This window comes from Amycolatopsis sp. PSD-21 (assembly GCF_055561455.1).
Genome location: NZ_CM145712.1, coordinates 8,761,699 through 8,817,947, shown reverse-complemented (window position 1 = coordinate 8,817,947; position 56,249 = coordinate 8,761,699). Strand labels below are relative to the sequence as shown.

The 56,249-nt window shown below is 69.2% G+C and carries 58 protein-coding genes (2 of these 58 only partly in view); 22 read left to right on the top strand and 36 right to left on the bottom strand.

Features of this window, described 5'->3' with window-relative positions:
* A protein-coding gene (locus ACZ1DY_RS41500; RefSeq protein WP_465482973.1) for a M1 family metallopeptidase crosses the window boundary here: on the bottom strand, positions 1–98 show its 5' portion. The gene continues 1,318 nt to the left of window position 1, outside the view; only the first 98 of its 1,416 coding nucleotides appear in the window; it begins with the start codon at positions 96–98; the stop codon falls past the left edge of the window.
* Between the two features lie 196 nt (positions 99–294).
* Here ACZ1DY_RS41500 and ACZ1DY_RS41495 point away from each other — a divergent pair, with 196 nt between their 5' ends.
* Complete coding sequence (locus ACZ1DY_RS41495; RefSeq protein ID WP_465482972.1) at positions 295–3,480, top strand: AfsR/SARP family transcriptional regulator; 3,186 nt, start codon at positions 295–297, stop codon at positions 3,478–3,480.
* A 61-nt stretch (positions 3,481–3,541) separates the two neighbouring features.
* Here the strand turns inward: ACZ1DY_RS41495 and ACZ1DY_RS41490 are convergent, their stop codons facing one another.
* Both ACZ1DY_RS41490 and ACZ1DY_RS41485 read right to left on the bottom strand, forming a co-directional pair.
* Positions 3,542–4,342, bottom strand: a complete 801-nt coding sequence (locus ACZ1DY_RS41490) for an ABC transporter permease (RefSeq protein ID WP_257483171.1) — start codon at positions 4,340–4,342, stop codon at positions 3,542–3,544.
* Positions 4,339–5,316: an ATP-binding cassette domain-containing protein gene (locus tag ACZ1DY_RS41485; RefSeq protein ID WP_126730179.1), complete on the bottom strand. Its 978-nt coding sequence runs from the start codon at positions 5,314–5,316 to the stop codon at positions 4,339–4,341. The genes ACZ1DY_RS41490 and ACZ1DY_RS41485 overlap by 4 nt, the downstream gene beginning before the upstream one ends.
* 135 nt (positions 5,317–5,451) lie before the next feature.
* Between ACZ1DY_RS41485 and ACZ1DY_RS41480 the strand changes: the two genes are divergently transcribed.
* The gene (locus tag ACZ1DY_RS41480) at positions 5,452–6,468 is read left to right on the top strand and encodes an endonuclease/exonuclease/phosphatase family protein (protein WP_465482971.1); all 1,017 of its coding nucleotides are present in this window, start codon (positions 5,452–5,454) and stop codon (positions 6,466–6,468) included.
* Between the two features lie 25 nt (positions 6,469–6,493).
* On the top strand, positions 6,494–7,330 hold the full coding sequence (locus tag ACZ1DY_RS41475; protein WP_465482970.1) for a beta propeller repeat protein: 837 nt from the start codon (positions 6,494–6,496) through the stop codon (positions 7,328–7,330).
* On the opposite strand, the gene ACZ1DY_RS41470 is transcribed toward ACZ1DY_RS41475, so the two are convergent.
* Both ACZ1DY_RS41470 and ACZ1DY_RS41465 read right to left on the bottom strand, forming a co-directional pair.
* The gene (locus ACZ1DY_RS41470; RefSeq protein WP_465482969.1) at positions 7,323–8,135 is read right to left on the bottom strand and encodes an SIR2 family NAD-dependent protein deacylase; all 813 of its coding nucleotides are present in this window, start codon (positions 8,133–8,135) and stop codon (positions 7,323–7,325) included. The genes ACZ1DY_RS41475 and ACZ1DY_RS41470 overlap by 8 nt on opposite strands.
* On the bottom strand, positions 8,128–8,436 hold the full coding sequence (locus ACZ1DY_RS41465; RefSeq protein WP_016337748.1) for an antibiotic biosynthesis monooxygenase family protein: 309 nt from the start codon (positions 8,434–8,436) through the stop codon (positions 8,128–8,130). The genes ACZ1DY_RS41470 and ACZ1DY_RS41465 overlap by 8 nt, the downstream gene beginning before the upstream one ends.
* Before the next feature lie 40 nt (positions 8,437–8,476).
* Between ACZ1DY_RS41465 and ACZ1DY_RS41460 the strand changes: the two genes are divergently transcribed.
* Positions 8,477–9,694: an FAD-dependent monooxygenase gene (locus ACZ1DY_RS41460; protein WP_465482968.1), complete on the top strand. Its 1,218-nt coding sequence runs from the start codon at positions 8,477–8,479 to the stop codon at positions 9,692–9,694.
* A gap of 306 nt (positions 9,695–10,000) precedes the next feature.
* Here the strand turns inward: ACZ1DY_RS41460 and ACZ1DY_RS41455 are convergent, their stop codons facing one another.
* Positions 10,001–11,443 (bottom strand): M1 family metallopeptidase, encoded by a 1,443-nt coding sequence (locus tag ACZ1DY_RS41455; protein WP_465482967.1) that lies wholly within the window; start codon positions 11,441–11,443, stop codon positions 10,001–10,003.
* Here ACZ1DY_RS41455 and ACZ1DY_RS41450 point away from each other — a divergent pair.
* On the top strand, positions 11,442–12,224 hold the full coding sequence (locus ACZ1DY_RS41450; RefSeq protein ID WP_465482966.1) for an alpha/beta fold hydrolase: 783 nt from the start codon (positions 11,442–11,444) through the stop codon (positions 12,222–12,224). The two genes, ACZ1DY_RS41455 and ACZ1DY_RS41450, sit on opposite strands and share 2 nt — an antisense overlap.
* Here the strand turns inward: ACZ1DY_RS41450 and ACZ1DY_RS41445 are convergent.
* The 4 genes from ACZ1DY_RS41445 to ACZ1DY_RS41430 form a co-directional block, all read right to left on the bottom strand.
* Positions 12,214–13,176, bottom strand: a complete 963-nt coding sequence (locus ACZ1DY_RS41445) for a peptidoglycan recognition protein family protein (protein ID WP_465482965.1) — start codon at positions 13,174–13,176, stop codon at positions 12,214–12,216. The genes ACZ1DY_RS41450 and ACZ1DY_RS41445 overlap by 11 nt on opposite strands.
* Positions 13,177–13,264: 88 nt before the next feature.
* Positions 13,265–14,140 carry an HhH-GPD family protein gene (locus ACZ1DY_RS41440; RefSeq protein ID WP_465482964.1) on the bottom strand — a complete coding sequence of 292 codons (876 nt, stop codon included), beginning with the start codon at positions 14,138–14,140 and terminating at the stop codon, positions 13,265–13,267.
* Between the two features lie 18 nt (positions 14,141–14,158).
* The gene (locus ACZ1DY_RS41435; RefSeq protein ID WP_034310136.1) at positions 14,159–14,650 is read right to left on the bottom strand and encodes a beta-class carbonic anhydrase; all 492 of its coding nucleotides are present in this window, start codon (positions 14,648–14,650) and stop codon (positions 14,159–14,161) included.
* 51 nt (positions 14,651–14,701) lie between these two features.
* Complete coding sequence (locus tag ACZ1DY_RS41430) at positions 14,702–15,802, bottom strand: LacI family DNA-binding transcriptional regulator (RefSeq protein ID WP_034310329.1); 1,101 nt, start codon at positions 15,800–15,802, stop codon at positions 14,702–14,704.
* A gap of 200 nt (positions 15,803–16,002) precedes the next feature.
* Between ACZ1DY_RS41430 and ACZ1DY_RS41425 the strand changes: the two genes are divergently transcribed.
* From ACZ1DY_RS41425 to ACZ1DY_RS41415, 3 genes are read left to right on the top strand one after another with little or no spacing between them, the layout of a single operon-like run.
* Entirely contained in the window at positions 16,003–16,935 is a 933-nt protein-coding gene (locus ACZ1DY_RS41425; RefSeq protein ID WP_257483163.1) for a metal ABC transporter solute-binding protein, Zn/Mn family, read from the top strand.
* A complete protein-coding gene (locus ACZ1DY_RS41420) occupies positions 16,935–17,768 on the top strand; it encodes a metal ABC transporter ATP-binding protein (protein WP_126730191.1) in 834 nt (277 codons plus the stop codon). The genes ACZ1DY_RS41425 and ACZ1DY_RS41420 overlap by 1 nt, the downstream gene beginning before the upstream one ends.
* Positions 17,769–17,772: 4 nt before the next feature.
* Entirely contained in the window at positions 17,773–18,654 is an 882-nt protein-coding gene (locus tag ACZ1DY_RS41415; RefSeq protein ID WP_126730193.1) for a metal ABC transporter permease, read from the top strand.
* A gap of 90 nt (positions 18,655–18,744) precedes the next feature.
* Here ACZ1DY_RS41415 and ACZ1DY_RS41410 read toward each other — a convergent pair whose 3' ends face one another.
* The 3 genes from ACZ1DY_RS41410 to ACZ1DY_RS41400 are packed head-to-tail and all read right to left on the bottom strand — an operon-like array spanning position 18,745 to position 22,525.
* Positions 18,745–19,968, bottom strand: coding sequence for a DUF445 domain-containing protein (locus tag ACZ1DY_RS41410; RefSeq protein WP_257483161.1), 1,224 nt, complete (start codon positions 19,966–19,968; stop codon positions 18,745–18,747).
* A 50-nt stretch (positions 19,969–20,018) separates the two neighbouring features.
* Positions 20,019–21,245, bottom strand: a complete 1,227-nt coding sequence (locus ACZ1DY_RS41405) for a DUF445 domain-containing protein (RefSeq protein ID WP_257489685.1) — start codon at positions 21,243–21,245, stop codon at positions 20,019–20,021.
* A 50-nt stretch (positions 21,246–21,295) separates the two neighbouring features.
* A complete protein-coding gene (locus tag ACZ1DY_RS41400) occupies positions 21,296–22,525 on the bottom strand; it encodes a DUF445 domain-containing protein (RefSeq protein WP_257489684.1) in 1,230 nt (409 codons plus the stop codon).
* A 123-nt stretch (positions 22,526–22,648) separates the two neighbouring features.
* Between ACZ1DY_RS41400 and ACZ1DY_RS41395 the strand changes: the two genes are divergently transcribed.
* Entirely contained in the window at positions 22,649–23,602 is a 954-nt protein-coding gene (locus tag ACZ1DY_RS41395) for a coiled-coil domain-containing protein (protein ID WP_465482963.1), read from the top strand.
* 4 nt (positions 23,603–23,606) lie between these two features.
* Here the strand turns inward: ACZ1DY_RS41395 and ACZ1DY_RS41390 are convergent, their stop codons facing one another.
* From ACZ1DY_RS41390 to ACZ1DY_RS41375, 4 genes are all read right to left on the bottom strand, one after another.
* Positions 23,607–25,046, bottom strand: a complete 1,440-nt coding sequence (locus tag ACZ1DY_RS41390) for an FGGY-family carbohydrate kinase (RefSeq protein WP_465482962.1) — start codon at positions 25,044–25,046, stop codon at positions 23,607–23,609.
* Positions 25,043–26,377, bottom strand: coding sequence for an MFS transporter (locus ACZ1DY_RS41385; RefSeq protein WP_257489681.1), 1,335 nt, complete (start codon positions 26,375–26,377; stop codon positions 25,043–25,045). Before ACZ1DY_RS41385 ends, ACZ1DY_RS41390 begins: the two co-directional genes overlap by 4 nt.
* A gap of 377 nt (positions 26,378–26,754) precedes the next feature.
* Positions 26,755–27,549, bottom strand: coding sequence for a DeoR/GlpR family DNA-binding transcription regulator (locus tag ACZ1DY_RS41380; RefSeq protein ID WP_465482961.1), 795 nt, complete (start codon positions 27,547–27,549; stop codon positions 26,755–26,757).
* A gap of 5 nt (positions 27,550–27,554) precedes the next feature.
* Positions 27,555–28,172 (bottom strand): histidine phosphatase family protein, encoded by a 618-nt coding sequence (locus tag ACZ1DY_RS41375; RefSeq protein WP_257489680.1) that lies wholly within the window; start codon positions 28,170–28,172, stop codon positions 27,555–27,557.
* Between the two features lie 77 nt (positions 28,173–28,249).
* On the opposite strand from ACZ1DY_RS41375, the gene ACZ1DY_RS41370 reads away from it, so the two are divergent.
* The 6 genes from ACZ1DY_RS41370 (at position 28,250) to ACZ1DY_RS41345 (ending at position 34,301) form a co-directional block, all read left to right on the top strand.
* The gene (locus tag ACZ1DY_RS41370) at positions 28,250–28,936 is read left to right on the top strand and encodes an HAD family hydrolase (RefSeq protein ID WP_465482960.1); all 687 of its coding nucleotides are present in this window, start codon (positions 28,250–28,252) and stop codon (positions 28,934–28,936) included.
* The gene (locus ACZ1DY_RS41365) at positions 28,933–30,618 is read left to right on the top strand and encodes a dihydroxyacetone kinase family protein (RefSeq protein WP_465482959.1); all 1,686 of its coding nucleotides are present in this window, start codon (positions 28,933–28,935) and stop codon (positions 30,616–30,618) included. Before ACZ1DY_RS41370 ends, ACZ1DY_RS41365 begins: the two co-directional genes overlap by 4 nt.
* A 1-nt stretch (position 30,619) precedes the next feature.
* On the top strand, positions 30,620–31,075 hold the full coding sequence (locus ACZ1DY_RS41360) for a ribose-5-phosphate isomerase (RefSeq protein WP_126730211.1): 456 nt from the start codon (positions 30,620–30,622) through the stop codon (positions 31,073–31,075).
* 93 nt (positions 31,076–31,168) lie between these two features.
* A complete protein-coding gene (locus tag ACZ1DY_RS41355; RefSeq protein WP_465485784.1) occupies positions 31,169–32,203 on the top strand; it encodes a 2-hydroxyacid dehydrogenase in 1,035 nt (344 codons plus the stop codon).
* Entirely contained in the window at positions 32,200–33,648 is a 1,449-nt protein-coding gene (locus ACZ1DY_RS41350) for an FGGY family carbohydrate kinase (protein ID WP_465482958.1), read from the top strand. Before ACZ1DY_RS41355 ends, ACZ1DY_RS41350 begins: the two co-directional genes overlap by 4 nt.
* A 2-nt stretch (positions 33,649–33,650) precedes the next feature.
* Positions 33,651–34,301 (top strand): class II aldolase/adducin family protein, encoded by a 651-nt coding sequence (locus ACZ1DY_RS41345; RefSeq protein WP_465485783.1) that lies wholly within the window; start codon positions 33,651–33,653, stop codon positions 34,299–34,301.
* 157 nt (positions 34,302–34,458) lie between these two features.
* Here the strand turns inward: ACZ1DY_RS41345 and ACZ1DY_RS41340 are convergent, their stop codons facing one another.
* From ACZ1DY_RS41340 to ACZ1DY_RS41320, 5 genes are all read right to left on the bottom strand, one after another.
* Positions 34,459–35,151, bottom strand: a complete 693-nt coding sequence (locus tag ACZ1DY_RS41340) for an HD domain-containing protein (RefSeq protein WP_192743918.1) — start codon at positions 35,149–35,151, stop codon at positions 34,459–34,461.
* Positions 35,152–35,217: 66 nt separating this feature from the next.
* Complete coding sequence (locus tag ACZ1DY_RS41335; RefSeq protein ID WP_257489673.1) at positions 35,218–35,856, bottom strand: hypothetical protein; 639 nt, start codon at positions 35,854–35,856, stop codon at positions 35,218–35,220.
* A 40-nt stretch (positions 35,857–35,896) separates the two neighbouring features.
* Entirely contained in the window at positions 35,897–36,943 is a 1,047-nt protein-coding gene (locus ACZ1DY_RS41330) for a hypothetical protein (protein ID WP_225949732.1), read from the bottom strand.
* Positions 36,944–37,092: 149 nt separating this feature from the next.
* Positions 37,093–37,698: a transglutaminase domain-containing protein gene (locus ACZ1DY_RS41325; protein ID WP_465482957.1), complete on the bottom strand. Its 606-nt coding sequence runs from the start codon at positions 37,696–37,698 to the stop codon at positions 37,093–37,095.
* Positions 37,695–38,255 carry a TetR/AcrR family transcriptional regulator gene (locus tag ACZ1DY_RS41320; RefSeq protein ID WP_465482956.1) on the bottom strand — a complete coding sequence of 187 codons (561 nt, stop codon included), beginning with the start codon at positions 38,253–38,255 and terminating at the stop codon, positions 37,695–37,697. The genes ACZ1DY_RS41325 and ACZ1DY_RS41320 overlap by 4 nt, the downstream gene beginning before the upstream one ends.
* A gap of 87 nt (positions 38,256–38,342) precedes the next feature.
* On the opposite strand from ACZ1DY_RS41320, the gene ACZ1DY_RS41315 reads away from it, so the two are divergent.
* Positions 38,343–39,062, top strand: a complete 720-nt coding sequence (locus ACZ1DY_RS41315) for an alpha/beta fold hydrolase (protein WP_465482955.1) — start codon at positions 38,343–38,345, stop codon at positions 39,060–39,062.
* Here the strand turns inward: ACZ1DY_RS41315 and ACZ1DY_RS41310 are convergent.
* The 11 genes from ACZ1DY_RS41310 to ACZ1DY_RS41260 form a co-directional block, all read right to left on the bottom strand.
* Entirely contained in the window at positions 38,990–39,469 is a 480-nt protein-coding gene (locus tag ACZ1DY_RS41310) for an HIT family protein (RefSeq protein WP_257489669.1), read from the bottom strand. The genes ACZ1DY_RS41315 and ACZ1DY_RS41310 overlap by 73 nt on opposite strands.
* A gap of 9 nt (positions 39,470–39,478) precedes the next feature.
* On the bottom strand, positions 39,479–39,823 hold the full coding sequence (locus ACZ1DY_RS41305) for a hypothetical protein (protein ID WP_257489668.1): 345 nt from the start codon (positions 39,821–39,823) through the stop codon (positions 39,479–39,481).
* A 13-nt stretch (positions 39,824–39,836) separates the two neighbouring features.
* Positions 39,837–41,270, bottom strand: coding sequence for an MBOAT family O-acyltransferase (locus ACZ1DY_RS41300; RefSeq protein WP_465482954.1), 1,434 nt, complete (start codon positions 41,268–41,270; stop codon positions 39,837–39,839).
* An 84-nt stretch (positions 41,271–41,354) separates the two neighbouring features.
* Complete coding sequence (gene rlmB, locus ACZ1DY_RS41295) at positions 41,355–42,311, bottom strand: 23S rRNA (guanosine(2251)-2'-O)-methyltransferase RlmB (RefSeq protein ID WP_034310192.1); 957 nt, start codon at positions 42,309–42,311, stop codon at positions 41,355–41,357.
* 35 nt (positions 42,312–42,346) lie between these two features.
* Positions 42,347–43,738, bottom strand: a complete 1,392-nt coding sequence (cysS, locus tag ACZ1DY_RS41290; RefSeq protein ID WP_126730230.1) for a cysteine--tRNA ligase — start codon at positions 43,736–43,738, stop codon at positions 42,347–42,349.
* 46 nt (positions 43,739–43,784) lie between these two features.
* On the bottom strand, positions 43,785–44,471 hold the full coding sequence (locus ACZ1DY_RS41285; protein WP_257489666.1) for an HAD family hydrolase: 687 nt from the start codon (positions 44,469–44,471) through the stop codon (positions 43,785–43,787).
* A gap of 107 nt (positions 44,472–44,578) precedes the next feature.
* Complete coding sequence (locus ACZ1DY_RS41280) at positions 44,579–44,974, bottom strand: PPOX class F420-dependent oxidoreductase (RefSeq protein ID WP_192743908.1); 396 nt, start codon at positions 44,972–44,974, stop codon at positions 44,579–44,581.
* Between the two features lie 22 nt (positions 44,975–44,996).
* Complete coding sequence (locus tag ACZ1DY_RS41275) at positions 44,997–45,389, bottom strand: PPOX class F420-dependent oxidoreductase (protein ID WP_465482953.1); 393 nt, start codon at positions 45,387–45,389, stop codon at positions 44,997–44,999.
* 28 nt (positions 45,390–45,417) lie between these two features.
* Entirely contained in the window at positions 45,418–45,888 is a 471-nt protein-coding gene (ispF, locus tag ACZ1DY_RS41270) for a 2-C-methyl-D-erythritol 2,4-cyclodiphosphate synthase (RefSeq protein ID WP_034310203.1), read from the bottom strand.
* Positions 45,885–46,532: an IspD/TarI family cytidylyltransferase gene (locus ACZ1DY_RS41265; protein WP_465482952.1), complete on the bottom strand. Its 648-nt coding sequence runs from the start codon at positions 46,530–46,532 to the stop codon at positions 45,885–45,887. Before ACZ1DY_RS41265 ends, ispF begins: the two co-directional genes overlap by 4 nt.
* Positions 46,533–46,591: 59 nt before the next feature.
* Entirely contained in the window at positions 46,592–47,083 is a 492-nt protein-coding gene (locus ACZ1DY_RS41260; RefSeq protein ID WP_005165253.1) for a CarD family transcriptional regulator, read from the bottom strand.
* A gap of 297 nt (positions 47,084–47,380) precedes the next feature.
* Between ACZ1DY_RS41260 and ACZ1DY_RS41255 the strand changes: the two genes are divergently transcribed.
* Together ACZ1DY_RS41255 and radA are read left to right on the top strand one after the other, a co-directional pair.
* Positions 47,381–48,100 (top strand): copper chaperone PCu(A)C domain-containing protein, encoded by a 720-nt coding sequence (locus tag ACZ1DY_RS41255; RefSeq protein ID WP_465482951.1) that lies wholly within the window; start codon positions 47,381–47,383, stop codon positions 48,098–48,100.
* 113 nt (positions 48,101–48,213) lie between these two features.
* Entirely contained in the window at positions 48,214–49,572 is a 1,359-nt protein-coding gene (gene radA / locus ACZ1DY_RS41250; RefSeq protein ID WP_034310209.1) for a DNA repair protein RadA, read from the top strand.
* Here the strand turns inward: radA and ACZ1DY_RS41245 are convergent.
* A complete protein-coding gene (locus ACZ1DY_RS41245) occupies positions 49,569–50,711 on the bottom strand; it encodes a CU044_5270 family protein (protein ID WP_465482950.1) in 1,143 nt (380 codons plus the stop codon). The two genes, radA and ACZ1DY_RS41245, sit on opposite strands and share 4 nt — an antisense overlap.
* Positions 50,698–51,321, bottom strand: a complete 624-nt coding sequence (locus ACZ1DY_RS41240; RefSeq protein ID WP_465482949.1) for an RNA polymerase sigma factor — start codon at positions 51,319–51,321, stop codon at positions 50,698–50,700. The genes ACZ1DY_RS41245 and ACZ1DY_RS41240 overlap by 14 nt, the downstream gene beginning before the upstream one ends.
* 158 nt (positions 51,322–51,479) lie before the next feature.
* On the opposite strand from ACZ1DY_RS41240, the gene ACZ1DY_RS41235 reads away from it, so the two are divergent.
* From ACZ1DY_RS41235 to ACZ1DY_RS41220, 4 genes are all read left to right on the top strand, one after another.
* A complete protein-coding gene (locus ACZ1DY_RS41235) occupies positions 51,480–52,145 on the top strand; it encodes a C39 family peptidase (protein ID WP_219147712.1) in 666 nt (221 codons plus the stop codon).
* Between the two features lie 92 nt (positions 52,146–52,237).
* A complete protein-coding gene (locus ACZ1DY_RS41230; RefSeq protein WP_465482948.1) occupies positions 52,238–53,194 on the top strand; it encodes a glycoside hydrolase family 6 protein in 957 nt (318 codons plus the stop codon).
* Positions 53,195–53,406: 212 nt separating this feature from the next.
* Positions 53,407–54,459, top strand: coding sequence for a WD40/YVTN/BNR-like repeat-containing protein (locus ACZ1DY_RS41225; RefSeq protein ID WP_465482947.1), 1,053 nt, complete (start codon positions 53,407–53,409; stop codon positions 54,457–54,459).
* Positions 54,460–54,732, top strand: coding sequence for a MoaD/ThiS family protein (locus ACZ1DY_RS41220; protein ID WP_126730248.1), 273 nt, complete (start codon positions 54,460–54,462; stop codon positions 54,730–54,732).
* A 182-nt stretch (positions 54,733–54,914) separates the two neighbouring features.
* Here ACZ1DY_RS41220 and otsB read toward each other — a convergent pair whose 3' ends face one another.
* Positions 54,915–56,249: the 3' portion of a trehalose-phosphatase gene (gene otsB, locus ACZ1DY_RS41215; protein ID WP_465482946.1), read on the bottom strand. It continues 1,194 nt past the right edge of the window; only the last 1,335 of its 2,529 coding nucleotides appear in the window; the start codon falls outside the window, past its right edge; its stop codon occupies positions 54,915–54,917.

Genomic DNA, 56,249 nt, shown 5'->3' with positions numbered 1-56,249 from the left:
TCGGCGCCGGGTTTCCCGGTGTCGGCGAGGGCGGTCCCGCCGCCGAGGACACTCGCGGCCAGAACGGCGGCGATGACGGCCGTACTCCGGTACCTCATTCACGCTCCCAGTCGATCGGCTGTGACTCGGTCACGAACGTAGCGCCGTGGCCCCGGCCGTCCGCCCGGAAAGATCCTTCGTGCCCGGATAATCCCCACTTCCGTCGCCTGATCGAGGTCTGGAGTCCGAGAGCGCGCTCTGAGAGACACAGCCTGGACGGGGTAAGCGTTTGCGGCTTCTGGAAAGCTGGGGGTCGTGCGTGTGACGCTGCTGGGCCCGGTCGGAGCGGAGGCCGGTGACGGCACCCCGGTCGACATCGGCGGTGCCCGCCTCCGCATGCTCCTGGCCAGGCTCGCGCTGGAGCCCGGCCGCGCCGTCCCCGCCGCGGCCCTCATCGACGGTCTTTGGGGCGCGGAGCCGCCCGCGGACGCGGCGAACGCGCTCCAATCCCTGGTCTCGCGGTTGCGCAAGGTGCTGCGTGCCGACGACGTCGCCCTCGACTCGGGGCCGGGTGGTTACCGCCTGGACATCGCCCGCGAGGACGTCGACGTGTGCCGCTTCGAGCGGCTGGCGGCGGAGGGGCGCGCGGAGCTGGCGGCAGGCCGGGACGCCGGAGCGGCCGCGATTCTCGCCGAAGCGCTCGGCCTTTGGCGTGGTCAGGCGCTGTCCGACGTACTCGAGGCCCCTTTCGCGCAGGCACCGGCGACCCGCCTGGAGGACCTGCGCCTCGAAGCCGCCGAAGACCGTTTCGAGGCGGAGATCCGGCTGGGCGGGCACGACCGGGTGCTCGCGGACCTCAAGGAGGCGGCCACGCGGCACCCGCTGCGTGAACGGCTCGCCGGGCTGTGGATCCGGGCGTTGTGCGCGGCGGACCGGCAGTCCGACGCCCTCGCCGTCTACGAGGAGGTCCGGGCGGCGCTGGCCGACCAGCTCGGCGTCGACCCGTCGGCCGAACTCCGGGAGATCCATCTCGCCGCGCTGCGCGGCGAACTCGGCCCACCGCCCGCGGCCGCCGATCATCTCCCGGTCCGGCTCACCAGTTTCGTCGGCCGCGATGACGAGTTGAAACTGGTCGCCGAGCTTCTCGCGGGTGCGCGGCTGGTGACGCTCGTCGGGCCCGGCGGTGCAGGGAAGACACGGCTGGCCACCGAAGTCGCGACGCGGCATCCGGCGCACGCGCGCGGACGCGTCTGGTTCGTGCCGCTCGCCGGCGTCCGGGACCCGGGAGACCTGCCCGGCGCGGTCTTCGCCGCACTGGAGCTGTGGGATCTCGGTCTTTCGCACGGTGGCGACCCGATGCGCCGCCCGGTGGACGCGCTGGCCAGGGTCGTGGAGACGCTCGGCGCCGGTGAATCGGTGCTGGTGCTGGACAACTGCGAGCATCTGGTCGACGCGGCCGCGGAGCTGACGAACACCCTGCTGCGCCGCGTGCCGACCTTACGGATCCTCGCGACGAGCCGGGAAGCGCTGGCCATCGACGGCGAGACGCTGTGCCCGCTCGGCCCGCTGTCCGTCCCGGAAGGCACGCCGACCGTCTCCCAGGCGGCCGAGGCGGGCGCGATCCGGCTGTTCGTCGACCGGGCGGCCGCCGTGCGCCCGGACTTCGTGCTCGACGAGTCCACTGTGGACGACGTCGCGCAGATCTGCCGCAGGCTGGACGGGATGCCGCTGGCGCTGGAACTCGCCGCCGCGCGGCTGCGGTCGATGACCGTCGCGCAGATCTCGCAGCGGCTCGACGACCGGTTCCGCCTGCTGACCTCGGGCAGCCGGACGGCGTTGCCGAGGCAGCGCACGCTGCGGGCCGTCGTCGAGTGGAGCTGGGACCTGCTCGACGACGCCGAACGTGTGCTCGCCAGGCGGCTGTCGGTCTTCGGGGCCGGCGCCGAGGTGGAAGCGGTCGAAAGCGTCTGTGCCGGCGACGGCCTGCCCGCCGAAGACGTCCTGTACGTCCTCGGCTCGCTCGTCGAGAAGTCCATTGTGGACGCCATCGCCGGAGACCACGGCGAGCCGCGGTACCGCATGCTGGAGACCATCCGGGCCTACGCGGCGGAACGGCTCGACGAGGCGGGCGAGCGGGACCGGCTGACCAAGGCCTACCACCGCTACTACGCCCAGCTCGCCGAGCGGCTGGAACCGATGCTGCGGACGGCGGACCAGCTCGTCGCCATCTCGCGCTACGACGCCGAGCACGGCAACATCGTGACCTCGCTCCGCCAGGCCATCGACGCCGGTGACGTGGAAATGGCGACGCGGCTGTTCGGCGGCACCTTCTGGTACTGGCTGGTCAAAGGTGACAACGACCGGAGCGAGTCCTTCGTCGACGAAGTGCTCACGTTCGGAGACCGGCTGGAGGAGGATTTCGCGGCCGCGTTCCGGGCGATGCGGGCGATCACCGGCATGGTGCCGGGCGTCGGCGATCCCGAGGCCGTCCGGGAGCTCATCGACGACTGTGTGCGGACGAACGCGCACACCCGGTTCGCCGGGCTGGCGATCGGCCTGCCCATGCTGGCCTTCTTCAGCCAGAACAAGGAACTGGCGCACCGTGAGGTCGAGCGGGCGCTGGCGAGCGCGGACCCGTGGGCCAGGTCGGCGGGGTCGTGGGCGCAGAGCTTCCTGCTCGCCGACGACGGGGACCCCGAGGGTGCGGAGAAGGCCAGGGACAAGGCCTACGAAGGGTTCACGGCGGTGGGCGACCGCTGGGGCACCGCGATGGCCGTGGGCATGAAGGCGAGCGACATCTCGATGTCGGGCGATCACGACGCCGCGATCGCGCTGTACCGGCGAGGCCTCGCCCTCGCGCTCGAACTGGGCTCGCAGGACGACGTGATCCAGCAGCGCTGGCGCCTCGCGACGGAGTACGCGCGGGCCGGTGACCTCGAGACGGCGATGCGCGAGATGCGCGACGCGGAGCGCTACGCGATCGACACGGGCAACGACCAGCTCGCGGTGATGGTGCTGGTGGGCAAGGCCGATCTGCTCAGCCGCGCCGGGCGGATCGACGAGGCACGCGCGGTCGGCGTCCGGTTCCGGGAGCGGATGGCGACGGTGCCGATGCCGGGCCTCTTCGGCGACGAATTCGGCGGCTACATCGACACCGAGATCGCGCTGGCCGCCGGGGATCTGGCCGCGGCCGAACGCGGGGCCGCGGTGGTCGTGAAGTCCACCGCGCAACGCGGAGACATGCCCGACCTGGGCCGGATCGTGGAGGTCTGCGGCCTGATCCGGTTCCGGCAGGGGAGGCCCGAGACGGCCGTCCGGTTGCTCGGCGCGGCGAAGCTGCTGCGCGGCAGGCTGGACCTCGGGGAACCCGGCATCCGGCAGCTCATCGACGACCTTCGGGAGCACTTCGGCGAGAAGCGCTACGAAGAGCTCCTCGTGCAGGACGCCGGTCTGTCGCGTCCGGACCTGGTCGCCTGGATCTGTCAGGAAGCGAGCGCGTGAAGAAGGGCTCCTCGCCCGGCAGAGGCGAGGAGCCCTTCACGCGCGTTCCCCCTGACCCCCGTCAGACGCGCTTCCGGTAGGCCCAAGTGGCGAGCGGGAAGAAGACCGCGATCGCGGCCGCCATCCAGATCAGCGAACCGGTCAGCGGACCGGCGATCGGCCCGCCGTTCATCAGCCCGCGCAGGACGTCGGACATCTGTGTCACCGGGCTGATGTCGGCCCACGCCTTCAGCCAGCCGGGCATGGTGCCGGTCGGGACGAAGACGTTGCTGCCGAAGGTCAGCGGCATCAGCACCACGAACATCAGGCCCTGCACCGCGCCGGGGCTCTTCACCAGCATCCCGACGAACACCGATGCCCAGCAGAACGACAGCGCGAACGCGATGACGAGCGCGATCGCCAGCGCGAACTCGGCCGGCCCGGTCTGGACGCGGTAACCCATGATCGTCGCGACGACCATCAGCACGACCAGGCACACCAGGTACCGCACGATGTCGGCGAGCACGGCGCCGATCAGCGGCGCGGACCTGGCGATCGGCATCGCGCGGAACCGGTCGAACACACCCTTGGTGACGTCGGTGTTCAGCTGGACGCCGACGGTCATGCTGGCCTGCAGGATGTTGAACACCATGATGCCGGGCACGATCATCTGGAGATAGCCCTCGGTGCTGCCCATGATCGCGCCACCGAACAGGTAGACGAACATGACCAGGAAGATGATCGGCGCGATGGTGACGTCGGCCAGCTGCTCCGGGTTCTTGCGGATCTTCAGGATGCCGCGCCAGGCGAGGGAAAGCCCGTGCCGCACGCCGCTCGACGGTGAGACGCGCCGTGGTGGTGCGGGCATCGCGATGGTCGTCATACCAGGCTCCCTTCCGGAGTAGTGTCCTTTGTGGACTCGTCGGTCTTCTTGCCGGTCAGCGCGAGGAACACCTCGTCGAGGCTGGGCAGCCGCAGCGCCAGCTCGTCCGCGGTGATCCCGGCCTCGTCCAGCTTGCGGACCAAAGTGGACAGCAGCACCGGGTCGGCGACGGGCGCGGTGAGCAGGCCGGTGTCGTCGTCCCGGTTCGGCCGGACCCCGGTGAGCCCGGCCAGGATGCGCTCGACGGCGTCGAGGTCGGCCAGCGCGGACGGCCGCACCTGCAGCGTCTGGCCGCCGGTCCGCCGCTTGAGCTCGTCGGCGCGGCCGTTCGCCACGACGTGCCCGTGGTCGAACACGGTGATCGTGTCGGCCAGCTGGTCGGCCTCCTCCAGGTACTGCGTGGTGAGCAGCACCGTCGTGCCGTCCGCGACCAGCGTGCGGACCACGGCCCAGACCTCGTTGCGGGCGTGCGGGTCGAGCCCCGTGGTCGGCTCGTCCAGGTACAGCACCTTGGGACGGCCGACCAGGCTCGCGGCGAGGTCGAGCCGCCGCCGCATCCCGCCCGAGTAGGTCTTGATCGCGCGGCCGGCGGCGTCGGTCAGCTCGAACCGCTCCAGCAGATCGGCCGCGCGCTTCTTCGCGTCCGCCCTCGAGAACTCCAGCAGCCTGCCGATCAGGACGAGGTTCTCCGTACCGGAAAGGTCCTCGTCGACCGACGCGTACTGCCCGGTCAGCCCGATCATGCTCCGGACCGCCATCGGGTTCTTGACGACGTCGTAGCCGAAGACGCTCGCGTGGCCGCGGTCCGGCCGGATCAAGGTGGCCAGGATCCGGACGGCGGTCGTCTTCCCCGCGCCGTTCGGCCCCAGCACCCCGACCACCTTGCCCGCCGGGACCTCCAGATCGACCCCGTCGAGCGCCTTCGTCTCCCCATAGTGTTTGACCAGGCCCTCGGCCCTGATCGCGTGAGTCATCGTTCCTCCTGTGGATCTCGCCCCGCCGATCAAGGTGCACCCGGCGCCTGGCAGACCGCGCACAGCGCGCTGGCAGCGGCTGACAGGAGCTGATAAGCGCTGGTAGACGTGGTGTGAGGAGGTTGTGAAGGTGTTGTGGAGACGGCCGCCGCCACGCTGGTGATCGGCATACTCGACGGCATGGTGATCGAAGAACGCGTGGTGCCGCGAGGTGCCGGGCGAAAGCTGGTCAGCGGGCTGCTCATCGGGGCGGTCGTGCCGTTCGCGGTGCTGACGGCGTTACGGCTGGTGGGCTACGACGGCAACACGTACACGATCGCCGCGCTCGCGCTCACGCCGTACGCCGGGATCGCGACGCTGGTACTCGGCCTCCTCGCGCTGGGGCTGCGCCGCTGGTGGATCGGCGTGGTCGCGCTGGTGCTGACCTGCACGATCGCGTCCCTGGTGCTGCCGCGGGCGTTCGCGAACGAGCAGAAGGCGCTCGACGGGAAGCACGTGCGCGTGCTGGCGTCGAACATGCTCGGCGGGCAGGCCGATCCGGACCGGATCGTCGGCTACGTGAAGGAGCACCGGGTCGACGTCCTGAGCCTGACCGAGATGACACCCGAGGCGATCGCAGGACTCGAACGGGCCGGATTGTTCCAGGTCCTGCCGTACCACGTGCTGCACCCGGCCGAGTGGGCGTCGGGCTCCGGGCTGGTGTCGAGGTATCCGCTGACGCCGCTGAAGCTGAGCGGCGCTTCGGACTACAAGCAGCCCAGCGCGAGCGTGGACCTCGGGGACGGCGTCCGGATCGAGGTCGTCGCGGTCCATCCGGCGGCGCCGATGTGGGACCGGCACGCTTGGGTCGACGAGGCGAAGGACCTGCCGTACGCCGACGCCGAGCACGACATCCGGATCCTGGCGGGCGACTTCAACGCGAGCCTCGACCACTCGCTCTTCCGTGAGCTGCTGACCAGGGGATACGTGGACGCGGCCGATCAGCTGGGGAAGGCGCTGGAGGGCACCTGGACGAACGGGCTGGTGCCGCCGGTGCCGATCGACCACGTGCTCGCGGACAAGCGGACGGCCATCGCGGACTTCAAGGTGCTGGAGACGCCGGGCAGCGACCACGACGCCGTCTACGCGGAAATCGTCCTGCCCGGAAAGTGACCTTCCGCTGGCAGGCTTCCCGCTCATGAGGAAGCTCTGGGGAGTGCTCGCGCTTTCGCTGGTCGCGGCGTGCGTCCCGGGGCAGTTGTCGCCGTCCGAGGCGAAGAGCGCGCTGGGCTTCGCCGCCCGGCCGGGCGAGGCGCGATCGCTCGGCGTCCAGGATCCTGTCGCCGAGGCCGAGCGGCTGTTCCGGCCGGGTCCCGACCGGCGAGCGGTGGGGCTGGCCCGTGCGGGCCGGAACGCGATCGGTGTCGGGGTCCGTGAATTCCGCGGTGAAGAACGGTCCGAGCCGATCGCGTGGGTGACCGAAGACGAAGGACGCAGCGTGCGCGAGATCGTCCTGCCGCAGGACCGGCCAGGGCGCTGGTCACCGACGGCGGTCGCGGCCGACGGTGATCGGGTCCTCGTGGTCGGCTCGCTCGGCGGGGACGTGCGGGTGTGGGCCTCCGGCGACGCGGGCGCGACCTGGACGGTCTCGCCGGTGCTGGTGTGGGGAAGCGACCTCTGGTTCTCCACGGTGCTCCGGACAGGCGGGGAATGGCTGCTGGCCGGGGGTTCCGCGGCCGGGGCGCTGGTGGTGACCGGTACGCCCGGTGTCTGGGTGGCCGCTTCCCTCGGGGACGGCCGGATCCTCGGCGGGACGGTCGGCAAGGCGGGAGAGCCGGTGCTGTTCGGCGACCGCGTTGAATGGAACCAGGCCCGGACCTCGAACCGATCGTGCCTGGTGGTGTGGGTCGCGGAAGGCGGTTGGCAGCGGGGTGAACTGGGTTGCCCGGCGGATCGGCTCGTCGCCGCGGTGACCCTCGACGACGGACGGGTGATGCTGAGGGGCGACCGAGACCTGTGGATCCGCCCTAGCTGAGCAGCGCGTCCAGCGCCTTGAGCGTTTCGAGGCCGTTGGCCGCCAGGGAAACGCCGCGGCCGTGCCGGACCTGTGGCTCGCGCGGGTTGATCCGGACCAGCGCGCCGGTCGCGGCGCTGGCCAGCTCCGAGTACCGCCGCACCGTCGGCACGGCCTGCCCGGCGCCGAGCTCCACCACGACGAGGTCGCGATGCTCGCGGCGCCACGCGTTCAGCTCGTCGAGCTGGGCCTGGCTGCGCTGCCCGAGCCAGTCGTAGTCGCCGAACATCAGGATGTTGGGCCGGGCGAGGCCCCCACAGCGCGGGCAGGACGGCAGCGGTTCGAGCGCGCGCATGCTGTCATCGTCGATCGGGACCGAGACGTCGTCCGCGGGCCAGATCTCCTTGGTGCACCTGTCGAGGCATTGCAGGTGGTGGATGGACCCGTGCGCCTCGGCGACCCCCGGGTAGCCCGCCTTCTGGAACTGTCCGTCCACATTGGACGTGAACGCGCGCGTGCCGCCCGGTTTGCGTGCTCCCCAGGACAGCAGGAGCCCGAAGCCGTCGTGCGGGACCGTCTCGCGGTACAGCGCGAGCCGGTGCCCGTAGAAACCCCAGGCCAGCTCGGGGTCTTCGGCGAAATGCCGCGGGTCGGCGAGCTCGACAAAGCTGATGCCCAGCCGCTCGTACGGCGGATACGCCTTCCAGAAACCTTCGTCGCCCCGGAAATCGGGCAGGCCGGAGTCGACGCCCATCCCGGCACCGGCGCAGACGAGCAGCGCGCCGGCGCCGTCGATCAGTTCCGCGGCTCGTTCGAGCTCACTCACCCGGCTTCGAAGCCTGGACGACCTCGAATTCCAGCAGGTTCGCGCCGGTGGAAACCGGCTTCGCGCGCTCGCCCGCGTGCGCCTCACGCGCCGGGCCGGACGCCCACGCCTGGTACGCCTCCTCGGACTCCCACTTGGTGTAGACGAAGTAGCGCGACTCGCCGGAGACCGGGCGGAGCAGCTCGAAGCCGAGGAAGCCGGGCTGGTTGTCGACGGCGTGCAGCCGCGCGGCGAACCGCTTCTCCAGCTCGGGGCCTGCGCCTTCGGGGACCTCGATCGCGTTGATCTTCACGACAGCCATGCCGCCAGCCTACGACGAAACTCTTTTGCGCCGCGATGTGATGCGTGGGACCTTCCCAAGGGTGGCCGACACCAAGATCCTCATCTCCGGAGCGAGCATCGCCGGGCCGGCGCTCGCCTTCTGGCTCGCCCGGTACGGCTTCCGGGTGACCGTCGTGGAGCGCGCGCCTTCGCTGCGCCCCGGCGGCCAGGCCGTCGACCTACGCGGAACGGCCAAGGAGGTCGCGCGCCGGATGGGCCTGGACGAACGCATCCGCGCCGCCTGCACGGACACCAAGGGCGAGACGCTCGTCGACCGCAAGAACCGCACGAAGGCCACGATCCGCGCCGACGACTTCGACGGTGACGGCGTCGTCGCCGAGATCGAGATCCTGCGCGGTGACCTGACCGAAGTGCTCTACGAAGCGACCAAGGAGACGACGGAGTACATCTTCGGCGACCGGATCACCGCGCTGGACGAGCGGGCCGACGGCGTTGACGTCACCTTCGCCGGCGGTGCGCGGCGGACGTACGACATGGTCATCGGGGCGGACGGGCTGCACTCGGGAGTGCGGGCGCTGGCCTTCGGCGAGGAGTCCCGGTTCGTCCGGCATCTGGGCTCGTACCTGGCGTTCTTCACCGTGCCGAACCGGCTCGGGCTGCGGAACTGGGCCGTCGGCTACGACGACGTCGGCCGGTCCGCCGGGATCCGCGCCGTCCGCGATGGCGACGAGGCGATGGCCTACTTCGGGTTCGCCGCGGAGAAGGTGGATTACGACTATCGCGACGTCGAGGCGCAGAAGGCGCTGGTGCGCGAGTTCGCGGCCGGGATGGAGTGGGAGGCGCCCTGGCTGCTGGACCGGATGGACGAGGCACCCGACTTCTACTTCGATTCGTGCGCGCAGGTGATCATGGATTCCTGGTCGCGCGGCCGCGTCGGTCTGCTGGGTGACGCCGCCTTCTGCCCCTCGCCGCTTTCCGGGCAGGGCACGAGCCTGGCGTTCGTCGGCGCGTACGTCCTCGCCGGGGAGCTCGCCGCCGGGCTCGACACCGGACTGAAGCGCTACGAGGCGGTCATGCGCGAGTTCGTCGAGAAGACGCAGGAGATGGGGCGGGAGAACGCGGCGTCGATCTTCGCGAAGTCGCGTGGCGCGCTGCGGACGCGTTACGTGATGATGCGCGTGATGCGGCTGAAGCCGTTCGCCGCGCTGGCTTCGCGGAAGATGCGGGACGTGGTGAACGGCATCGACCTGCCGGACTACCCCGCCTCCCGCATTTAGAGGTGCTAAACGCGCCGGGCACACATCACCCGCGGGCAGTGTCGCGAAAGCCACTTTCGGGACGTCTGGTGTCCCGAAAGTGGCTTTCGCGACACCCGACGTCCGTGCCCACGCGCGCGAAGGCGACCGCGCCCCCGCATTTAGAGGACTAAATGCGGGGGGGCGACCCACCCTGCCGACGCGCGCAGCCGGGAAGGGTTGCGAAAGCCACTTTCGCAACCTTGGGCGTTGCGAAAGTGGCTTTCGCAACGCGCTCGCGCCACGCAGGCGATCCCGGCCGCATTTAGAGGACTGAACGCGGGGGAGTCAGCCTCGCAGGGTGCCGGGCAGGAGTTCGGCGTCCGGCGGGATCGACGTGCCGTGGAACCACGCGTCGAAGAACGGCCGCAGGTCCTGCTCCGAAAGCTTGATCGTGAACGCCTCGAAATCCGCCCAGGAGGCGTTGGCGTTCCGGTACGTCGCCGGCCACTCCTTCAGCAACCGCGTGAACGCCCCTTCCCCGATCTTCCGCCGCAGCGCGTGGATGGCCAGGATCCCCTTGTCGTAGACGCCGCGGAACTCCTGCCCGGCCCCCATGTCGACCAGTTTCGACTTCCAGAAATCCTGGCTGCCGCGCATGATCTCGAGGGCGGCGCGGTAGCGGTCGTCCAGGTTCTCGTGGTCCCGAGACTCCTGCCACAGCCATTGCGCGTACGACGCGAGGCATTCGTTGAGGCAGATGTCGGACCACGATTTCAGCGTCACCGAATCGCCGAACCACTGGTGCGCGGTTTCGTGCACCACGGTGATCAGGTCGGCCCATTTCGCGTAGGTGGGCCTGGTCTGGGTCTCCAGCGAGAAATGGATGTCCTCGTCGAGATAGATGCCGCCCGCCGCGTCCACCGGGTACGGCCCGAACTTCGAGCTCAGGAAGCCGATGATCTCCGGCAGCCGCCTGCCGGTGTCGCGCCGGTCCTCGGCGCCCGGGGCGTACGCGTTGACCACCGGCGTCCCGTCCGGGAGCGCCATCCGGTCGACGGTGAACTTGTCGATCGCCACCGTGGTCAGATACGACGCCACGGGCGTGCGCTCCTGCCAGGACGTCGTGGTCCAGCCGTTCGCCGAGGTCTTCTGGATCTCGCGCCCGTTCGAGATGACGGTCCAGCCGTCCGGCGTCCGCGCGGCCAGGGTGAACATCGCCTTGTCACGCGGGGTCTCGTTGACGGGATACCAGAACGACGCCGAATGCGGCTCGCCGACGATGAACGCGCCGCCGTCCTTCGACTTCTGCCAGCCGTTCTCGCTGCCGCCCGCCTTGGGCGTCGCCGACGGGTCGCCGCCGTAGAGGATCTTCGTGCGGAATTCGGTCCCATTGCGGATCGGCTCGGCGGGCGTCACCACCAGCTCGAAGTCGCCTTCGCGCGCGAACTTCGCCGGTTTCCCGTCCACTTCGACGGATTGCACGGTCAAGCCGCGTAAGTCCAGGTTGTACCGATCGAGGTCTTGGGTCGCCTTCGCGATCACCGTGGTGTCGCCGTCGAGACGCCCTTTCGCGGGATCGTAGGTGATGCCGACCTGGTACTCGGTCGCGTCATAGCCGCCGTTCCCGTCCATCGGGTAGTACGGATCGCCCGCGCCCGAAGCGCCCGGAGCCGGGTTCATCGGCGGCGGCGGTGGGGGCGCGGCCGGAGCGGGATCGGCGGTGCATCCGATAATCAGGGCGCAGACGGCCCCCATGACCAGACCGGCGGCGGGGACACGGCTGCGCATGGAGGGGAGCTTAGTGGTGATCCAGCGCGACGGGTTGATCACTTTCGGCGGCGACGGGCCGCCGATCGTCCTTCTGCACGGGCTGATGGGCAGGGCGACGACGTGGTGGCGGGTCGCGCGGAGGCTCCAGCCGTACGGGCGTGTCCACGGGCTCGACGCGCGAGGTCACGGACGCGGACCGCGCGGCGGGCCCTGGCGCACCGAGCGGTTCGCCGACGACGTCGCCGCGGTGCTGCGGACCTTCGACGAGCCCGCGGTCCTGATCGGACATTCGATGGGCGGCCTGCACGCCTGGGTCACCGCGGCCACCCATCCCGATCTCGTCCGCGCCGTGGTCTGCGAGGACTTCGCCCCGGACCAGCGCGGCCGGACCGTGGACACCTGGCGCGGGTACTTCGAATCGTGGCCGGTCCCGTTCCGTTCACTGGCCCACGTGCGCGAGTTCTTCGGCGACACCGGCGACTACTTCATCGAATGCGTCGAGGAACGCGAAGACGGCTACCACCTGATCGCCTCGCTCCCGGACCTGTACGAGATCGCGGCCGAATGGGGCAGGCGCGACTTCTGGGAGTTCGTCGAACGCGTGAAATGCCCGTTGCTCGCGATCGAAGGCGAACGGACCGCGATGCCGGCCGGGCAGCAGGCCGAGCTGGCCGCACGCGTGCCCAGCGGCCTCGGACGGCACATCGTCGTCCAAGGCGCCGGGCACGTGGTGCACGACGAAGCGCCGGAAACCTACCTCGGCGCCGTGGAAGCCTTTCTCTCCGACGTCATCCGTTGAGTTGTGCTTTCAGTGCCCGGAGATCGGTGCCGGAGCCGACGATGAGGGGCCAGACGTCGGAGCCGAGGAAGCCGGTCTCGTCGGTCACCGCCGTCGCGCCGCAGGCGTCGCGCTCCAGCCCGTGCCGTGCCGCCACCGCGGCGACCGCGTCCTTTGTGGACTGTCCGAAAAGGCCATCGGTGGGAACGGCGAAACCGCGTGCCCGCAGGAGTTCCTGCGCCATCCGCACCCGCGGCCCGCTGTCGCCGGGTTTGAGCAGCGGCCACTCCGGCAGGTCCACCCTCGGCGACGAGGAGCCCAGCAGCTTCCCGACCTCGGCGCGCAGCTCCGGAAGCCGGTTGTACAGCACGGTGCCCGGGCATTCGGTGGAGTTGAAGTCGCGGTGCCCCTTGATGAATTCCGGCGAGATCCCGTACTGCGAAGCCATGTACGCGACCAGCTTCACCAGCGAGTCCCAGAGCGCGGGCGTGACGTCCTCTGTGCTGTAGAGGCCTTCGTTCTCGATCCCGATGCAGGTGCTGTTGTTGTTGCCCACGTTCGCGCCCAGCACGTGCCGGGTGCCGCCGCGCAGGATCTCCAGGCTGCGGTGCCGCCCTTCGGTGATGTGCCCGCCGCGGCTGTTCGTGAACTGCTGGCCGGTGTCGATCCAGCCACGGGTGTCCATGTGGAAGTTCTGGATCGCCCGGGATGCCCAGAAGGCGTGTTCGAGGCTGTAGTCGGTGACGTTCCCCGGTTCGACCGTGTGGTGCACGACGATGTACGTCGGCTTGTGGTTCTGCACCTCGATCGTCCCGCTCGGCGGCCGCGCGTTCCACGCGGCCGTTCCGTGGATCTTGGGTTCTGTCACCCCGGACGCCGCGTCGGCGGCGGAAATCGTTGCTGTCCCCAGTAGCCCGACGGCGCTTGCCGTCAGGCCGCCCTTGAGCGCGGTACGTCGGTCGAAGTCGGCCACGGGCGTAACTCCCATCATGCGCGTTGGCCGGAAAACTAACCCGCCATCGCGCCGATGACAACCATTGACCAACTTTTGTCGTAATGCGTTAGTGTTCGCCAGGGAGTGCGAACAGGCCGTCCCCGGTCTGTTCGAGCAGTCCGTCCACCAGCAGGGAGTCGAGGCAACGGTCGCGCTGGCCGGATTCGTGCCAGACGAGGTCGAGCCGCGCCTTCTCCACCGGGCCTTCGCTGCCGCGCAGCACGTCGAGCAGTAGCCCGCGCACCTGACGGTCGGTGCCGGCGAACTTCTGGACCTGCTTCGCGGGCCCGGCGTACGCGGGCCTTCCCGCGTGCTGCCACGCGCAGTCGTCGTAGATCGGGCAGTCCGCGCAGCGCGGCGAACGCGCGATGCAGACGAGCGCGCCGAGTTCCATCAGCGCGGCCGAAAGTTTCGCGGCGGGCGCGTCTTCCGGCGGCAGCAGCGCCTCGACGTCGGCCATGTCGCGGGTGTTCGAGGGCGGTCCGGCGTCACCCGCGCCGTGCACCGCCCTGGCCACCACGCGCCGGACGTTCGTGTCCACCACCGGCGCCCGCTTGCCGTAGGCGAAGGCCGCGACGGCGCGCGCGGTGTACGCGCCGATACCCGGCAACGCGAGCAGAGTGTCCACATCGGACGGAACGACGTCGCCGTGTTCGGCGGCGATGACGGCCGCCGCGGCGTGTAGCCGCAACGCTCGCCGCGGGTAGCCGAGTTTCCCCCAGGCGCGCACGACCTCGCCCTGCGACGACGCCGCCAGCGCCGACGGCACCGGCCAGCGCGCCATCCATTCGAGCCAGATCGGCTGCACGCGCGCGACCGGGGTCTGCTGCAACATGATCTCGCTGACGAGTACACCCCAGGCGGTGCATTCCGGCTCACGCCAAGGGAGGTCGCGCCCCACCTCGTCGAACCACCCGGTCAGCACATCCGCGTCGACGCCCACCGGGCCAGCTTAAAACCCTTACGCGACCTCGGTCAGGCGGCCCAGCTTCACGTCGTAGACGAACCCGCGCACGTTGTCGGTGTGCGGGAGGAAGTCGCTGCGCCGGACACGCTGCACCGACCGGCGCACGCTGTCCTCCACCTCCCGGAACGCCTCGACCGACCACGTCGGGCGCAGTCCGCTGGCGGCTTCGAGTTCGTCCTTGAAGTCGTCTTCGGTGACCATGGAAAGGCCGCAGTCGGTGTGCTGCACGATCAGCACCTCGCGCGTGCCGAGCTTCCGCTGGCTGAGCGCGAGCGAGCGGATCATGTCGTCGGTGACGACCCCGCCCGCGTTGCGGAGGATGTGGGATTCGCCCTGGATCAGGCCGAAGATCTCGAACACCCGGATACGGGCGTCCATGCAGGTCAGGATCGCCACCTGGAGTGATGGCCTCGGAGACGAGCGGTCACCAGGAGTGACATCACCCAGCTCCTGGTTGCGCTTGAGCAGTACGTCGATTGAGGTCACACGTTCATTGGAACCGACACACCGGGGGAGAGCAACGTGAGCGGGCGCAGATCACGGCCCGAACCAGCGTTCTTCGGCCGTTCGTGGCGGCGCCGAGGTGCGGCCGACCCGCAGTTCCGTGTGCAGGGTGATCACCTTCGGCCCGACCCGGTCGGCCGAGCTGAGCAGCAGCTTGCCCGCCGCCTTGCCCTTTTCGAGCACCGGCTGGTGGACCGTGGTGAGCCCGGAGCGTTCGGCCTCGGTGATGCCGTCGAATCCGGTGACCGTCAGATCCTGCGGCACGCGCAGGCCCCGGCGCTCCGCCTCGGCCAGCGCGCCGAGGGCGAGGATGTCCGAGGTGCAGATCACCGCGGTGACCTGCGGATACGCGTCGAGCAGCTGACGCGCGGCCGACGCGCCGTCGTCCACCGTGTGGTCGAAGCGCTCGACCACCGGCACCGTCGCCCAGTCGACCCCGGCCGCCGAGAACGCGGCGGCCAGCGCCTCCAGGCGGATGCGCTGGACGTGGAAGTGCGCGGCGCTCTGCCGCTGGATGGAGACGAAGTCGTCGTTGCGCTCGCGGGCCAGCCGCATGCACAGCACGCCGATCTGCCGGTGGCCGAGGGAGATGAGGTGTTCGGCCATGGCGGTGACCGCGGCCGCGTCGTCCGGGCCGACCCGGTCGACGCCGTCGACGCGGGGCTGGTCGACGATCACCGTCGGCACCGGGCGTTCCAGCACGGCGCCGAGATGCGGGTCGTCGTCGGGCACCGAGTAGACGACGAAACCGTCGACGCCGGCGCGGTGCACGGCCGCGACGTCCTCCCTGCCCGGGCTCGCCGGGACCAGGTGCAGGCCGACGCCCGCGTCCTCGCAGGCCAGCGCGAGCCCTTCGAGCACGCCGACGGCGGCGGGGTCGCGGAAGGCGTAGGAGAGGTTCTCGGTGAGCAAAAGACCGACAGCGCCGGCTTTGCGCGTCCGCAGTGAACGGGCCACCGGGTCCGGGCCCGGGTAGCCGAGGCGGCGTGCGGTCTCGAGGACGCGACGGCGCAGCTCAGGGGACAACTGGTCCGGTCGGTTGTAGGCGTTCGAGACGGTGGTCCTCGACACACCGAGCTCTGCGGCCAACGACGCCAGTGTCGCCTGCCTCCTGGTGCGGATAGGACGGCCCATCCGCAAACCGTAACGGTTCAGAACGTTTTGCAGAAGCATCACCCGACGTGTGGCAGGTCTCGATTCAGAGTGACCCTGGGTACAGCTCGGACCAGGACCGGAGGCGTCGTCATCCGGATGGGGTACAGTTGAATCTGACAACGGTTTCCATTACCCGGCATTGGGGACACCTGGCCAGGGCATCCGCAGGAGTGCAGTAAATGAATTCCCGCCGTACCAAGAGTGTTTTCGCGGCCGTGTCGGCCCTGGCCGTCCTCGCGCTCGGCGCGACGGCCTGCGCGTCGAGCGACAAGGCGTCGACGGGCACCGGTTCGCAGAACGCGTCCGCCGCGAACCCGGGCGGCGGCGAGAAGATCAAGGTCGTCGCCTCGACCGACGTCTGGGGCAGCGTCGTGACCGCCGTCGGCGGGGACAAGGTCGAGGTCACCTCGATCATCCACGACCCCTCGGCCGACCCGCACTCGTACGAGACCACCGCGAGCGACGCCGTCGCCGCGAAGAACGCGAAGCTGACGCTGTCCAACGGCGGCGGCTACGACGACTTCTTCTCCAAGCTGGCCGACCAGGCCACCGGTGCGCAGAAACTGGTCGCCGTCGACATCGCCGCGACCGGCAACGAGAACGAGCACGTCTGGTACAGCCTGCCGGGCGTCGAGAAGGTCGCCGACCAGGTCGCCGCGAAGCTCGGCGAGATCCAGCCCGCCTCGAAGGACGCCTTCACCGCCAACGCGACCGCGTTCAAGGGCAAGACCCAGGAGCTCCTGAAGAAGGTCTCGGGCCTGGGCGCCTCGGGCGCGAAGGTCGTCGCGACCGAGCCCGTCGCGCACTACCTGCTCGACAGCGCGAAGGTCACCGACGCGACGCCTCCGGCCTTCGCCGAGGCCGTGGAAGCGGAGCAGGACGTGCCCGCCGCCGCGCTCAACGAGGTCAAGCAGCTGATCTCCGGCAAGCAGGTCAAGGCGCTGGTCAACAACGCGCAGACCACCACCCCGGTCACCCAGCAGGTCGTCGGCGACGCCAAGAACGCCGGTATCGCGGTCGTCGACGTCACCGAAACGCTGCCCCAGGGTGTGACCGACTACATTGCATGGATGACCAAGGAAGTGGACGCGCTGGCCGGAGCACTGAAGTAGTGACCTCTGTTCCCGCCGAAGCTCGCCCCGCGGTCCGTGTCCGCGGGGCGAGCCTCGCGTTCGGCACCAGGACCCTCTGGTCCGGGCTCGACCTCGACGTCGAGCCCGGCGAGTTCCTCGCCATCCTCGGGCCGAACGGCTCCGGGAAGAGCAGCCTGCTCAAGGTGCTGCTCGGCCAGCAGGGGCTGCCCGAGGGCACGGTCGAGATCGCGGGGCGGCGCCCCGGCGGGACCAACCGGCGGATCGGCTACATCCCGCAGCAGCGCGCCCTCGACGAGGGCCTGACGATGCGCGGGGTGGATCTGGTCGGCCTCGGCCTGGACGGGCACCGGTGGGGCACTGGGCTCTTCGGGATCTCGAAGCGGCGTCAGCTGGTGTCGCGGGCGATCGAGTCCGTCGGCGCGCAGGCGTACGCGAAGCAGCCGGTCGGCCGGCTTTCCGGTGGCGAGCAGCAGCGGCTGCGCGTCGCTCAATCCCTGGTCGGCGACCCCGAGGTCCTGCTCTGCGACGAGCCGCTGCTCTCCCTCGACCTCGCGCACCAGCGCGCGGTCAGCGAACTGATCGACGAGCGGCGGCGCTCCGCCGGGACGGCCGTCCTGTTCGTTACCCACGAGATCAACCCGATCCTGTCCTATGTGGACCGGGTGCTGTATCTGGTGAACGGCCAGTTCCGGGTCGGCAAACCGGACGAGGTGATGAACTCGGAGACCCTGTCGGAGCTGTACGGCACCCGCATCGAGGTGCTGAAGGTCGGCGGGCAGATCCACGTCGCCGGTGCGCAGAGCGCGCTGTGCGAGGACGAACCCCACCACATCGACGAACAGGCCAGCTAGCACCGTGGACAAGATGTTCGACTTCGCCCTGACCGGCGAACTCCTCGGTCTCGATTTCGTTCAGACGGCGTTGCTCGCGGCCGCCGTCCTCGGCCTGGTCGCCGGGGTGCTCGGCCCGCTGGTGGTCATGCGGCGGATGTCGTTCGCCGTGCACGGCACCGCCGAACTGGCCTTCACCGGTGCTGCCGGCGCGCTGCTGCTGGGGGTCGGCGTCGAACTCGGCGGCCTCGCGGGCGCGGTCATCGCCGCCCTGCTGATCGGGCTCCTCGGCGGCCGCGAGTCCGAACGCGACTCCGTGATCGGCGTGATCCTCGCCTTCGGCCTCGGCATGGGCGTGCTGCTGCTGTCGTTCTACGAAGGCCGCAGCGCCAACAAGTTCGGCATCCTGGTCGGGCAGATCATCACCATCGACTCGACCAACCTGAACCTGCTCGTCGGCGCCTCTGTCGTCGTGCTTGTGGTGCTCGCGGTGATCTACCGGCCGTTGCTGTTCGCCACGGTCGACCCGGCGGTCGCGACCGCGCGCGGCGTGCCGGTGCGGCTGCTGTCGCTGATCTTCGCGGTGCTGGTCGGGATCTCGAGCGCGCTCGGCGTGCAGATCGTCGGCGCGCTGCTGGTGGTCTCGCTGATGGTCACCCCGGCAGCGGCGGCCGCGCGGGTCACGGCGAGCCCGTGGAAGGCGACCGTGCTGTCGATCGTGTTCGCGGAGATCGCCGCGCTCGGCGGGATCATCCTTTCGCTGGCGCCGGGGAAGCCGGTGAGCGCCTTCGTCACGACGATCTCGTTCGTGATCTACCTCGTCTGCCGTCTCATCGCGTGGCTGCGCGGGCGCTCGTCGCGGGTCCGCGTCGAGCCGACGGCAGTGGCGCAGCCCGCCGTGCCCTAGCGGATCGGGTGCTCACGCCCAAATCGCGTTTAGCCCGCTAAACGCAGGTGCGCGCGGACCTGCGTTTAGCGGGCTAATCGCGATCCGGCGTCAGTGGAGCATCAGGAGGACCTGCAGCTCACCGACCACGAAACCGATGACCCCGCCCACCGCGATGAGCTTCCACTCGTCCTGCCGGAACGCCGGCCTCAGCAGCCCCTCGAACTCCAGCGGCGTCAGCCCGAGCATCCGCCGCTCCACGATCTTCGCGACGTCCATCGCCTCGGTCAGGTAGCCCTCGGCGTGGCGGATCGTCGGCGGCAGCCGCTCCAGCGCCTTCCGCGCGGCCGCCTGTTTGATCTCCTGCAGCCGCTGCCCGCCGACGGCCATCGCGACCACCGGTTTCGCGACGCTCGCCTGTTCGTCGACGGCCCGCGCCACGAGCCGCTCGACCAGCGCGTACAGCCGATCCGATCGCGGCCCCCGCAGGACGGCGTCGAGCAGGTTCGGCACGGTGAGGATCTCGTTCGCGATCATCTCGCCGTACTGATGCGCGACCTCGGCCCGCCGCCGCTGGAACTTGCCCTGCAGGATCACCCGGCCGAACCGCACCGGCTCACGCGGCACGAAGATCAGCTTGATCGCGAGCCAGTCGGTGAACAGCCCGATGCACCCGCCGAAGATCGGCAGCACCCACGGCTCCTTCGTCAGCGCCCAGACGAACGCCTGCACGATCCCGAGCCCGAAGCCGAAGTAGATCCCCGTGCGCGCGATGAACGCCATCTCCGGCCGCGACGTCTCGCGGATCAGCCGGACGAGCAGCTTCTTGTCCCTGGTGAGGCGCTGCACGGTCATGTGCTGGAAGTCGAGCACCTCGTCGAGGTTCTCGGTCATCTCCGCCATGAACTCGCGCACCAGCCGCGGCGTCGACGCCTGGACCTGCTTGATCAGCAGCTCCTGCGCCATCGTCGGCATGACCTCCCAAAGCCTGGGATGGTGCTTTTCGAGCACTTCGCGGGCGACCTCGTCCACGGCCCGCAGCAGCGGCTGCTCGATCTCGCGCGTGATGATCGCCGGGTCGATCCGCCGGAAGACCTCCTTGACGTCCAGCAGGTTCGACGTCAGCAGCTCGGTCGCGACGGCGGCCATCCGCCCGCCGTGTTTGGGCACCACGCCCTGCCAGCCGAGGAACGGTTTGATCCCGACGAACTCGAGCGGTTTGAACATCATCTCGATGGCGACGCGTTTGGTGACGTAGCCGATCAGCGCGGCGACGAACGGGATCGCGGCGTACAGCCACCAGTGCCGCGCGAGGTCGTCCAGGACGGCGTCCACTCGACCTCCTCGCTTCGCTCAGGGAAGGGGGAAACGGTATCGGGTGGCCGTCAGTGAAGCAGCAGAAGCACCTGAAGTTCACCGACAAGGCCCCCGATCACCGCGCCGACGGCGATCAGCTTCCACTCGTCCTGCCGGAACGCCGGGCGCAGCAGCTGCTCGAATTCGAGCGGGTTCAGCCGCCGCATTCTGTCCACAATGGTGTTCCGGACGTCGAGCGCGTTGACCGCGTAGCTCTCGGCGTGGCGGATCGTCTCCGGGATCCGTGCCGCCGCCTTCGCCGCCGCCGTCCGCTTCATCTCCTGGAACCGCCTGCTCCCGACGGCCAGCGCGACGAACGGCTTCACGACGCTCGCCTGTGCGTCGATCGTCCGCTGCACCTCGCGGGTGATCATCGTGAACAGCTTGTCCGACTTCGGCCCGCTCAGCACGGCTTCGAGCAGGTTGGGGATGGTGATGATCTCGCGCGCGATCATGTCGCCGTAGTCGGCGGAGACCTGGTCCTTGCGCTTCTGGAAGACGCCTTGCCAGGTGTAGAAGCCGAAGAACCGCTTCGGCTCCCGCGGCAGGAAGATCATCTTCAGGGCGATCCAGTCGGTGAACCAGCCGATGCCGATCCCGAACAGCGGCAGCACGATCGGCGACTTCGTCAGCGCCCACACCAGCAGCTGCACACAACCGAGCGAGAACCCGAACACGATCCCCGACCGCGCGATGAACCGCATCTCCGGCCGTGAGATGTCGCGGATCAGCCGGTTCAGCAAGGCCTTGTCGCGCACCAGGTTCGTCACGACCATGTGCTTGAGGTCGAGTACGTCCTCGATGTTCTCCGCGATCTCGCCCATGATCTTCGTGATCGCGCGCGGCGCCTCGGCCTGCACCCGTTTGAGCAGCAACTGCTGGGCGGTGTTCGGGAGTACTTCCCAGAGCCTTGGCTGGTACTGCTCCATCACCTCGCGGGTGACGTCCTCGACGATCCGCAGGAGCGGCTGCTCGATCTCCTTCGCCACCTGCGCCGGGTCGAGCCTGGCGAAGATCTCCTTCGGGTCGACGAGGTTGGTCGTCAGCATTTCGGTGGCGGTCGCGGCCATGCGCTCGGCGTTCGCGGGCAGCACCCCCTGCCAGCCGAGGAACGGCTTCACGCCGACGAATTCCACCGGCTTGAACATCATCTCGATGGCGACGCGTTTGGTGACGTAGCCGATCAGCGCGGCGATGAACGGCATGCTGACGTACACCGGCCAGTGCTCGCCGAGATCGGCGATGACGGCGTCCACTTTCCAGCCCCTCCCGCGTCGCGCTTGAGGGGCAACCTAGCCGCCTGTCCTCAATGGAGGAGTAGCAGGACCTGAAGTTCACCCACGAGCCCGCCGATCACCGCGCCGACCGCGATCAGTTTCCATTCGTCCTGCTGGAAGGCGGGACGGAGGATCCCCTCGAACTCGAGCGGGGTCAGCTGCTGCATCTTCGTGACGATGGTGTTGCGGACGTCGAGCGCGTCAGTGGCGTAGCTCTCCACGTGTTTCACCGTTTCGGGGAGATACGCGATGGCCTTCTCCGCCGCGGCCTTCTTCATCTCCTGGTACTGGACCCCGCCGACGGTGAGCGCCACCAAGGGTTTCGCGATGCTCGCCTGCGCGTCGATGGTGCGCTGCACCTCGCGGGTGATCATCGCGAACAGCTTGTCCGACTTGGGCCCGGTGAGCACGGCCTCCATCACGTTCCGCACGGTGAGCACCTCGTCCGCGATCAGCGCGCCGTAGTCCTTGGCGACCGCCTGGCGGCGTTTCTGGAACATGCCCTGCCAGCTGAAGAACAGGAACCGGCGCGGCTCGCGCGGGTAGAAGATCATCTTCAGGGCCAGCCAGTCCGTGACGAAGCCCGTGACGAACCCGAAGATCGGCATGATCAACGGCTGCTTCGTCAGCGCCCACACGACGAACTGGACCAGGCCGATGACGAACCCGAACCAGATACCGGACCGGGCGATGAACCGGAGCTCCGGGGTCGCGACCTCCTTGATCAGGCGGCAGGTCAGCGATTTGTCGCGGACCATCGCGTTGATCAGCATCTCGTTGACGTCGAGGACCTCGTCGATGTTCGTCGACACCTCGCGCATCAGCCTCGCGACGACCTTCGGCGCCTGCGCCCGCACCTGGTCGACCAGCATGCGCTGCGCCCGGGTCGGCAGCAGTTCCCACAGCCTGGGCTGGTACTGCTCCATGACCTCGCGGGTGACGTCTTCGACGGCCTTGAGGAGCGGCTCCTCGAGTTCCTTGACCACCTCCTCGGGATCGAGCCGGGAGAAGATCTCCTGCGGATCGACGAGGTTCTTGGTCAGCAGGTCGACGGCGGTGGTCGCCATCCGGCGCGAGTTGGCCGGGATGACCCCCTGCCAGCCGAGGAAGGGTTTGATCCCGACGAACTCCAGCGGCCGGAACATCATCTCGATGGCGACGCGTTTCGTGATGTACCCGATCAGCGCGGCGATGAAGGGCATCGTGGCGTAGACGTGCCAGTGCTCGCGGATGTCTTCGAGGATCGCCGAGATGTCCAACCAGGCCTCCCCTGCTTACGAGCCGTCAACAAAGCAGGATGCCATGTGATCGCCCTGCCGCACGCCGAGTGCAGCCGTTTGGCGGTACTGCCGCACGGGTCCCCGCTCATTAAGGTGGCCGCCATGGTCGCTCCTGAGAAGACGGCGCCTCAGGCGCCCTCAGCGAAATCGTCCCAGTTCGCGGGCGCTGTCCGCGGTTACGACAAGCGTCAGGTCGACGAGCGTCTCGCCGAGCTGGCGGCCGAAATCAAGCAGGCCTCACGCAGCCGCGACGAGGCCGTGGCGACCGCCGGTGAGCTCACCAAGGCGCTCGGCCACGCCCAGAAGGAACTGGACGAGACCAAGGCCGCCCTCGTGCGGATGAGTTCGAGCCCGTCCGGCGCCGGCGCGATGGCCGAACGCGTCCGCATGATGATGCAGCTCGCCGAGGAGGAGATCGCCGACCTCAAGGCCGCCGCCGAAGCGGACGCCAAGTCGACACGGGCCGAAGCCGACAAGTACGCCCACGAAACCCAGCGTGCGATCGACAAGGCGGCCAAGGACGCGCAGGCGGAGCGGGAGAAACTGCTCGCGGACGCCAAGGCCGAGATCGAACGGCTGAACTCCGAGGCGGCGCAGAAGCGCAAGGAACTGGACATGGAGAGCGTCCGGACCCGCGCCGCGGCGGACAAGAAGGCCGAGGAGGCATCGGCCGCTCGCCGCGCGGAGGCGGAGAAGGCGTCCGCGGACAAGATCGCGGAAGCCGACCGGGTGTCCGCGGCCAAGCGTGCCGAAGCCGAACGGATCTCGGCGGAGAAGATCGCCAAGGCGGAGAAGGCTTCGGCGGAGGACATCGCCGCGAAGCAGGAGCAGGTCGCGGAGGCCCTCGCCGACGCGAAGACCCAGCAAGCCGAAGCTCAGCAGGCGAGGAAGCTCGCGCTGGAACTCCGGTCGAAGGTCGCCGACCGGCTTTCCGCCACGGACGTCGCCGTCCAGGAGGCCATCCGGCTGCTGTCTCCCGCCCCTGACGCCGCCGAGGCGCCCAAGCCCGCACCGAAGCCGGCGCCTGACAAGACCAACGGCCCACGCCCTTCCTGATCTCTCACCGCTGGGCGACGGCGAACAGTTCGTCGTCGATCCAGCCCCGGGTGTGCAGCTCGGTGCAGAACCGCCGGTACGACTCGGCGAGCGCGGCGCTTTCGCGCTCGTCGGGTTCGACCAGTACTCCCTTGCCGAGCCCTCCGGACGCCTCCGCGAGCCCGCCCGGCAGGACTCCCGCCGCGGCGAGCAGCGCGGCGCCGTACCCCGTTTCGGCCTGTGGCGACACCCGCAGGCCGAGGCCGGTGACGGTCGCCCGGATCCGAGTCCACAAAGGACTCTTGCTGCCGCCGCCCGCCGCCAGCAGCGGATCGGTGATCGTGACGCCGAGGCGGCGGAGGTGGTCCAACGCCAGCCGCTCGAGGAACGCGACTCCCTCCAGCCTGGCCCGGTGCAGCTCGACCTCGTCGGCTTCGCCGGACACGAAGCCTTCGGCGTCCGCGCTGGCGAACGGGAAGCGTTCGCCCTTACGCCGCAACGGGTACGCGACGATCTTGGCCGGGCCCCGGGCGGCCGCCGCCTCGTCGAGTTCGGGAAGGCGCTCCTGCCCGGCGACGGCCTCGCCGCCGGTGTTCGACGCGCCTCCCGGGAGCCACCAGCCGTCCGGATGACGGTGGCTGTACATCGCCCCGGTCGGATCCGGCACCAGTTCTTCGGTGACTCCCTTGAGCACATAGGTCGTGCCGAGGATGCCGACGAAACTCCCGGGGGTGACCGCCCCGGCCGCGAGCTGGCCCGCGCAGCCGTCGGTCATCCCGGCCACGACCCGGCAGCCTGCCGGAAGCCCGGCGACCGGACGGGCCACCTCGCCCAGCACGGTGGCCGGTGCGACCACCGAGGGCAGGAGGCTCTCCGGTACTCCCAAGGCATCGAACACCTCGCCCGGCCATTCGAGGGCGAGCGGGTCGTAGCCGCTTTTCAGCGCATGCGACCAGTCGGCCGCCACCGGCCCGCCGGTGAGTTCGGCCGCGATCAGCTCGGGCGTGTGCCGGATCCCGGCGACGCCGGGGACGTGCCCGGCCAGCCAGGCGATGCGACCGAGCGCGGCCGTGGCGGACACGCCGAAACCGAGCCGCCGCCAGCGATCCGCGCCGAGTTCGGTGGCGTCGCGGTTGAGCTCCGCGCCACGCCTGTCGTCGTACATCAGCGCGGGTGTGACCGGTTCGCCCGAGGCGCCGACCCCGACGATCGTCCCCGACGTCGCGGCGACGGCCACGGCGGCGACCTCGCCGCCCCTGCCCGGCAGCTCGCCGGTGACCTTCGCCAGCACCGCCTTCACCGCGGGCCACCAGGACCGGGCGTCCTGCTCGCTGCGCCCACGGCCGTCGCGGACCGGTGCGGGCAGCGGCGCGGCGGCCGAAGCGAGGACGGTGCCGCCGCCCACCGCGAGGGCACGGACCCCCGCGGTGGCGACGTCGATGCCGATCGTGACGGGTTGGTTCACGTGGTGACGACCTTCTCTCCGACTTCTTGCAGACTCTTGTCCTCTTCGATCGCCTTCGCCGTCTCCTCGGGCAATTTCAGGTAGCGCACCATGACCGCCGCGACCAGGTACAGGGCGGCGAAGACGATCACCACTCCGGCCGCGCCCAGCGGGCCGAGGAACAGGCTGACGATCGCCGGCCCGACGAACGCCGCCGCGCCCGCGCCCAGGTTCAGCAGCGCCATCGCACCGCCCTTGTTCTCCGGGGCGAGGGAGGGGAGCAGTGCCGAGATCGGCACGAACCCGGCGAGCGTGGCGCCGTACAGCGCGCCGACGAGCAGCGCGAGCCAGTAGTACTCGGCGCCCATGGCGATCGGGACGAAGTACAGCAACAGGATCGAGATCGCGCAGCCGATCGCGCCGAACCAGAAGATCGTGGTGCGCCAGCCGATCCGGTCGCTCAGCACGCCGAAGATCAGGTTGAAGAAGATGTTCGTCCCGTAGATGACCGAGACCAGGAGGAGCCAGCGGCTCTCCCCGAACCCGATGTCCTCGATGAAGATCGTCGGGAAGAACACCAGCATCCCGAACTCGGGCGCGGTGTTGATGACGCGGACGAGCATCCCGACGCCGACGCGGGGCTTCTTCCACGCGATCGACACGCTGGACACCAGGCTCTGCACCGGTTTCACGTCCGGCGGCGCGAGCCGCGTGTACCCCGTCCGCTGCCGGACACCGAAGATCGCCAGCACGCCGCCGAGCCCCAGCAGCGCCACCGACAACCAGAGCGTGCCGTACTGGCCCAGCACCGGGTTCGTGAAGCTCGCGACCAGCGCGCCCAGCGTCGGAAGCCCGCCGGTGAACGCGAAGTAGAACCAGCCGACGGCCGCGCCGAGCCTGGCGACCGGCGCCACCGCGGTGATCCAGACCAGGAAACCGAACGCGAACATCGGATAGCCGAAACCGCGGAGACCGTAGAACACCAGCATCAGCGGGTAGCTCTCACCGGAGACCGCGACCGCGAGGAACAGCACGTCGAACACCAGCCAGATGGCCAGGCCGATCATCATCACGCGCCGCGGCCCCCACAGATCCGACAGCGCGCCCGACAACCACGACGCCAGCATCACGGCGACGCCGTACACGGTGATCACGTACGAGGCCTTGATCTCGGTGCCCGCGCCGTTGTCCGCCATGAACGGCGCGATGAAGCCCGACTCGACCCCGTCGCCGATCATGAACAGCAGCAGCCCGGCGTAGCCGAGGAACAGCGGGGCGGGCAGGCCCCAGCGGTTCAGGACACGGGCGAACCCGCTCTCGGGTCGCGATAACGGCGATGTTACCTGGTTCATGCACGCCTCCATGACGTCGTGTTCAGCTTATCATGGATCGTGTTAACTTAACTTTCAAGATGTTACATCGGTCGATTTTCGTGTTAGCCTCGCGCGCCCGGGCGGGCTGGGTGGTGGCGCGTGAAGGCCCCTTCCCTCGGCTCAGCCGAGGGAAGGGGGCCTTCACGTCCATCCAGGCACGCGAGTCGTCCGCCGGATCACGCGTGTCGTCCGTCCAGTCACGCGAAACGTCGGCATCGGTACAGGGGGTCGTGGCAGCCGTCGAGGTTCTCCACTTTGTGAACTGCATGTACTCCGGGGGAAGGTGTGAAGGTCGCGTTTCCTCGGCTGAGCCGAGGGAAAGAGGCCTTCACATACTTCAGGTCCCGCCGAACGCCTCAGAGCTCCGCGATGTCCACTTCCACCTGGCTCCGCATCTCCTCGGCCAGATGCTCCTCCACTCCGTCGTCGACGATCAGCACATCGAAGTCGCTCAGCGGCACCAGCCGGTGCAGTGCCGCGCGTTCGGTCTTGCTGTGGTCCATCAGCAGCACCTTCGTCCGGGCGCTGGCCAGCATCGCGCGTTTCAGCATCACGATCTCCGGCTCCTGGTGGAACGTCATCCGCGTGTTCATCGCCGAGGTCGAGACGAAGGTCGCGTCGACGTTGATCCGCTCGATCGCCTCCAGGCTCTGCATGCCGAGGAACGAGTCGTGGGTCGCCGAATAGTCGCCGCCGATGCAGATGAGCCGCAGGTCGGGGACGCCTTTGAGCAGTTCGATGGCGCCGAGGTAGTTCGTCGCGACGGTCAGCGGGGTGACCCGGTGCAGCATCTTCGCCAGCGCGAGCGCGCTCGTGGAGTCGTCGAGCAGGATCGACATCCCCGGTTCGACGCGGGCGAGCGCGTGCGCGGCGATGGCCATCTTCTCCTCCGAATGCACGTTCATCCGGTAGTCGGCGTTGCTTTCGAAGACGGTCGACGGCATGGCCGACACGCCGCCCCGGTACTTCCGGAGCAGGCCGCGCCGGGCCAGTTCGTCGACGTCGCGGTGCACGGTCATGGTGCTGACGCCGGTGAGTTCCACCAGTTCGGCGATGCTCGCGGAGCCGGTCGTGAAGACGTGTTCGGTGATCAGCTGCTGACGCGTGTTACGAGAGTGTGCGCTCGCACCGGCCGTCTTCTCATCGCTCATACCGTTCAGTATCGCGTGCGCGCCGGCTGGTTGAGGCGCAGCAGGCCGGTGCGCGTGCCGTCGATCGCGATCTCGGTGACGGCCGCGTTGTCCAGTCGCGGGAACACTGTGCGGTAGGTCTCGAGCGGGATGCCGAGCAGCGCGCACAGGGTCAGCCTGATCAGCGTGTTGTGCGCGACGACCAGCACCGTCTCGCCCGGGACCTCGGCGGCGATCCCGCGCAAAGCCGCGGCTCCGCGGGCGGCGGCCTCCGCTGGAGGCTCCGAACCCGGGAAGGCGCCGGTCACGGGATCGGCGAGAAATCGCGCGACCGCCTCGGGATCCGACGCCGCCAGCTCGTCCCTGGTGCGCCCTTCCATCAGTCCGAAATGGACTTCACGCAGGCCGTCGACCACTCGCAAGGGCAGACCCAGTGCCTCGGCCGAAGGTTCCGCCGTGCGACGGGCCCGGCTCTGTGGCGAGCAGAAGACGGCCGACGGCTCGATCGCGGCGGCGAAACCGGCGAGTTCGTCCGCCTGGCGCAACCCTTCCTCGGTCAGCGCGACGTCGCTGCTGCCCGCGTACCGGTTCTCGGCGTGCCATTCGGTCTGGCCGTGCCGTGCCAATAACAACCGTGCGACCACGGGATCCCTCCTCGGGGCTTGTCCAGATCACATCATCGATGTTAACTTAACAGCATCGATGTGAAAGGAGATGCCGGATGGCACTCGCCGCGGTGGTGTTCGACCTGGACGGTGTCCTCGTCGACAGTGAACACCTTTGGGAGGAGAACTGGGTGGCGTACGCCGCCCGGCACCGCACCGAATGGACGGCTGAGGACACCGCGTCCGTGCAGGGGATGAGCGCGCCCGAATGGGCCACGTACCTCGCGAAGCGGTCCGGCACCCCGGAAAGCGCGGCCGAGGTCGAGCGGGCCGTGGTGGACGGCATGATCGCCGCGATCGAGGCGGGGGAGGCGCCCTTGCTGCCGGGCGCCGGGGAGATGGTCCGCGAGGTGAGCGCGAAGGTGCCGGTCGCGCTGGCGTCGTCGGCCGCCCGCCGGGTGATCGACGCGGTACTCGGCAAGCACGGGCTCACCGGCGAGTTCTCCGCGACCGTGTCCAGTGCCGAGGTCGCCAGGGGCAAGCCGAGCCCGGACGTCTACCTCGAAGCCGCGGCCAGGCTGGGCCGGTCCGGCGAGGAATGCCTCGGCGTCGAAGACTCCAGCAACGGCATCCGCGCCGCCGCGGCGGCCGGGCTCACCGTGATCGCGCTGCCGAACCCGGTGTACCCGCCGAAGCCGGACGCGCTGGAGCTGGCCGCCGAGGTCGCGGAGAACAACGACGACGTGCGGCGCAAGCTGCTCGCGTACCTGTCCGGCGAATTCGCGGAAGCGAGCGGGCGATGACGGTCCTGGGTACCGCGGAGACGTTCAAACGCGACTGGCTGGACGGGTTCGTCACCGCCTACGGGCGTTCGGTGCGCAAGGTGCCCGATGCCTACGGCGTGCTGCGCCGGGAGGAGTCCGCGCCCAAGGTCGCGGTGGTGATCGGCGGCGGCTGCGGGCACTATCCCGCGTTCGCCGGGCTGGTCGGTCCCGGTCTCGCCGACGGGGCCGTGGTGGGCGACGTGTTCACCAGCCCGAGCGCCGAGCAGGTCTACCGCACCGCGCGAGCCGCGGAGAGCGGCGCCGGCGTGCTCTTCGGTTACGGCAACTACCAGGGCGACGTGCTGCATTTCGGGCTCGCCGCGCGCAGGCTGGCCGCCGAGGGCGTCGAAAGCCGGACGATCCTGGTCACCGACGACATCGCCAGCGGTCCCGCCGACGCGCCGGAAAAGCGCCGCGGTGTCGCCGGAGACTTCCTGGTCTTCAAGATCGCGGGTGCCGCCGCCGAACGCGGTGACGATCTGGCCGCCGTGCACGCGGTGGCGGAGAAGGCGAACGCGAACACCCGGACCTTCGGCGTCGCGTTCGGCGGGTGCACCCTGCCCGGCGCTTCCGCGCCGTTGTTCACCGTCGGCGAGAGCGAGATGGAGCTGGGGCTCGGCATCCACGGCGAGCCCGGCGTGCGCACGGTCGGCAGGCTGAGCGCGCGGGAACTGGCCGACGAACTGGTCGACGGCCTCCTCCCGGAGCTGCCCGCCGGCGACGGCCGGGTGGTGGTCCTGCTGAACGGGCTCGGCCGCACCAAGTACGAGGAGATGTTCGCGACCTACACCCGCGTGCACGAGCGGCTCGCCGCGGCGGGGCTCAGCCCGCTGCACACCGAGGTCGGCGAATTCGTCACGTCGCTCGACATGGCCGGGGTCTCGCTGTCGATCCTGGTGCTGGACGACGAACTCGCCGAGCTCTACGCGGCTCCTTGCGACACCCCTGGCTACCGGAGCACCGGTGCCGCGCTGGCGCCGGTGCCACTGGAGTCCACAGTGGACTCGCTGCTGGCCGATATCGCGCCGGGCGAGGGCATCGTGGACCGGGCGTTGACGGCGGCCCTGCGCGATATCGAGGCCAACGAGGCCGAACTCGGCAGGTTGGACGCGGTCGCGGCCGACGGCGACCACGGGCTGGGCATGACGAGGGGGATGCGGGCCGCGGTGGCCGCCGGACGGCGTGACGAAGACTCGCTGTCCACCGCGCTCCTGGCCGCCGGGACGGCGTTCGCCGACGCGGCGGGCGGTGCGTCCGGAGCGCTGTACGGGGTCCTGCTCGCCGAGACCGGTGCGGGGCTGCGCGGCCGGTCTCCGGGCGAGGTGACCACGGCGGCCCTCGCGGACGCCGTCGACGGTGCCGTGGCGGCGTTCGTCGAACTGGGCAAGGCCGAGCCCGGCGAGAAGACCATGCTCGACGCCATCGAGCCGTTCAGGCTGGCGTTGCGCGAACAGGCCGAGGCGGGCGCCGACGTCCCGCAGGCCTGGCAGAAAGCGGCGCAGGTCGCGGTGAGCGCGGCCGAGGCCACGGCGGACCTGTTGCCCGTCAAGGGGCGGGCGGCGCGGTTGGCGAAGCGGAGCGAAGGGCATCCCGATCCAGGGGCCACTTCGTTCGCGTTGCTCGTCACCGCGGTCGGCCAGGCTCTGGGAAAGGAAGACTGAAATGCGGATCGTGGTGGCGGCGGACAACGCCGGGGTCGCCCTCAAGGATCAGCTGCGTGACTTGCTCCTCGCCGATGACCGGGTGGACGAGGTCACCGACCTCGGCGTGGCCGACGGCGCCGACGACAAGGCGTATCCGCTGCTCGGCCTCGCGGCGGCGGAGAGGATCGCGCGAGGCGAGGCGGATCGCGGCGTGCTGGTCTGCGGGACCGGGATCGGCATGGCCATCTCGGCGAACAAGGTCCCGGGGGTGCGGGCCACGGTCGCGCACGACTCGTACTCCGCCGAGCGTTCGGTCAAGTCGAACGACTGCCAGGTGATCACCTTCGGCGCCAGGGCGATCGGGCCGGAGCTGGCGAAGAAGATCGTCGCCGAATGGGTCGGCTACCGCTTCGACCCGGCCTCGGCCAGCGCGAGCAAGGTCGCGCACATCACCGAATACGAGCAAGCGCACTGAATCGGCAGGCAGAAGCCGGCGTCGATTGCGGTGGCGGGTTCACCAACAGACACTGAGAAGCGCCCGATGCGGGCACGGAGAGAGGACGCAGAGTTGCGGATACTCGCTGCGGGAGACCATTTCGTCGGCACCGGCCTGCTGGCCGGCGCCGTCCGTGCCGAGATCGGCGCCGGGCACGAGTTCTCGGAACTCACGCTGCCGTGGCCGGTGGAGCCGTTCGGTCCGGTCGCGAACGTGCACGAGGCCAGCGGCACCGAGGAGCAGGTGATCGAGGCCTTGGCGGGAGCCGAGGTCGCGGTGACCCAGATGGCGCCCTTCACCAAACAGGTGTTCGCCGCCGCGCCGGACCTCAAACTCGTGTCGGTGTGCCGGGGAGGCCCGGTCAACGTGGACCTCGCGGCGGCCACCGAGGCGGGTGTCGCGGTGACGTACGCGCCCGGCCGGAACGCCGGCGCCGCCGCCGAGTTCGCGGTGGGGATGATCCTGGCCGCGATGCGCCGGATCTCGACGTCCTCGGCCGAGCTGCTGGGCGGCACCTGGCGCGGCGACTACTACGCCTACGACCAGACCGGTCTCGAACTCGACGGCACCACCGTCGGCCTGGTGGGGTACGGCGCGATCGGCGCGCGGGTGGCCAAGGTGCTCATCGCGTTCGGCGCGAAGGTGCTGGTCTCGGATCCGTTCGCGGACCCCGCCAAGATCGCCGCCGACGGCGCGGAGCTCGTCGAGCTGGACGATCTGCTGCGTCGCAGCTTCGTGGTGAGCCTGCACGCCCGGCTCACCGAGGAGACCCGGCATCTGATCGATGCAGCCAAGCTGGCCCTCCTGCCCGAAGGCGCCGTACTGGTCAACACCGCGCGCGGGGGCCTGCTCGACTACTCGCCGCTGCCGGAAGCCCTGCGTTCGGGACGGCTCGGCGCACTCGCGCTCGACGTGTACGACGTCGAGCCTCCGCCCGCGGACTGGGCGCTGCGGGACGCGCCGAACGTGATCGCGACCCCGCACCTCGCCGGAGCCAGCAGGCAGACGGCGGAGCGCGCGGCGAGCATCGTCGCCGCCGAAGTCGGCCGGTACGTCCGCGGGGAGGCGCTCGCGAATCTGGCGAACCCCGAGGTCCTGCGGCCATGATCATCGGCGTCGACATCGGCACGTCACTGACGAAGGCGGTCGTCTTCGACAAGGCCGGGATGTCCGTGGCGAGCGCGTGCACCACGTCCGAGGTGCACCACCTGCCGGGCGGACTGGTCGAACAGGACCTCGACCAGGTTCTCGGCACTGTGGCGACGGTGGTGCGCGAAGTCGCCGCCGGGCTCGACGGCCCGGTCACCGCGTTGGCCCTCACCGGTCAGGGCGACGGATTGTGGCTGCGCGACGAATCCGGCGAGGCCGTCCGCCCGGCGATCTCCTGGCTCGACGGCCGGGCGAACTCGCTGCTCGCCGAATGGCAGACCGGCGGAGTGACCAGGGAAGTGTTCCGCCGCACCGCGTCGGGAATGTTCCCGGGTTGTGCCGCGGCAATAATGTCCTTTTTGGACACTCACGAGCCGGAGTCGCTGGACAGGGCGGCGGTGGCAGGTTACTGCGTCGACGCCGTGCTCCAGCGGTTGACCGGTGAGATCACCGTCGACGCGTCGGACGCGTCGCTGCCCTTCCTCGATCCGGCGACCCGGCGTTACGACGAGGGCGCCATCGCGGCCGTCGGGCTCTCTCACCGCCGTAGCCTGTTCGTGGAGCCCGCCGCGCCGAAGACCGTCTTCCGGCTGGACGAGCGCGGGGCCGCGCTGCTCGGTCTTCCCGTCGGGCTGCCGGTCACCGCGGGTCCGTTCGACCTGCCCGCGAGCGCCATCGGTGCCGGGGTACGACGGCCGGGTGACGGCATCCTCACGGCGGGCACCACCCTCGCGTGCCAGGTCCTGACGGATTCGGCGGAGTTCGATCCGGAGGGCGAGCCGGCTGGCATGTTCCTTTGCACGCCGGAAGAAGGGGAGTTCCTGCGGGCGATGCCGGCGATGGTCGGCACCGCGGGCATCGACTGGGTGTGCCGCCTGTTCAGCATCGCGGTCGAGGAGATCGGTCCGCTGCTCGACGTGAGCAGGCCGGGTGCGGGTGGTGTTCGCGCGCTGCCGTTCCTCTCCGCGTCGGGTGAGCGAGCCCCGTTCGTCGACGCTTCCGCGAGGGCGCAGTTCTCCGGGCTGAGCCTGGAGAGCGAACGCGGCGACATCGTCCGGGCGCTGTGCGAGTCGATCGCTTATGCGGCAAGGCACTGCTTCGACGCCGCCGGGCTCACCGGCACGTTGTACGCCTGTGGCGGCGGGGTCCGCTCGCTCGAGTGGACCCGGATCTTCGCCGACGTTCTCGGGCGGCCCATCGTCATCCCCGGCGATCCCGGGGTCGGCGCGCGGGGTGCGGTGATCGTCGCGGCGGACGCCCTCGGCGAACCGGTCGACAGGGAGCTCTGGGCGGAAAGCGCACGCGTCGTCGAGGTCCGGCCGGAGAACGTAGAGTTCTACGAGCAGGGCTATGCCGACTATCAGGCCTCACTGGCCGCGGCCCGCGGACTCTGGAGGTTGTGACGGTGATCCTGGCCAAAGAACGCTTGGCGGTCTGCGAATTCGCCCGCCGGATGACCACCGACGGGCTCGTGGTCGGCACCTCCGGCAACGTCTCCGCGAGGCAGGGCGACCTGATCGCGGTGACCCCGACAGGCGTCGACTACGCCGGGCTGCGGCCGGAAGACGTACCGGTCGTCGGCCTCGACGGGGAGATCGTGGAGGGCTCGCTCAAACCGACGAGCGAACTCCCGATGCACCTCACCGTGTATCGGCAGGCCACGGATCCCGACGGTAAGCCGGTCTCCGCCGTGGTGCACACGCATTCCGTGCACGCCACGGCGGTCTCGACCCTCGTCACCGAGGTGCCACCGATCCACTACATGCTCGCCGCGATCGGCCCGACAGCCCGTGTCGCGGCCTACGCGACGTACGGCACCGAAGAGCTCGCCAAGGTGATGCTGGAAGCGCTGGAAGGCCGCCGCGGCTGCCTGCTGGCGAACCACGGCACCGTCATCTTCGGCGACAGCCTCGGCTCCGCGTACAGCCGGGCGCAGCAGCTCGAGTGGGTCTGCCAGGTGTGGCTGACGGCCCGGGCGGCGGGAACACCGACCCTGCTCCCGCCCGCCGAGATCGAGCACGTCGTGGAGAAACTCCGCGGCTACGGCCAGCGCTGAACGTCACGCGAGTTACGCCTCCGATCACGCGAGTTACGCCTCGAATCACGCGAGTCGCGCCTCTGAGCACGCGAGTTACGCCTCGAATCACGCGAGTCGCGTTTCTGAGCACGCGAAATCCGCCGTTCGCCGGCCGACGAGCGAGCGTCACGCGGGATCAGGAAGCGGCGGGCTCGGCCTCGAAGTCGGTGGCGTCCACGGCGTGTACCGCGTCGAGGAGTTCGACGACCGTCGGATCGTCGACGGCCTCCTTGATGCACTGCCACAACTGAAGATTCGCCAGTGCCCAGCGGGAGTAGTTCTCCGCCGCCTTGGGGTTGTAGAAGTAGTAACCACTGTCGTGGACATCGCACTGTTCGCCGACGATCTTGTCCGCCAGCTCGCGGAGGCTCAACCCGTTCTCCCGCAGATAGCGGTGGGCGAGTACGACGGGCGTCACCGGCAGCGCCTTGAACAGCGTGTCGGCATCGCTCAGCGCTTGAGCCTCGAGCGAGATGTGACGGCCTCTGGTGGCCATCTCGGCTTCGTCGATGATCTCGTCGATCCACTCGGCGACGGTTTCCTCGACACCGCATTCCCGCAGGATGCCCATCCGGAGGTCTCGCCCGGCGGCCGCGGGGGAGTTCCGGTGCACGATGTAGTTCACGTCGTGCACCAGCGCCGCCACCTCGACGACGGCGCGATCCGCACCGTTGTGTTCGGCGAACCCCGCGGCCTTCGCCCGGACGAAACTGACGTGGTGCCAGCCGTGGAACTGCAGTTTGTCCGCATAACGCCAGCACAGTCGCCGGACATGGTGTTCGACGGCTTCGATGGTCTGCGAAGGAATCGTGCTCTTTCGCGCGCGCATATACCTCTCCGATCCCGTTTACGGACGGGTGGAGCAAGGGTATGCGCCTTCGACGGCGGTGTGTAGTCAGATACGGCCCGCGAGGTCCCCCAATCGGACCTCGACCGGAACGTGACGATGCCCGATTCCGGTTTTCGGGTCGAAGGAAAGACTGAACTCGCTCACCGGACGTGATTTCACCAGAAACGTCATAGTCCCTTCGGTGGCCTCGGGAATCCGATGGAACTCGTCCGCGTACATGACGCCCGCCGACCCTGTCTGGCACAGGGTGCTACGTCGTAACCGAACCGATGTGATCAATCCGGAAAGTTGATCTCGCAGGGTCGAATATCGCTCGTGGACGTAGTTGCCACGCAGGATCGTGGTGCAGAAGTGATATCTGTGATTGTGCACGGAATCGGCGTACCCCTCGCGCCAGTCCGACGGCGCCTTGTACTCGTGCAGCCAGATCGAAAAGGGATCGGTCGGGCAATCGAGCAGGCACCAGGCGAAATGGGTGGTGGTCTCCCGGGACCGCTCGAGTACCGCGCTCGCCTCGTCCGGGCTCAGCGAAGCCAAATGCCGCCGGAGGTCGTCGCGCAGCTCTGGTCTCGACGTCCAGTCGCGGAAGATCCCGTCGACGATCTGCCAGTGCTGCGTCAGCGGCAGGTCCGTGGTCCGGAGCAGCGCGGAGAGCTGGGTGAGGGGGGACAAGCGAGTGAGCAACTTCAGCTCCTCAAATCTAGTGCCGTGCGACGCCGAGAGGTCAGGGGTTCAGCTCGGCGATTGTGGTGAACTCCTTCCGGAAGGTGTGGAATTTCCCTTCCAGTTCGAGGAAGTTCTCTTCGGACAGGGGAGAGCCGGTGATCTTTTCGTACAGGGCGAGGAAATCCGCCCTCGTCGTCGTGGTCGAGATGCGGAAGTGCCGTCCGGAGCGCGATTGCGACACGCGCAGGAACTCGGAGCGTTCCTTGTTGTACAGGAACGAACCTTCGCTGAACCGCAGCGTGCGCGGATACAACGTGGTCGCGCCGCGGATGTCGCTGTACAAGGTCACCCAAACGCTCTCGTCGAACACTTCGAGCCGGTCCAGTGGCGGGTCGGCGACGACGGTGATGTCCACCAGCGAGCACCGGCTGCGCGCCAGGAACAGCCCGACGAGGCCGATGCTGATCTCGTCGTTGAGCCGCTTCTGGATCGTCTCGTAGTCCATTCCCGCTTCTTCGCTGCGCAGGAGATAGCGCGCCCTGCCGCCGATCGCGCCCTCGTCGCGTGGGTCGGCGATGACCACGCGAAGCTCCCTTTCGGTTCGGGACAACAACAATCGGGCGGCGGCGTGCCTGCCGGAGAAGCCGCGGAAGAAGTAGTGCCTGGTCGCGTCGAGGTCTTCGGTCATGACCCGGTTGAACATCGGGTCCGGATCGGTGGTCGCCTCGAAGACGTGGGTGGGGAAGAATTCCTTGTTGAGCGAACGGTATTCGGCGCTGAGCGCTTCCAGCGCCCGGCGGCTCTCCTCGATCACCGGGGTCACCATCGCGCGCTGTGACGCGGTGGCGGTGATCAGGGTCTGGCCGAAGCCGACCACCGCGGAGATCAGGGTGCCGGTGCCCACCGAGGTGAGCAGTGTCTTGCCGGCGCCGGGATCCATCATGCTGGAGATCCACAGGCTGAGGCCCGCGACGACGACCAGTACGGTGAGCAGCAGACTCGTCCTGGTCCAGAAGATCTCTTGCAACGGGGTACGGCGGAGCCGATCGGCTTCCGCGGGCACGAAGGTCACCTCCTTGATCAGCACTCGAACGGACGAACGCAGTGCGTATCTGTTCGAGTGCGGGGAGTTACTCTACGCGCATCGTGACCAGCCCGAAATAAGAAATTCGGGGGAAAGCGACCGACAACGAATGTGACGCTCGGCGATGCCGGTTTCGCATCGGAGGTTTCGCCGGAACACGGAAAAACCACTCACGGAGCGTGCGGAAGTGTTCCTTCGTACCAGGCGGGTCCGGGCTTCGCCGACGACAAGGTTTCGACGACCGCCGAAGACGGTGCGGTGTACACCGTGGGGAAGTCGATCTCGCCCTTGCCCGGGTCCAGTGTCCACGCCAGCCGCTCATCTTCCGGCAGGCTCGCTTGTATCAAAGGAAAGTGCGCGTCCGCACCATTTTTGTTGCCTCTGGGATCGAGCCGGATCCACCGGTCCAGACTTGCGAGGTACACGCCGTTGAGCCCGTGCAGAACGCCGATCCGCTGATAACAGAACCCGGCCGGGATGCCTTGGCTGCGAAGCAAAGCGGCCAGAAGGTGGGCCTTCGCGTAGCAGAGCCCGACTCCCTCGCGCAGAACGTCGGAGGCCATAAGAGTGACCCGGGAATCGGCGGCGTCCACCGTATGGTCGATCTCGTCGCGCACGAAGTGAAACATCGAACGAATCACGTCGACTTCGCTGCCGCCGGTCGGTGACAGGCTGTCAGCCGTTTCGCGGATCAGAGGGTGATCGTGATCGACAATCGCGTCGGCGGCGAGATAATCTTCGAGGCGCTCGGATTCGATCTTCAGCGTGATTTTCACGCGGCACCACCCAGTACGGTATCGACGGCTTCTTCGAGGAATTTCGGGCCGGCGTCGCCGCCGCGCAGCAGCAACCGGAACCAGATCGCCCCCGCGAGCAGATCCATCACCAGAACCGGATCGACGCCGGCGCGCAGTTCGCCTCTCGCGGTGGCGCGTTCGAAGATCGGCTCTTCGCGTGCCATGCGGTCGGCGAAGAAACTCCGTGCCACGTCACCGAGTTCGGGACGCCGGGTGCCCGCGGTCAAGGCCGCCGTGACGACCGGCGCGGTGTGCTCCGAGGTCAGCAGCCGGTGGATTTGCGTTGCCATGGCGACAAGGTCGCCGCGGAGGCTGCCGGTGTCGGGGATGTCGAGGGCGAACAGGTCCGAGTCGCGCACCGCGGCGGCCAGGAGCGCGTCCTTCGACGGCCACCACCGGTACAGCGTCGTCTTGTTGACGCCGGACCGGGCGGCAACGGCCTCGATGGCGAGCTTGTCGTAACCGTGCTCGGCCAGCAGTTCGAGAGTGGCGGCGAAGATCGCCTCGGCCTTGCGCGGACCGTTCTGGGTGGTCACCCGGCAACAATACAACGCACCGTTGCGTTTCGTACCGAGGGCGCGTACTTTGCAACGCAACGGTGCGTTGCATTCAGGAGGTAGTCCATGGTCCCCATCGTCTTCGTCCACGGCATCCGGCTCAGCGGCGCCGCGTGGACCGAGCAGCTCGAAGTGCTCGGACAGGCCGCGAAGGCAGTCGATCTCCCAGGCCACGGCACCCGCCGGGGAGAGCGGTTCACCTTGGACGACGCGGCGGACGTGATCGCCGAAGCCATCGACGAACCCGCGCTGGTCGTCGGGCATTCCCTCGGTGGTTACGCCGCCATCGCCGCGGCCGCGCGGTATCCGGAGCGCGTGGCCGGCCTCGTCGTCGCGGACTCGACCCTCCTGCCCGGCCGTACCCTGGAGACTCCGTTCCGCGCTGCACACCGCCTGCTCATGCGGCTGCCGGACCAGGGCGAGCGGCTGAGCCGCTGGCAGTTCCGAAGCGTCCTGCCGCCGAAACTCGCCGAAGCGGTGATCGGCGGCGGCATCGCGACGGAGGTGATCCCGGACGTCGCAGAGGCCTTCGCGGACTTCGACGTGCTGGCGGAACTCGCGGCCTACCCGGGACCCACGTGGATCGTCAACGGCTCACACGACCACTTCCGCCGCCATGAACGCCGCTTTCTCGACGCCTGCGCCGACGGGCGCCTCGTCACCGTTCCGAAAGCCGGGCACTACCTGCCGATGGTGCGCGGCAGGGAGTTCGCTCAGCTCGTGGTCGAAGCGGCTCGCAGCCTGTCGATCTCCGCGGTCAGCTCGGAACGCAGCGAGTCGTGCTGAGGCCCCAGTGAAGAGGCCCAGTTTTCCACCGGATACAGCCAAACCGGCCGCCCGACCACCTCGGCGGGCTCCCAGTCGTAACGCGGCCAGACGTGCGCGTGCAGGAACGGATCCGTGTTGCCGAGAATCTCCAGGTTCACCCGGCGGAAGCCCGGATCCCTACGCGCGCAGACGTTTTCGACGGCTTCGCCGAGTAGCTCCAGGTCCGACAGGAACTTCAGCCGTCGCGGCCGCGGTAGGTCGGTCAGCCTGCCGACGGCCGGGGAATCGGTCAGCAGGACACAGTAGCCCGGCAGGAACTGCGTATCGCCGATCACCGCGAACCCCGCGTCCAGCCGCCGCAGCACCGTCGGGTTCTCCCCGCGCAGCGCCGAACCGATCCGATCCCGCTTCCAGTCGCCGGTCATGCGGCAAAGCTAGCCGACCGGGAACATCGAACCGCCGGATCCGGTGAACTGGGCGGTCAGGCGGACCGGCTCCGGATGGGGTGCCAGCACGATCGAGGCGAACGGTGTCGCGGCGGCCTGTGACCCGTAATTGGTGTGCAGATGCGCGCTGACGTGGACGTTCCGATCGGCGGGGATCTCGAACGTGACCGCACCCCACGAGACCAGGAACTGCCTGCCGTCGATGCTCACGAACGGGGCGTACGGCACCGAGCTGGACGGGAACGGCCGCAGTTCGACGGTGAGCAGCCGGCGCGGGCCGTCGTGGGCGTCCACGTACGGGATCACGCCGGGCTGGCTGGACAGGTCCGTCATTCTCGGGGCTCCCTCAGAACTGGTAGTAGAGGAACGGGCTGAACGTCCCGGTCGCGATCAGGATGGCCGCGTACACCAGCCCGACGGTCATCACGCCGATCCGCAGCGCCGTCGCCGGGCGGCTCCGCGAGGACTCCAGCAGCGGCCCGGTCACCGGATGCGCGGGCAGGAACACGATCGCCAGCGCGCACAGCAGGATGATCAGCCGCTGGTTGGTCACCGCGCTCTCCACGACGTCGGTGAGGCCCGTGAAGTCCGGCAGCACCATGTGCCCGATCATGCCGAGCGCCTGCGGCAGGTCCTTGGCGCGGAAGAACACCCAGCCGAACACCACGAGCACGAGCGTCAGCGCGCGGCGCCCGATGCGCGCGGCCTGGGACTTGGGGGCGGTGTCGTAGCCGAACGCGCGCTCCACGATCAGGAGCGCGCCGTGGTAGATGCCCCAGATCAGGAACGTCCACTGCGCGCCGTGCCAGAACCCGGTCAGCACGAAGACGATGCACAGGTTCCGGTACGTGCGCCCGGCGCCTGCGCGGTTGCCGCCCAGCGGGATGTAGACGTAGTCGCGGAACCAGCGCGACAGCGACATGTGCCAGCGCCGCCAGAACTCGGTGATCGTCACCGACGAGTACGGTCTCGCGAAGTTCTCCGGGAGCCGGAAGCCGAGCATGCGGCCGAGCCCGATCGCCATGTCGGAGTACCCGGAGAAGTCGAAGTACAGCTGCAGGGTGTACGCGATCGCGCCGAGCCAGGCGATCGCGAAGGTCATCTGATCCGGTGGTGTGTTGAAGCAGGTGTCCACCAGCGGGCTGAGCGAGTCCGCGATGATCGTCTTCTTGCACAGCCCGAGCGCGAACCGCGGGAAACCGGCGGCGATGTCGTCGAGGCGGTGGGACCGCTGCTGCGGCAGCTGGCCCGCGATCTCCCGGAACCGCACGATCGGCCCGGCCACCAGCTGCGGGAACATCGCGATGTACGCGGTGAACGCCACGGGGTCGCGCAGCGCGCGGCGTTCACCGCGGTAGATGTCCACCACGTAGGAGATGTGGTGGAACGTGTAGAACGAGATGCCGATCGGGATGACCAGTTCGGCCACCGGGAAATCGCCGCCGAACCAGTGCGTCACGGCCGCGATCTGCTGCGTCGCGAATCCCGCGTACTTCCAGATCAGCAGCATGCCGACGTTGAGGCCGATGACCCCGATCAGCAACCGCTTGCGCCGCTTGTTCTGCAGGTCCCAGGCGTTCGGCTCCAGCGCGGGCCCGGCCAGGAAGTTGACCACCATGCAGCCGAGCAGCACCAGCGTGTACGGGCCGGCACCGGTGGCGTAGAAGATCAGGCTGCCGACCGCGACGATGCCGTTCCGCCAGCTGCGCGGGCACACCAGGACGGCGAGCAGGATCGCCGGCATGAAGTACCACAGGAACAGCGGTGAAATGAACGACATCGGTGCGGGTCCCCCAGGGCGGTTACGCGTTAGCCGCTGGTGACCTTAGCCTGAGGTTCCCGCACCGGGTGACGAAGCGCGGGGTCAGACGCGTCCCGCGAGCCGCCGGCGCCGCGCCACCTCGGCCAGCAGCACGCCGGCCGCGACCGACGCGTTGAGCGACTCGACGCCCGCCGCCATCGGGATCGACACGGTCGCGTCGCAGGTCTCGCGCACCAGCCGGGACAGGCCGCGGCCCTCCGAGCCGAGCACGATGACCAGCGGATCCGCCGCGAGGTCGAGTTCGTCGATGTCCACCGAGCCGTCCGCGTCGAGGCCGACGACCATCAGGCCGTCGTCCTTCCACGCCTTCAGCTGACGGGTGAGGTTGGTCGCGACGGCGATCGGCAGCTTGGCCGCGGTGCCGGCGGAGGTCCGCCACGCGACCGCGGTCATGCCCGCGCTGCGCCGTTCCGGCAGGAGGACACCCTGCGCGCCGAACGCGGCGGCGGACCGGATCACCGCGCCGAGGTTGCGCGGGTCGGTGACGCCGTCGAGCGCGACGAACAGCGGGGTCTGCCCGGAGTCCTTCGCGACGGCCATCAGGTCGCGCGGGTCGGCGTAGACGAACGGCGGGACCTGCAGGCCGAGGCCCTGGTGCATGGCCCGGTTGGTCTTGCGGTCCAGTTCCTCGCGCGGGATCTCCAGGATCGAGATGCCCTTGTCGCCGGCGAGCCGGACGGCCTCGTTGACGCGGTCGTCGATCTCGATGTTGATCGCCACGTACAGCGCGGTGGCCGGCACGTCGGCGCGCAGCGCCTCGACCACCGGGTTGCGCCCGGCGATCAGTTCCGGCTTGTCGGCCTTCTTCTGCCGCGCCTGGTCCTTGCGGTCACGCGCGTTGGCCATCCGGTACGCCTTGTGGCCGGGCCGGTCCTCGGCCTTGGGCGTCGGGCCCTTGCCTTCGAGGCCCTTCCGGCGCTGGCCGCCGGAGCCGACGACCTGACCCTTCTTCGTGCCGGGCTTGCGAATAGCGCCCTGGCGCCGGGAGTTGCCTGCCATCAGTGAGAATCCTTGAGCTAGAGACCGAGTAAGGGTCAGACGTCCTTGACGGTCCACTGTGGACCGTTCGGGGTGTCCTCCACCACGATGCCCGCCTGCTGGAGGCGGTCACGCGCGGCGTCCGCACGGGCGAAGTCCTTCTCGGCGCGGGCCTGCTGCCGTTCGGTGAGCAGCCCTTCCACGAGTTCGGACAGTGCCTGCCGGGTGGGCGTCTCATTGCCGCCCGCCTCGGACCAGCGCGCGGAGAGCGGGTCGAGGCCGAGCACGTCGGTCATCGCGCGCACGGAGGCGGCGATTTCGAGTGCCTTGGAATTGTCGGACGCGTCGAGGGCCGCGTTACCGTCGCGGACCGTGTTGTGCAGCACTGCGAAGGCCTGCGGAGTGGCGAGGTCGTCGTCGAGCGCGGCCGCGAACCCGTCCGGGATCTCGCCGAGGTGGACCGTGCCGGCGATACCCGCCGTGCGGCGGAGGAACTGCTCGATCCGCCGGTAGCCCTGCGCGGCTTCGGCGAGCGCTCCGTCGGAGTACTCGATCGTCGACCGGTAGTGCGGCTGGACCAGGTAGTACCGGAGTTCGGGCGCCCGGTAGTTCTTGAGCATCTCCGGGATCGAGACCGTGTTGCCCAGCGACTTCGACATCTTCTCGCCGGACAAGGTCACCCAGGCGTTGTGCAGCCAGAACCGCGCGAACGGGTCACCCGCCGCGTTCGACTGGGCGCGCTCGTTCTCGTGGTGCGGGAACACCAGGTCGACGCCGCCGCCGTGGATGTCGAACTCCGCGCCGAGGTACGTGGTCGCCATCGCCGAGCATTCGAGGTGCCAGCCGGGACGGCCGGAGCCCCACGGCGTCGGCCAAGACGGCTCGCCCGGCTTCGCGGCCTTCCACAGCGTGAAGTCGCGCGCGTCGCGTTTGCCCTCGCCGAGGCTCTCGCCCTGCTGGACCTCGTCGAGCTTCTGGCCGGAGAGATCGCCGTAGCCGTCGAACGCCTTGACCGAGAAGTACACGTCGCCGCCCGAGGCGTACGCGTGCCCGCCGTCGATCAGCCGCTGCATCAGCTCGACCATCTGCGTGACATGCCCGGTCGCCCGAGGAGCGATCGAAGGCGGCAAGCAGCCCAGCGCCTCGTACGCCGACTCGAAGGCGCGCTCGTGCGTGGCCGCCCACTCCCACCACGGGCGATCCGCCGCGGCGGCCTTGGTGAGGATCTTGTCGTCGATGTCGGTGACGTTGCGGACCATCAGCACGTCGAGTCCACTGTGGACGAGCCAGCGACGAAGGACGTCGTAGTTCAGCGCGCCGCGGACGTGGCCGATATGGGGAACACCCTGCACGGTGGCACCACACACGTACATGGACGCCGTTCCGCTACGGGCGGGATGGAATTCCCGCACGCTCCGGGTCGCCGTGTCATAGAGGTGTAGTGCCACCCTAAAAGGGTACGGGGTCGGCGTGAGCGGTGTCGCAGTGACCGTATTACAGCACGTTGTGGGCGCGCATGACGTTGAGCAGGGCGTCCGGCCGCTCGGTCGTCGGCAGCGGCTCTACCAGCGCGAACGCGCAGCCGATCTCGCGCGCGGCGCCGTCGGCCTCCTCGCTGTCGCCGACCATGAGCGTTTCCGCCGGGTCGACCCCGAGCCGCTCGACGGCCGCGCGGAAGATCTCCGGCTCCGGCTTCACCGCTCCGACCTCGAACGACAGGATGAACTCGTCGACGTAGGCGTCCCAGCCACGGCGGCCGAACGCGGGCCGGATGTCGAAGGCGATGTTGCTCAGCACCCCGATCTTCACGCCCTTGCCGGAGACGCCCTTGAGGACGGCTTCGGTGTCCGGGTACGGCGTCCACTGGGTGGGATCGATCAGCCGGGTGTAGAGCGCGACCGCCTGGTCGGCGTGCGGCACCCCGGACTGCTTGAGGACCTCGAGGTACACCTTCCGGTGGAGCACCGGGTCGCGGTCGCGGTGGTTCCAGGCGTGCAGGTGCTCCTCGTCGAGATCGACGACCTGGCCGACCGGCGCGGTCATCCGGCGCATCAGTTCGGTCTGGGCCTCGATGTCCAGGCTCTCGCCCTCGTGGTCGGTGAGGTCGGCGAGCCAGGTCTCGTCCTGTTCGAGCCGGAAGACCGTGCCGGAGAAGTCGAACAACACAGCGCGAAAGGTCACGAGCCCCACATTAGCCACGATCGTGGGGGTTCCGCCGCTCCTCGCGTGTGAGATGAACGGTCCGTTCCTTGCAAGTTTCGCGAGGAACGGACCGTTCATGGCGCGCGTCAGGCGGCGTTGCCGGTGATCTTGGTGGGCGTGATCCGGACCAGCACGCGGACGACGTCCGCCGGCTCCTCCGGGTAGTCCTTGCCGAGGTACTTGTGCGAGAGCTCGTTGATCAGCTCGCGCCCGCCCTCGTCGGTCATCTCCACGGTCCCGCGGATCTCGACGTAGTCGTACGGGTTCTCCTGGTCGAAGACCGAGACGGACACCCGCGGGTCCCTGGCCATGTTCCGCTCCTTGAGACGGCCGCGGACGGTCGCGAAGACCACCGTGTCGCCGTCCCGCTTCGCCCACAGCACGGACGTCTGCGCGGAGCCGTCGGCGTTGATGGTCGCCAGCACCGGGAAGTTGTTGCCGTCGAGGAGTTTCTTGGTCGCTTCGTTGAAGGTCACACCCATGGCTGAATCCTAGGCAGCTTGATCACCGGACGTTCCCGGCGATCCGTTCGACGCGCAGGCGGACGATCACCCGCTCGACGTCGCCCTCCGGCGGCGGGTCCTGGCCGAGGTACTTGTGGCTGAGCGTCTTCGGCAGCGTCTTCCCGGGATCCGGGGTGATCGTGACCGTGCCGCGCAGTTGCGTGTGCCGGTACGGGTTCTCCGCGTCGGTGATCGACACGCTCGCGCGAGGATCGCGACGCAGGTTCCGGACCTTCAGCCGGTCTTCGGTGGCGCTGAAGACGAGATCGCCGTCGTCGAGGCCCACCCAGATGACCGAGGTCTGCGGGCCGCCGTCGGCGTCCAGCGTGGCCACGGTCGCGAAGTTCTTGCCGTCCACCAGTTCGCGGACCGGTTCGGGAAGTGTGACTGCCATGACAGCCGGAACCGGCGCCCGGCGGCGGCTATTCCTGCGAGGGCAGGAGCAGTGCCGTCGCGAACGCCGCGATGCCCTCGCCGCGTCCGGTCAGGCCGAGGCCGTCGGTCGTCGTCCCGGAGACGCTCACCGGCCCGCCGACGGCTTCGCTCAGCACCTTCTGCGCCTCTTCGCGGCGCTTCCCGACCCGCGGTGCGTTGCCCACGATCTGGACGGTCGCGTTCCCGACGGTCCAGCCGCCCGCCTCGACCAGCCGCCGCGCCTCCGCGAGGAATTCGACGCCGTGCTTGCCCGCCCAGCGCGGATCGCCGGTGCCGAACACCGCGCCGAGATCACCGAGCCCGGCCGCGGACAGGAGCGCGTCGCACAACGCGTGCGCCGCGACGTCGCCGTCGGAATGGCCCGCGCAACCGTCGACACCCGGCCAGAGAAGACCGGCGATCCAGCATTCGCGGCCCGCCTCGACGGGGTGGACGTCGACGCCGTTCCCGATCCTCACAGCACTTCCTCTTCCCCGGCCCGGGCGATCGCCTCGGCCAGCTTCAGTTCGAACGCGTTGGTGACGCGCATCGCGTCGGGATGGCCCGGGACGGTGAGCGCGCCGTCGAGAGACGGCTCGACGGCATACGAGAGAAAAGTCTCACGCGTGAAGCCGAGCGGGGTTTGGGCGGTGCGCAGGTATGTGCGGTCTTCGGTGCCTGTGATCACCTTCGCCGCATCGGTCACCTTCACGGTGTCCGCCATCGGCAGTACGGGAACCACGAAAGGCGAGCCCGCGCGGACCGCGTCCGCGACGGCCCGGACCGTGTCCGCGGGGGTGAACGCGCGCAGGGCGTCGTGCACGAGGATCACCGGATCCCCTGCGATCTCACTTTCGATGGTGTCGAAGGCATGCGCGAGTGACGCGCCGGGTACTATCCGGCATCGCTCTTCGAAGCCGCGCAAAGCGGCCGAAAACGAATCAGCACACCGCTCGGGGGCCGCTACGACCACCAGATCGAGATCCGGCAGAGCGAGCAGCCCCCGCACAGTGTGCGTGAGTAACGCTTCACCATTGACCGGCGCGAGAGCGAGCTCCGCGTCGGAGGCATGGTGACGAACGACAGTGACGAACACGATCGTGCTCATAAGGACGGTGCTCATATGTGCGCGATCGTAGAGGTGTCCCCCGCAGCCTCACCTGGCGTGGGACATCCGCCGGTTCAGACTGCCGCGGTTTCCAGAACTTCGTCGAGGAGGACTTCAGCCTTGTCCTCGTCGGTGCCCTCCGCGAGCGCCAGCTCGCTGACCAGAATTTGCCGCGCCTTCGCCAGCATGCGCTTCTCGCCGGCTGAAAGTCCGCGGTCCTTCTCTCGCCGCCAGAGGTCGCGCACCACTTCGGCCACCTTGTTCACATCGCCGGAGGCGAGCTTCTCGAGGTTGGCCTTGTACCGACGAGACCAGTTGGTGGGCTCTTCGGTGTGCGGAGCACGCAGAACGTCGAAAACCTTGTCCAGTCCTTCTTGCCCGACGACATCACGAACGCCGACGATCTCGGCGTTGTCAGCGGGCACGCGAACCGTAAGATCCCCTTGCGCGACTTTGAGGACGAGGTACTTCTTCTCCTCGCCCTTGATCACGCGGGTCTCGATGGCTTCGATGAGTGCGGCACCGTGGTGCGGGTAGACGACGGTCTCTCCGACCTTGAAAACCATGTGTCCTCTGCCCCTTTCGCTGAATTCATCTTAGCACGTGCCGACGAGGCCCACCTAGCGGCCCGCGATCGTCGTCGCAGGTCAGCGGCCTGATGGTGCTCCGCCCGGGGGTTGACAAACCCAATTCGCCCATGCTCACGCTGGTGAGAAGCGAACGATTTCCAAATCCTTTGTGGACGGTTGATCTTGGGCACGTCGCCGCATTGGTGGGGTGCCAACACGCACCGGGTTCTCCGGCCGCCGAGGCGCCCGGCTAGTCTTCGCGGTGAAGAGGCCGTGAGATGGAAGGACTCCGACGTGAGGCTGCAGAATCGTCGCGTGTTCGGCGCAGGTGTGCTGGCGCTCGGCGCCGCGCTCGTGCTCGCCGGCTGCGGTGCTGGTCAGATCACCCAGACCGACTCGCAGCAGCCCGCGGTCAACGGGACGTACGCGCAGGCGAAGGACCTGGTGCTGCGGAACGCCGCGCTCCAGTTCCCGACCGAGGGCCAGGCGTACCCGGCCGGTTCCGCCGCGCCGCTGACGCTGACCATCGTGAACCAGGGCAAGCTGGACGACGAGCTCGTCTCCGTCTCCTCCGAAGCCGCCGCCGGCGACGCCAAGATCACCGGGTCCAAGGTCATCGCCGCGGGCCACGCGCTGGTGATCGGTCCGTCCGATTCGGTCGAGTCGACCAAGGAGGTCGCCCCGACGAGCGCCCCGTCCTCCGCGCCTGCGTCGTCCTCGGGTGCGCCGTCGTCGTCGGGTGCCCCGTCGTCTTCCGGTGCGCCGTCGAGCTCCGCCGGGACGGTCACGCCGTCCGCGGGCCCGGAGACGACCAACGCGCCGGACCAGGTGGGCAAGGCCACGATCGAGCTGCAGGGGCTGAAGCAGCCGGTGTGGGCGGGCCAGACCATCAAGGTCACCTTCGTCTTCAAGAACTCCGGCTCGATCACGGTGGACCTGCCGGTCGCGGCGCCGTCGCACCCGGGCAGCCGGGCGCCCGCGCCGGAGAAGGAAGCCAAGGGCGGCGGGCACTAAAGCCCTCAGAAGTACGTGAAGGCCCCCTTCATTGCGCCAGGCGCAGTGAAGGGGGCCTTCACGTACTTGCGTCGTTGCCGGGGTTTGTCGGTGGTGGCCGCTAGCCTCGCGGGGTGGTCAAGAAAGGCAGCACCTACCGCTGCGGTGAATGCGGATACGAAGCGCCGAAGTGGGTCGGGCGCTGCCCCGAATGCCAGGCATGGGGGACCATCGAGGAACGCGGCGACGCCCGCCCCGCGATAGCCAGGGTCGCGGCGGGAGCGCCGAGCGCCCCGGCGCGCCCGATCGGCGAGGTCGACGTCGAGACGGCGCGCGCGAAGCCCACCGGCGTCTCCGAGCTGGACCGGGTGCTCGGCGGCGGGTTCGTGCCGGGCGCGGTCATCCTGCTCGCGGGCGAGCCCGGTGTCGGCAAGTCGACCCTCCTGCTGGAGGTCGCCTACCAATGGGCGGCCACCGCGGGCCGGGCGCTCTACGTCACCGGTGAGGAGTCGGCGGGGCAGGTGCGTCTGCGTGCCGAGCGCACCGGCAACGTCCACGACGAGATGTTCCTCGCGGCCGAGAGCGACCTGTCCGCGATCCTCGGGCACGTCGACGCGGTCAAACCGGGGGTGCTGATCGTCGACTCGGTCCAGACCATGGCCTCGCCGCAGGTGGAGGGCGCGCCGGGCGGCGTCACCCAGGTCCGCGCGGTCACCTCCGGGCTGGTCGCGCTGGCCAAGGAGCGCGGGCTGCCGATCGTGCTGGTCGGCCACGTCACCAAGGACGGCTCGGTCGCCGGGCCGCGCGTGCTGGAGCACCTGGTCGACGTCGTCCTGCAGTTCGAGGGCGACAAGCATTCGACACTGCGAATGCTGCGCGGCATCAAGAACCGGTTCGGCGCCGCCGACGAGATCGGCTGCTTCGAGCTGGTCGAGGAGGGCATCGTCGGCGTGCCCGACCCGTCGGGGCTGTTCCTCAGCCACACGGCGGAGCCGGTCGCGGGCACCGCGGTCACGGTGACCATGGAGGGCAAGCGGCCCCTGCTGGGCGAGGTGCAGGCGCTCGTGTCGGCGACCCAGTCACCGCAGCCCCGGCGCGCGGTGAGCGGTCTCGATTCGGCCCGCGTCGCGATGGTGCTGGCCGTGGTCGAGAAGCGGGCGAACATCAAGGTCGGCGACAAGGACGTCTACGTGGCGACGGTCGGCGGCATGAAGATCACCGAACCCGGGATCGATCTCGCGGTGGTGCTGGCCCTGATCTCCTCGGCGAGGGACACGCCGCTCTCGCCCAAGCTGGTCGCGATGGGCGAGGTCGGCCTCTCTGGCGAGGTCCGGCGGGTGCCGAGCGTCGGGCGGCGGCTCGCGGAGGCCGCCCGGCTCGGCTTCACCTACGCGCTGGTGCCGCCGGATTCCGGCAAGATCCCGCCGGGCATCCGGGTGCTGGAGGTCCCGGATGTCGGAAGCGCGCTCAACGCCGCCAAGCACGCGCGCTAGCTGGGCTTGGGGCCGCCGTCGTCGGTGATCACCACCGAGATCGACGTGTCGAACAAGGTCAGCCCCGGCCAGCCCTCGTCCTGTCCGTTGGACCGCACGGCGCGGTTCCCGATGACGGCCGCCGTCGCCTGGTCGACGACGAACGTGCGCGTCCGGTCCGGCAGCGCGACCGTGAAGGACACCGCGGGCCGTCCGCCGGGAGCGACCAGGCTCGCCACGTCGATGCCGGGCATCCTCGCGAGCGCTGTGCACAGCGCCACCCGCATCGCCCCGAAGCCCTGGGACGAGCGGAGGACGTTGAAGGCCATCTCGAACATCTCGGGTACGGAGTTCAGCTGCTCCGGTGAGCGGCCGTCCGGCCAGAGGCCGTCACGGCGGAGCCGCTCGGACAGCTTCGCCGGGTCGGCCGGCAGTTCGGCGAGAAACTCCGGGGTGGGGTCGGTCCAGCCGCTTTCCGACGGCAGCAGCCGATCCGGCGGGCCCGGCTCGGAGGTCTTCACCGGAGGAGGCACCTGTGGCGTGGTGCGCGGCGGCCGCCCCTCCGCCAAGGTGACGTGGGACGACGGGCCCGGAAGTGTTTCGCCGTGGGACTTGGCAGTCTGGTAGTCGCCCTTGATCCACCGGATCTCGCCGGTTCCGGTGAAGCGCGTCTTGACCGGCATCCAGCTGTGCGGCGGCAGCCACCGTTCGAGGATCTCGTTTGTCTGGTACACGAGCCCCTTGTCGGTGACATGCGTTGTCCAGGTGGACTCCGTGACGAGCCGGTACTGGCCGTCCCGGATCGGGAAGTCGTCGCCGTGGAGGCCCTCGACCGCGTCTTCGCCCCGGGTGACGGTCGAGTGGGCCGCGGGGTCCGGGCCGTCGTCGGAGGTGAAGACGTTCGTCGCCACGATCCCCCCGCCGGACACCAGCGCCGCGGCGGCCGCTGCCGCGATCCACCGCCACGAACCCGGCCGCTTCCGCACCGGGCGCGCGGCCACGGGGAGGAGTTCGTCCTCGACATCGCCGGCGGCGCGCAGGAGCGCGGCCCTGGCGCGGGAGAGTTCGTCCTGCCGGGTTTCGGGCCCGGCGTGGAGGTCGGCCAGCGCTTCGTCGAGTTCGGCCTCGGACCACACCTTCCGGATGTTATCGCCGTGCACTTCCGCCGCCCTCCTTCGTGGACTCCGTGGTGATCTCCGGTGCGTTGGCACGCAGCCATCTCCGGATCCGGTGCAGCCGTGATCTGACCGTCCCGGCGGGAATTCCCAGCGCCTCGGCGACCTCGCCGGCGTCCAGCCCCGCCCACGAGACCAGCAGCAGGGTGTCGCGGTCCGCGACGCTCAGTTCGGCCAGTGCTCCCGCGAGCTGGGCCGCGCGGGATTGGGCGTCGACCCGTTCGGCGACGCGGCCGTCGTGCCCGGCCGAGACCGTCTGTCCCGCGGCCGCGAGCCGCGCCGTCGCGTGGAGTGCCCGGATCTCCGTGCGGACGTGGTGGCGCAGCAGGTTCGTCGCGATCCCGTAGAGCCACGCGCGCGCCGTGCCGGCCTCGGGGCGATAGGTCTCGCGTCGCCGGAGCGCCACGAGGAACGTCTCCGCGACGAGGTCGTGCGCGGTCTCCGTGCCGACGCGGCGCGCGAGATAGCGCTGCAGCGGGGCCGCGTGGGCGTCGAAGAGCAGGCCGAAGACGGGTGCGGGATCCGGACCACCGAGATCCGGCCTGTCCAGCCCGCGCGTGCCGGCCTGCTCGTGATCGTCTTTCATCACCTGCACGATCGCTATTGCCCGATGACCCCAGGAGCGTTCATCCGATCCTACTTTCGTCGTGGGCCGATCGGGGAAAGCGCAGGTGACGCCGCAGACAAAAGCCGCCGGACCGGAGATCCTGTTCAGGATTCACTATTCAGAAGTGAAACTGGGGAAGGATTACCATGCGCCGACTCAGGACCGCGGTCGTGGCCGCGCTCGCGGTGTCCGCACTGATCACCGCTCCGGCGGCCGCCGTCGCCCAAGGTGAGTACGTCGTACCCGCGCCCGACTTCGTGAAGTCGATGGCGCCGCCCGCCAAGGTCGAAGGGGTCAGGGCGGCCGCGGAGCTCAACATCCAGTACCAGATCCAGGAGACCGGGTACTGGTGCGGCCCGGCCGCCACCCGGATCGCCATCTCGGCCAAGAACGGCAACCCGCCGAGCCAGCAGCAGCTCGCGAACGAGCTCCCGACCAGCACCAACGGCACCGACTGGATCGGGCAGGTCACCCGCGTCCTCAACAACCACGTCGCCGGTGGCTGGTACGAGACCAAGGAGATGCCGAACGACCCGCCGACCCAGGCGCAGCGCGACCTCCTGTGGCGCGACATCGTGCTGGACGTCGACAAGGGCTACGCGATCGTCGCGAACATCGTCGCCCCGGCGAACAACCACCCGCCGGGCTACCCGAACTACACGATCTACCACTACTTCACGATCATCGGCTACAACAGCGACAACATGACGGTGAAGATCGCCGACCCGGCCAACTTCGGCGGCAACCAGATCTACTGGCTCACCTTCAACCAGCTCGCCACCCTGATCCCGCCGAAGGGTTACTCGGCCTGATCCCCCGCCGCGTTTCGTCCTCCGGACGCGTCCGGAGGACGAAACGCGTGGGTTGTACGAATCTTGTACGGGAGGGCTCGAAGCTGGTGGACATGCGCATCAAGACGCTCGGTCTGCTGGCCGCCTCGCTGCTGGCGCTGGTCGCCTCGCCTGCCATGGCCGCCGACGGCAACCCCCTCGAGAAGACCAACGGCTTCTACGTCGACCCGAACTCCAACCCCGCGGTCTGGGTGCGGGATCACCCGGGCAGCACCGCCGACAAGATCAAGGCCGCCATCTCCACCAAGGCGGGCGCGCGCTGGTTCGGCAACTGGAGCGGGAACGTCAAGACCGCCGTCGACGGCTACACCTACGCCGCCGACGTGGCCGACAAGCTGCCGATCCTGGTCGCCTACAACATTCCCGGCCGCGACTGCGGCGGTCACTCCGGTGGCGGCGCGGGCAGCCCGGAGGCGTACCGGACCTGGATCTCGAACTTCGCCGACGGTATCGGCGGCAAGCCCGCGGTCGTCGTCATCGAGCCGGACGCGCTCGCGCAGGTCGACTGCCTGCCCGCCGGCGAGCGTCAGACCCGCCTCGACCTGCTCAAGTTCGCCGCCGAGCAGTTCGCCGCCAAGGCCCCGAACACCTGGGCGTACATGGACGGCGGCAACTCGACCTGGATCCCCGCCGCGACCATGGCCGACCGGCTCAACGCCGTCGGGGTGAAGTCGATCCGCGGTCTCGCGATCAACGTGTCGAACTACAAGACCACCACCGACTCGGCGAACTACGGCAAGGCCGTCAGCGCCGCGCTGTCGAGCAAGTACGGCTACACCAAGCCGTTCGTGATCGACACCAGCCGCAACGGCAACGGCCCGCTGGGCTCCGAATGGTGCAACCCGGCCGGGCGCAAGCTCGGCGCGACCTCGCAGACCGGCGGTGGCGCCGAGATGCTGCTCTGGGTCAAGGTGCCCGGTGACTCCGACGGCAAATGCGGCATCGCGCCGAACGTCGAAGCCGGTCAGTTCAGTCCCGATCTGGCGCTGCGCCTGATCAGCGGGACCTGACCGCACCGCCAAGCCCGTCGCGCCGGCTGTTCGTCTGTGACCCTCGTTCTCCCGAGAAGGCGAGGGCCACGACCCCTTGGACAGCAGCCGGCGCGACGCCTCCATTTCCCGTGAAGGCCCCCTTCCCTCGGCTCAGCCGAGGGAAGGGGGCCTTCACGCGCCTCCGGTAGTACGGTGACCTGAGTCACAGTGTCGACCGAGAGGATGGCGTCGTGGAGTTCCAGCTGGGGATCGGTACCAGGAAGGGCTTGTTCCTCGCCCGCAGCGAGGACCGCGTGAACTGGGAGATCTCCGAACCGAAGTTCCCCATGGAGGCCGTCCGGGCGGTCGCGCTCGCCCCCGCCAAGATCTACGCGGCCGCGGTCAACGAACACTTCGGCCCGACGATCGCGACGTCGGAGGATTTCGGCGAGACCTGGGCCCAGCCCGATCACGCGCCGGTCGCCTTCCCCGCCGACACGGAGACCGCGCTCGAAGGCATCTGGCAGATCGTGCTCGCCGGGGACGTCGTCTACGCCGGTGTCGAGCCGTCCGCGCTGTTCCGGTCCGAGGACGGCGGCGAGACCTTCGAACTCGTCCGAGGACTTTGGGACCACGAGCACCGTCCACACTGGACTCCCGGTGGCGGCGGCCAGATGATCCACACGATCCTGCCGCATCCCACGGATCCGGGGCGGATCACCGTCGCCATGTCGACCGGTGGGGTCTACCGCACCGAGGACGGCGGCAAGAGCTGGACGGCGGCCAACCGCGGCATCAGCGCCGGTTTCCTGCCCGACGAGGAGCCCGAATTCGGGCAGTGCGTGCACAAGGTCGCGATGCATCCGTCGCGTCCCGAGCGGTTCTTCCTGCAGAACCACGGCGGTGTCTACCGCAGCGACGACGACGCGAAGACCTGGCGGTCGATCGCCGGCGGCCTGCCGAACGACTTCGGTTTCGCCATGGTCGTCCATCCGTCCAAACCGGACACCGTCTACAACTTCCCCTTGGTGGCCGACGTTCTCCGTTTCCCGCCAGAGGGCCGTTGCCGGGTCTACCGCAGCGAGGACGCCGGCGAGACCTGGACAGGTCTCGGGAACGGCTTGCCGGACAAGGGGTTCTACGCGGGAGTGCTGCGGGACGGGATGTGCGTGGACTCGCGGGACGGCATCTACTTCGGCACGCGATCCGGTGAAGTGTGGGCGAGTCCCGACGAAGGCGACACCTGGCATCAGGTCGCCGCGCATCTGCCGGACGTGCTGTGCGTGCGGGCCCAGGTGGTCTAGGTGGTCCGGGTCCTGTTGCCCGCGATGCTGCGACAACTCGCGGACGGCCGCGGCGAGCTCGAAGTCGAGGCTTCGACGCTCGACGGCGTCCTGGACTCGCTCGGCGCCGGGTATCCCGCGCTGGAACGCCGCCTGCGCGACGAGACCGGCGCGCTGCGGCGATACGTGAACTTCTATGTGGACGGTGAGGAATGCCGCCGTCTGGACGGTGCCAAGACTTCGCTCGCGGAGGTGAAGGAAGTCCAGATCATCCCGTCGGTCGCCGGCGGCTGACAGGGACTTTCACGCGTCGCCCGCGGTCCGGAGGTGTCGCGAAAGCCACTTTCGGGACGTCAGATGTCCCGAAAGTGGCTTTCGCGACGCTCGCCTCGGGCGTGCCTGACCCCGGAGGTCGTGAAGGCCTCCTTCGCTACCTTGAGGGTAGGGAGGGAGGCCTTCACGGCACCGTGAGCGAGTTACTGGGAAAGCAGGTTCGCGCAGCGGATCAGCCCGATGTGCGAGTACGCCTGCGGGTGGTTGCCCAGCGAGCGCTCCGCGATCGGGTCGAACTGCTCGGGCAGCAGCCCGGTCGGGCCCGCGGCGTCGACGATCTGCGTGAACAGTTCCTCGGCCTCGGTGCGCCGCCCGGTGAGCAGGTACGCCTCGATGAGCCAGGCCGCGCAGATGTGGAAACCGCCCTCACCGCCGGGAAGGCCGTCGTCGCGGCGGTAACGGTACACAGTGGACCCACTGCGCAGTTCCGCCTCGATCGCGGTCACCGTGGACTGGAAGCGCGGGTCGGCCGGATCGATCAGCCCGGTCAGCCCGACGAACAGCGAGGCGGCGTCGAGATCCGTTCCGTCGTACGCCGTGGTGAAGGCCTGGACCTCTTCGTTCCAGCCCTTCTCCAGGACGTCCGCGGCGATCTCGTCACGCAGCGTCGGCCACGCGCCCGGCACCGCACGGCCGTAGACCTCGCCGAGCTTGATCGCCCGGTCGATGGTCACCCAGCACATCACCCGCGAATACACGCGGTGGCGCGGCACGTGCCGCTCTTCCCAGATGCCGTGGTCCGGCTCGTTCCAGCGCCGCGTGACGGCCTCGGCCATCGCGCGCACCATCTGCCAGTCCTCGTCGCGGAGTTCGCCGCGCGCCGCCGCCAGCGTCTGCACGAGTTCGACGACCGGGCCGAACACGTCCAGCTGAACCTGGTGGTTCGCCAGGTTGCCGACGCGGACCGGCCGCGAACCGGCGTACCCGGGCAGCGACTCGATGACCGCTTCGGCACCGATCACGCTGCCCGCCAAGGTGTACAGCGGGTGCAGCCGCTCCGGACCGGCCAAAGTGGACAGCACGCCGTGCAGCCAGCGGAGGTAGCCTTCGGCCTCCTCGGTCGAGCCGAGGTGGACCAGTTCGCGCACGGTCATCGCCGCGTCGCGGATCCAGCAGTAGCGGTAGTCCCAGTTCCGGACGCCGCCGATCTCCTCCGGCAGCGAGGACGTCGCCGCCGCGAGTACGCCGCCGGTGTCGGTGTTCACCAGCCCGCGCAGCGTGAGCGCCGAGCGGCCGACGAGGTCGGTCTGGACGCTGGGCAGCTTGAGCGTCCGCGCCCAGCTGCTCCAGTAGTCGCCCGCGCGGGCCCGACGGTCCACTTCGGACAATTCGTGCGCACCGAGATCCGAAGTGCCGCAACGGAGTTCGAGCACCACCGGGTTGTCCGGGGTCGGGGTGACGAGCGCCGTCGCGGTGTCGTTCATGCCGTCGGAGGTGATCTCCCACTCGACGCCGGGCGAACGCAGCGCGAACGGCTC

Coding starts and splice junctions, on each gene's coding strand:
- ACZ1DY_RS41490 (WP_257483171.1), bottom strand. CDS start 4,342: ATGACGACCATCGCGATGCCCGCACCACCACGGCGCGTCTCACCGTCG.
- ACZ1DY_RS41485 (WP_126730179.1), bottom strand. CDS start 5,316: ATGACTCACGCGATCAGGGCCGAGGGCCTGGTCAAACACTATGGGGAG.
- ACZ1DY_RS41475 (WP_465482970.1), top strand. CDS start 6,494: ATGAGGAAGCTCTGGGGAGTGCTCGCGCTTTCGCTGGTCGCGGCGTGC.
- ACZ1DY_RS41465 (WP_016337748.1), bottom strand. CDS start 8,436: ATGGCTGTCGTGAAGATCAACGCGATCGAGGTCCCCGAAGGCGCAGGC.
- ACZ1DY_RS41460 (WP_465482968.1), top strand. CDS start 8,477: ATGCGTGGGACCTTCCCAAGGGTGGCCGACACCAAGATCCTCATCTCC.
- ACZ1DY_RS41450 (WP_465482966.1), top strand. CDS start 11,442: ATGGAGGGGAGCTTAGTGGTGATCCAGCGCGACGGGTTGATCACTTTC.
- ACZ1DY_RS41455 (WP_465482967.1), bottom strand. CDS start 11,443: ATGCGCAGCCGTGTCCCCGCCGCCGGTCTGGTCATGGGGGCCGTCTGC.
- ACZ1DY_RS41430 (WP_034310329.1), bottom strand. CDS start 15,802: ATGGGCCGTCCTATCCGCACCAGGAGGCAGGCGACACTGGCGTCGTTG.
- ACZ1DY_RS41425 (WP_257483163.1), top strand. CDS start 16,003: ATGAATTCCCGCCGTACCAAGAGTGTTTTCGCGGCCGTGTCGGCCCTG.
- ACZ1DY_RS41395 (WP_465482963.1), top strand. CDS start 22,649: ATGGTCGCTCCTGAGAAGACGGCGCCTCAGGCGCCCTCAGCGAAATCG.
- ACZ1DY_RS41385 (WP_257489681.1), bottom strand. CDS start 26,377: ATGAACCAGGTAACATCGCCGTTATCGCGACCCGAGAGCGGGTTCGCC.
- ACZ1DY_RS41380 (WP_465482961.1), bottom strand. CDS start 27,549: ATGAGCGATGAGAAGACGGCCGGTGCGAGCGCACACTCTCGTAACACG.
- ACZ1DY_RS41370 (WP_465482960.1), top strand. CDS start 28,250: ATGGCACTCGCCGCGGTGGTGTTCGACCTGGACGGTGTCCTCGTCGAC.
- ACZ1DY_RS41365 (WP_465482959.1), top strand. CDS start 28,933: ATGACGGTCCTGGGTACCGCGGAGACGTTCAAACGCGACTGGCTGGAC.
- ACZ1DY_RS41360 (WP_126730211.1), top strand. CDS start 30,620: ATGCGGATCGTGGTGGCGGCGGACAACGCCGGGGTCGCCCTCAAGGAT.
- ACZ1DY_RS41350 (WP_465482958.1), top strand. CDS start 32,200: ATGATCATCGGCGTCGACATCGGCACGTCACTGACGAAGGCGGTCGTC.
- ACZ1DY_RS41340 (WP_192743918.1), bottom strand. CDS start 35,151: ATGCGCGCGCGAAAGAGCACGATTCCTTCGCAGACCATCGAAGCCGTC.
- ACZ1DY_RS41315 (WP_465482955.1), top strand. CDS start 38,343: ATGGTCCCCATCGTCTTCGTCCACGGCATCCGGCTCAGCGGCGCCGCG.
- ACZ1DY_RS41310 (WP_257489669.1), bottom strand. CDS start 39,469: ATGACCGGCGACTGGAAGCGGGATCGGATCGGTTCGGCGCTGCGCGGG.
- ACZ1DY_RS41305 (WP_257489668.1), bottom strand. CDS start 39,823: ATGACGGACCTGTCCAGCCAGCCCGGCGTGATCCCGTACGTGGACGCC.
- ACZ1DY_RS41300 (WP_465482954.1), bottom strand. CDS start 41,270: ATGTCGTTCATTTCACCGCTGTTCCTGTGGTACTTCATGCCGGCGATC.
- rlmB (WP_034310192.1), bottom strand. CDS start 42,311: ATGGCAGGCAACTCCCGGCGCCAGGGCGCTATTCGCAAGCCCGGCACG.
- ACZ1DY_RS41280 (WP_192743908.1), bottom strand. CDS start 44,974: ATGGGTGTGACCTTCAACGAAGCGACCAAGAAACTCCTCGACGGCAAC.
- ACZ1DY_RS41275 (WP_465482953.1), bottom strand. CDS start 45,389: ATGGCAGTCACACTTCCCGAACCGGTCCGCGAACTGGTGGACGGCAAG.
- ACZ1DY_RS41265 (WP_465482952.1), bottom strand. CDS start 46,532: ATGAGCACCGTCCTTATGAGCACGATCGTGTTCGTCACTGTCGTTCGT.
- ACZ1DY_RS41260 (WP_005165253.1), bottom strand. CDS start 47,083: ATGGTTTTCAAGGTCGGAGAGACCGTCGTCTACCCGCACCACGGTGCC.
- ACZ1DY_RS41235 (WP_219147712.1), top strand. CDS start 51,480: ATGCGCCGACTCAGGACCGCGGTCGTGGCCGCGCTCGCGGTGTCCGCA.
- ACZ1DY_RS41230 (WP_465482948.1), top strand. CDS start 52,238: ATGCGCATCAAGACGCTCGGTCTGCTGGCCGCCTCGCTGCTGGCGCTG.